60 protein-coding genes (2 of these 60 cut by a window edge) are annotated in these 57,671 nt (G+C 35.1%); 11 read left to right on the top strand and 49 right to left on the bottom strand.

The window, feature by feature from the left end; genetic code table 11:
• Positions 1 to 1,522 carry the 3' portion of an ABC-F family ATP-binding cassette domain-containing protein gene (locus O1A01_RS13970; protein ID WP_066420681.1) on the top strand. Its footprint begins 98 nt before the window's first position, so only the last 1,522 of its 1,620 coding nucleotides appear in the window; the start codon falls outside the window, past its left edge; it ends in the stop codon at positions 1,520 to 1,522.
• A 268-nt stretch (positions 1,523 to 1,790) separates the two neighbouring features.
• On the opposite strand, the gene O1A01_RS13965 is transcribed toward O1A01_RS13970, so the two are convergent.
• Positions 1,791 to 1,994, bottom strand: a complete 204-nt coding sequence (locus tag O1A01_RS13965) for a DUF6501 family protein (RefSeq protein WP_066420680.1) — start codon at positions 1,992 to 1,994, stop codon at positions 1,791 to 1,793.
• Between the two features lie 147 nt (positions 1,995 to 2,141).
• Here O1A01_RS13965 and O1A01_RS13960 point away from each other — a divergent pair, with 147 nt between their 5' ends.
• Both O1A01_RS13960 and O1A01_RS13955 read left to right on the top strand, forming a co-directional pair.
• Entirely contained in the window at positions 2,142 to 2,843 is a 702-nt protein-coding gene (locus O1A01_RS13960; protein WP_066420679.1) for a class I SAM-dependent methyltransferase, read from the top strand.
• Between the two features lie 224 nt (positions 2,844 to 3,067).
• Positions 3,068 to 3,655 carry a cell wall hydrolase gene (locus O1A01_RS13955; RefSeq protein WP_066420677.1) on the top strand — a complete coding sequence of 196 codons (588 nt, stop codon included), beginning with the start codon at positions 3,068 to 3,070 and terminating at the stop codon, positions 3,653 to 3,655.
• 76 nt (positions 3,656 to 3,731) lie between these two features.
• Here O1A01_RS13955 and O1A01_RS13950 read toward each other — a convergent pair whose 3' ends face one another.
• Together O1A01_RS13950 and O1A01_RS13945 are read right to left on the bottom strand one after the other, a co-directional pair.
• A complete protein-coding gene (locus O1A01_RS13950; RefSeq protein WP_066420676.1) occupies positions 3,732 to 3,935 on the bottom strand; it encodes a DUF2187 family protein in 204 nt (67 codons plus the stop codon).
• Positions 3,936 to 3,981: 46 nt separating this feature from the next.
• Complete coding sequence (locus O1A01_RS13945; protein WP_066420674.1) at positions 3,982 to 4,836, bottom strand: alpha/beta hydrolase; 855 nt, start codon at positions 4,834 to 4,836, stop codon at positions 3,982 to 3,984.
• A 155-nt stretch (positions 4,837 to 4,991) separates the two neighbouring features.
• Here O1A01_RS13945 and O1A01_RS13940 point away from each other — a divergent pair, with 155 nt between their 5' ends.
• Complete coding sequence (locus O1A01_RS13940; RefSeq protein WP_425319493.1) at positions 4,992 to 5,621, top strand: YhcN/YlaJ family sporulation lipoprotein; 630 nt, start codon at positions 4,992 to 4,994, stop codon at positions 5,619 to 5,621.
• A gap of 38 nt (positions 5,622 to 5,659) precedes the next feature.
• Here O1A01_RS13940 and O1A01_RS13935 read toward each other — a convergent pair whose 3' ends face one another.
• The 6 genes from O1A01_RS13935 to O1A01_RS13910 form a co-directional block, all read right to left on the bottom strand.
• Positions 5,660 to 5,836: a hypothetical protein gene (locus O1A01_RS13935; protein ID WP_157076709.1), complete on the bottom strand. Its 177-nt coding sequence runs from the start codon at positions 5,834 to 5,836 to the stop codon at positions 5,660 to 5,662.
• 96 nt (positions 5,837 to 5,932) lie between these two features.
• On the bottom strand, positions 5,933 to 7,114 hold the full coding sequence (locus O1A01_RS13930) for a toxic anion resistance protein (protein WP_066420671.1): 1,182 nt from the start codon (positions 7,112 to 7,114) through the stop codon (positions 5,933 to 5,935).
• Between the two features lie 14 nt (positions 7,115 to 7,128).
• On the bottom strand, positions 7,129 to 7,761 hold the full coding sequence (locus O1A01_RS13925) for a 5-bromo-4-chloroindolyl phosphate hydrolysis family protein (protein ID WP_066420670.1): 633 nt from the start codon (positions 7,759 to 7,761) through the stop codon (positions 7,129 to 7,131).
• A 136-nt stretch (positions 7,762 to 7,897) separates the two neighbouring features.
• Positions 7,898 to 9,298 (bottom strand): NAD-dependent succinate-semialdehyde dehydrogenase, encoded by a 1,401-nt coding sequence (locus O1A01_RS13920; RefSeq protein ID WP_270066414.1) that lies wholly within the window; start codon positions 9,296 to 9,298, stop codon positions 7,898 to 7,900.
• A 100-nt stretch (positions 9,299 to 9,398) separates the two neighbouring features.
• Positions 9,399 to 10,604, bottom strand: a complete 1,206-nt coding sequence (locus O1A01_RS13915; protein ID WP_270064351.1) for an MFS transporter — start codon at positions 10,602 to 10,604, stop codon at positions 9,399 to 9,401.
• 273 nt (positions 10,605 to 10,877) lie between these two features.
• A complete protein-coding gene (locus O1A01_RS13910) occupies positions 10,878 to 11,378 on the bottom strand; it encodes a YusW family protein (RefSeq protein ID WP_270064350.1) in 501 nt (166 codons plus the stop codon).
• A 230-nt stretch (positions 11,379 to 11,608) separates the two neighbouring features.
• On the opposite strand from O1A01_RS13910, the gene serC reads away from it, so the two are divergent.
• Entirely contained in the window at positions 11,609 to 12,691 is a 1,083-nt protein-coding gene (gene serC, locus O1A01_RS13905; RefSeq protein ID WP_066420666.1) for a 3-phosphoserine/phosphohydroxythreonine transaminase, read from the top strand.
• Positions 12,684 to 13,865 (top strand): 3-phosphoglycerate dehydrogenase family protein, encoded by a 1,182-nt coding sequence (locus O1A01_RS13900; RefSeq protein ID WP_270064349.1) that lies wholly within the window; start codon positions 12,684 to 12,686, stop codon positions 13,863 to 13,865. Before serC ends, O1A01_RS13900 begins: the two co-directional genes overlap by 8 nt.
• A gap of 378 nt (positions 13,866 to 14,243) precedes the next feature.
• On the opposite strand, the gene O1A01_RS13895 is transcribed toward O1A01_RS13900, so the two are convergent.
• The 3 genes from O1A01_RS13895 to O1A01_RS13885 all read right to left on the bottom strand — a co-directional run bounded on the left by O1A01_RS13895 (position 14,244) and on the right by O1A01_RS13885 (position 17,988).
• A complete protein-coding gene (locus tag O1A01_RS13895; RefSeq protein ID WP_270064348.1) occupies positions 14,244 to 16,169 on the bottom strand; it encodes a vWA domain-containing protein in 1,926 nt (641 codons plus the stop codon).
• Positions 16,170 to 16,179: 10 nt separating this feature from the next.
• The gene (locus O1A01_RS13890; RefSeq protein WP_066419389.1) at positions 16,180 to 17,058 is read right to left on the bottom strand and encodes an ATP-binding protein; all 879 of its coding nucleotides are present in this window, start codon (positions 17,056 to 17,058) and stop codon (positions 16,180 to 16,182) included.
• 126 nt (positions 17,059 to 17,184) lie between these two features.
• Complete coding sequence (locus tag O1A01_RS13885; protein ID WP_066419387.1) at positions 17,185 to 17,988, bottom strand: TerC family protein; 804 nt, start codon at positions 17,986 to 17,988, stop codon at positions 17,185 to 17,187.
• Between the two features lie 407 nt (positions 17,989 to 18,395).
• Between O1A01_RS13885 and O1A01_RS13880 the strand changes: the two genes are divergently transcribed.
• A complete protein-coding gene (locus O1A01_RS13880; protein WP_066419386.1) occupies positions 18,396 to 19,754 on the top strand; it encodes an MATE family efflux transporter in 1,359 nt (452 codons plus the stop codon).
• A gap of 100 nt (positions 19,755 to 19,854) precedes the next feature.
• On the opposite strand, the gene O1A01_RS13875 is transcribed toward O1A01_RS13880, so the two are convergent.
• From O1A01_RS13875 to O1A01_RS13790, 18 genes are all read right to left on the bottom strand, one after another.
• A complete protein-coding gene (locus O1A01_RS13875) occupies positions 19,855 to 21,153 on the bottom strand; it encodes a phytoene desaturase family protein (protein ID WP_235858230.1) in 1,299 nt (432 codons plus the stop codon).
• 334 nt (positions 21,154 to 21,487) lie between these two features.
• Entirely contained in the window at positions 21,488 to 22,387 is a 900-nt protein-coding gene (locus tag O1A01_RS13870) for an aminoglycoside phosphotransferase family protein (RefSeq protein ID WP_270064347.1), read from the bottom strand.
• 118 nt (positions 22,388 to 22,505) lie between these two features.
• Positions 22,506 to 23,306, bottom strand: a complete 801-nt coding sequence (locus tag O1A01_RS13865; RefSeq protein WP_066419383.1) for a CAP domain-containing protein — start codon at positions 23,304 to 23,306, stop codon at positions 22,506 to 22,508.
• Between the two features lie 409 nt (positions 23,307 to 23,715).
• Positions 23,716 to 24,867: a homogentisate 1,2-dioxygenase gene (locus tag O1A01_RS13860; protein WP_066419381.1), complete on the bottom strand. Its 1,152-nt coding sequence runs from the start codon at positions 24,865 to 24,867 to the stop codon at positions 23,716 to 23,718.
• A gap of 13 nt (positions 24,868 to 24,880) precedes the next feature.
• Complete coding sequence (locus tag O1A01_RS13855; protein WP_066419379.1) at positions 24,881 to 25,801, bottom strand: fumarylacetoacetate hydrolase family protein; 921 nt, start codon at positions 25,799 to 25,801, stop codon at positions 24,881 to 24,883.
• Between the two features lie 8 nt (positions 25,802 to 25,809).
• Complete coding sequence (locus tag O1A01_RS13850; RefSeq protein ID WP_270064346.1) at positions 25,810 to 26,418, bottom strand: flavin reductase family protein; 609 nt, start codon at positions 26,416 to 26,418, stop codon at positions 25,810 to 25,812.
• 3 nt (positions 26,419 to 26,421) lie between these two features.
• Positions 26,422 to 27,522 (bottom strand): histidinol-phosphate transaminase, encoded by a 1,101-nt coding sequence (gene hisC, locus O1A01_RS13845; RefSeq protein ID WP_066419376.1) that lies wholly within the window; start codon positions 27,520 to 27,522, stop codon positions 26,422 to 26,424.
• 78 nt (positions 27,523 to 27,600) lie between these two features.
• Positions 27,601 to 28,719, bottom strand: coding sequence for a 4-hydroxyphenylpyruvate dioxygenase (gene hppD / locus O1A01_RS13840; RefSeq protein WP_066419374.1), 1,119 nt, complete (start codon positions 28,717 to 28,719; stop codon positions 27,601 to 27,603).
• Positions 28,720 to 28,823: 104 nt separating this feature from the next.
• A complete protein-coding gene (lpdA, locus tag O1A01_RS13835) occupies positions 28,824 to 30,275 on the bottom strand; it encodes a dihydrolipoyl dehydrogenase (RefSeq protein WP_066419372.1) in 1,452 nt (483 codons plus the stop codon).
• Complete coding sequence (locus O1A01_RS13830; RefSeq protein ID WP_425319492.1) at positions 30,276 to 31,502, bottom strand: dihydrolipoamide acetyltransferase family protein; 1,227 nt, start codon at positions 31,500 to 31,502, stop codon at positions 30,276 to 30,278.
• A gap of 13 nt (positions 31,503 to 31,515) precedes the next feature.
• A complete protein-coding gene (locus tag O1A01_RS13825; protein WP_066419369.1) occupies positions 31,516 to 32,511 on the bottom strand; it encodes an alpha-ketoacid dehydrogenase subunit beta in 996 nt (331 codons plus the stop codon).
• Positions 32,511 to 33,575 carry a pyruvate dehydrogenase (acetyl-transferring) E1 component subunit alpha gene (pdhA, locus tag O1A01_RS13820; protein ID WP_066419368.1) on the bottom strand — a complete coding sequence of 355 codons (1,065 nt, stop codon included), beginning with the start codon at positions 33,573 to 33,575 and terminating at the stop codon, positions 32,511 to 32,513. Before pdhA ends, O1A01_RS13825 begins: the two co-directional genes overlap by 1 nt.
• A gap of 13 nt (positions 33,576 to 33,588) precedes the next feature.
• Entirely contained in the window at positions 33,589 to 34,731 is a 1,143-nt protein-coding gene (locus O1A01_RS13815) for a Leu/Phe/Val dehydrogenase (RefSeq protein ID WP_066419395.1), read from the bottom strand.
• Between the two features lie 44 nt (positions 34,732 to 34,775).
• Positions 34,776 to 35,165, bottom strand: a complete 390-nt coding sequence (locus O1A01_RS13810; protein ID WP_066419366.1) for a thioesterase family protein — start codon at positions 35,163 to 35,165, stop codon at positions 34,776 to 34,778.
• A gap of 175 nt (positions 35,166 to 35,340) precedes the next feature.
• Positions 35,341 to 36,135 carry an ABC transporter ATP-binding protein gene (locus tag O1A01_RS13805; RefSeq protein ID WP_066419365.1) on the bottom strand — a complete coding sequence of 265 codons (795 nt, stop codon included), beginning with the start codon at positions 36,133 to 36,135 and terminating at the stop codon, positions 35,341 to 35,343.
• A complete protein-coding gene (locus O1A01_RS13800) occupies positions 36,113 to 37,126 on the bottom strand; it encodes an ABC transporter permease (RefSeq protein ID WP_066419364.1) in 1,014 nt (337 codons plus the stop codon). Before O1A01_RS13800 ends, O1A01_RS13805 begins: the two co-directional genes overlap by 23 nt.
• Before the next feature lie 23 nt (positions 37,127 to 37,149).
• Positions 37,150 to 38,151, bottom strand: a complete 1,002-nt coding sequence (locus O1A01_RS13795) for an ABC transporter substrate-binding protein (protein WP_066419362.1) — start codon at positions 38,149 to 38,151, stop codon at positions 37,150 to 37,152.
• A 409-nt stretch (positions 38,152 to 38,560) separates the two neighbouring features.
• Positions 38,561 to 39,511: an NAD(P)H-dependent flavin oxidoreductase gene (locus O1A01_RS13790; RefSeq protein WP_066419393.1), complete on the bottom strand. Its 951-nt coding sequence runs from the start codon at positions 39,509 to 39,511 to the stop codon at positions 38,561 to 38,563.
• Between the two features lie 77 nt (positions 39,512 to 39,588).
• Here O1A01_RS13790 and O1A01_RS13785 point away from each other — a divergent pair, with 77 nt between their 5' ends.
• Complete coding sequence (locus O1A01_RS13785; RefSeq protein WP_066419359.1) at positions 39,589 to 40,101, top strand: gamma carbonic anhydrase family protein; 513 nt, start codon at positions 39,589 to 39,591, stop codon at positions 40,099 to 40,101.
• 126 nt (positions 40,102 to 40,227) lie between these two features.
• Here the strand turns inward: O1A01_RS13785 and paaX are convergent, their stop codons facing one another.
• The 14 genes from paaX to O1A01_RS13715 form a co-directional block, all read right to left on the bottom strand.
• Positions 40,228 to 41,103: a phenylacetic acid degradation operon negative regulatory protein PaaX gene (gene paaX, locus O1A01_RS13780; RefSeq protein WP_066421619.1), complete on the bottom strand. Its 876-nt coding sequence runs from the start codon at positions 41,101 to 41,103 to the stop codon at positions 40,228 to 40,230.
• A gap of 122 nt (positions 41,104 to 41,225) precedes the next feature.
• Complete coding sequence (locus O1A01_RS13775) at positions 41,226 to 42,428, bottom strand: thiolase family protein (RefSeq protein ID WP_066421616.1); 1,203 nt, start codon at positions 42,426 to 42,428, stop codon at positions 41,226 to 41,228.
• Between the two features lie 16 nt (positions 42,429 to 42,444).
• Positions 42,445 to 43,302, bottom strand: coding sequence for a 3-hydroxyacyl-CoA dehydrogenase (locus tag O1A01_RS13770; protein WP_066421615.1), 858 nt, complete (start codon positions 43,300 to 43,302; stop codon positions 42,445 to 42,447).
• A gap of 57 nt (positions 43,303 to 43,359) precedes the next feature.
• Entirely contained in the window at positions 43,360 to 44,877 is a 1,518-nt protein-coding gene (locus O1A01_RS13765) for an aldehyde dehydrogenase family protein (protein WP_066421609.1), read from the bottom strand.
• Between the two features lie 30 nt (positions 44,878 to 44,907).
• Positions 44,908 to 45,681, bottom strand: coding sequence for an enoyl-CoA hydratase-related protein (locus O1A01_RS13760; protein ID WP_066421606.1), 774 nt, complete (start codon positions 45,679 to 45,681; stop codon positions 44,908 to 44,910).
• A gap of 12 nt (positions 45,682 to 45,693) precedes the next feature.
• Complete coding sequence (locus O1A01_RS13755; RefSeq protein ID WP_066421603.1) at positions 45,694 to 46,473, bottom strand: enoyl-CoA hydratase/isomerase family protein; 780 nt, start codon at positions 46,471 to 46,473, stop codon at positions 45,694 to 45,696.
• The gene (locus O1A01_RS13750) at positions 46,466 to 46,774 is read right to left on the bottom strand and encodes an EthD family reductase (protein WP_270064345.1); all 309 of its coding nucleotides are present in this window, start codon (positions 46,772 to 46,774) and stop codon (positions 46,466 to 46,468) included. The genes O1A01_RS13755 and O1A01_RS13750 overlap by 8 nt, the downstream gene beginning before the upstream one ends.
• A gap of 627 nt (positions 46,775 to 47,401) precedes the next feature.
• Complete coding sequence (paaD, locus tag O1A01_RS13745) at positions 47,402 to 47,908, bottom strand: 1,2-phenylacetyl-CoA epoxidase subunit PaaD (RefSeq protein ID WP_270064344.1); 507 nt, start codon at positions 47,906 to 47,908, stop codon at positions 47,402 to 47,404.
• Between the two features lie 72 nt (positions 47,909 to 47,980).
• Positions 47,981 to 48,802 (bottom strand): 1,2-phenylacetyl-CoA epoxidase subunit PaaC, encoded by an 822-nt coding sequence (paaC, locus tag O1A01_RS13740; protein ID WP_084380710.1) that lies wholly within the window; start codon positions 48,800 to 48,802, stop codon positions 47,981 to 47,983.
• The gene (gene paaB / locus O1A01_RS13735; protein WP_066420743.1) at positions 48,799 to 49,140 is read right to left on the bottom strand and encodes a 1,2-phenylacetyl-CoA epoxidase subunit PaaB; all 342 of its coding nucleotides are present in this window, start codon (positions 49,138 to 49,140) and stop codon (positions 48,799 to 48,801) included. Before paaB ends, paaC begins: the two co-directional genes overlap by 4 nt.
• Positions 49,141 to 49,157: 17 nt before the next feature.
• Complete coding sequence (gene paaA, locus O1A01_RS13730; protein WP_066420746.1) at positions 49,158 to 50,069, bottom strand: 1,2-phenylacetyl-CoA epoxidase subunit PaaA; 912 nt, start codon at positions 50,067 to 50,069, stop codon at positions 49,158 to 49,160.
• A 300-nt stretch (positions 50,070 to 50,369) separates the two neighbouring features.
• Positions 50,370 to 51,035: a bacillithiol biosynthesis deacetylase BshB2 gene (gene bshB2 / locus O1A01_RS13725; protein WP_066420741.1), complete on the bottom strand. Its 666-nt coding sequence runs from the start codon at positions 51,033 to 51,035 to the stop codon at positions 50,370 to 50,372.
• A gap of 16 nt (positions 51,036 to 51,051) precedes the next feature.
• Positions 51,052 to 51,393, bottom strand: a complete 342-nt coding sequence (locus O1A01_RS13720) for a YojF family protein (protein ID WP_066420736.1) — start codon at positions 51,391 to 51,393, stop codon at positions 51,052 to 51,054.
• Between the two features lie 211 nt (positions 51,394 to 51,604).
• Complete coding sequence (locus tag O1A01_RS13715) at positions 51,605 to 52,210, bottom strand: alpha/beta hydrolase (RefSeq protein WP_066420735.1); 606 nt, start codon at positions 52,208 to 52,210, stop codon at positions 51,605 to 51,607.
• Between the two features lie 162 nt (positions 52,211 to 52,372).
• On the opposite strand from O1A01_RS13715, the gene O1A01_RS13710 reads away from it, so the two are divergent.
• Positions 52,373 to 52,879, top strand: a complete 507-nt coding sequence (locus O1A01_RS13710) for an Hsp20/alpha crystallin family protein (protein WP_066420734.1) — start codon at positions 52,373 to 52,375, stop codon at positions 52,877 to 52,879.
• On the opposite strand, the gene O1A01_RS13705 is transcribed toward O1A01_RS13710, so the two are convergent.
• Positions 52,874 to 53,968 (bottom strand): hypothetical protein, encoded by a 1,095-nt coding sequence (locus O1A01_RS13705; protein WP_066420733.1) that lies wholly within the window; start codon positions 53,966 to 53,968, stop codon positions 52,874 to 52,876. The genes O1A01_RS13710 and O1A01_RS13705 overlap by 6 nt on opposite strands.
• Before the next feature lie 113 nt (positions 53,969 to 54,081).
• Between O1A01_RS13705 and O1A01_RS13700 the strand changes: the two genes are divergently transcribed.
• Entirely contained in the window at positions 54,082 to 54,813 is a 732-nt protein-coding gene (locus O1A01_RS13700; RefSeq protein WP_066420732.1) for a ZIP family metal transporter, read from the top strand.
• Between the two features lie 35 nt (positions 54,814 to 54,848).
• On the opposite strand, the gene O1A01_RS13695 is transcribed toward O1A01_RS13700, so the two are convergent.
• The 3 genes from O1A01_RS13695 to O1A01_RS13685 form a co-directional block, all read right to left on the bottom strand.
• On the bottom strand, positions 54,849 to 55,685 hold the full coding sequence (locus O1A01_RS13695) for a M15 family metallopeptidase (protein ID WP_066420730.1): 837 nt from the start codon (positions 55,683 to 55,685) through the stop codon (positions 54,849 to 54,851).
• 165 nt (positions 55,686 to 55,850) lie between these two features.
• Positions 55,851 to 56,552 (bottom strand): purine-nucleoside phosphorylase, encoded by a 702-nt coding sequence (deoD, locus tag O1A01_RS13690; protein WP_066420728.1) that lies wholly within the window; start codon positions 56,550 to 56,552, stop codon positions 55,851 to 55,853.
• A 270-nt stretch (positions 56,553 to 56,822) separates the two neighbouring features.
• Positions 56,823 to 57,185: a hypothetical protein gene (locus O1A01_RS13685; RefSeq protein WP_066420725.1), complete on the bottom strand. Its 363-nt coding sequence runs from the start codon at positions 57,183 to 57,185 to the stop codon at positions 56,823 to 56,825.
• Positions 57,186 to 57,223: 38 nt separating this feature from the next.
• Between O1A01_RS13685 and O1A01_RS13680 the strand changes: the two genes are divergently transcribed.
• Entirely contained in the window at positions 57,224 to 57,367 is a 144-nt protein-coding gene (locus O1A01_RS13680) for a hypothetical protein (RefSeq protein WP_169714881.1), read from the top strand.
• Between the two features lie 49 nt (positions 57,368 to 57,416).
• Here the strand turns inward: O1A01_RS13680 and O1A01_RS13675 are convergent, their stop codons facing one another.
• Positions 57,417 to 57,671 carry the 3' portion of a YodL domain-containing protein gene (locus O1A01_RS13675; protein ID WP_066420723.1) on the bottom strand. Its footprint extends 60 nt past the window's final position, so the window shows 255 of its 315 coding nt (coding positions 61-315); its start codon lies beyond the right edge, outside the window; its stop codon occupies positions 57,417 to 57,419.

Raw genomic sequence — 57,671 nt, 5'->3', positions numbered from 1 at the left:
TGGTGCGAACGGTGCTGGAAAATCTACTTTCCTTAAAGTACTTTCTGGTGAAGTTGAAGCACAAACAGGGAATGTTAGTATGAACCCTGGTGAAAGACTTACTGTTTTAAAGCAAAACCACTTCGAATATGAAGAGCATGAAGTTCTTAAAACAGTAATTATGGGCCATGCAAGACTATACGAAGTAATGCAAGAAAAAGATGCAATTTATATGAAAGAAGATTTTTCTGATGAGGATGGAATGAGAGCAGCTGAATTAGAAGGTGAATTCGCCGAACTTAATGGGTGGGAAGCAGAATCAGAAGCTGCTATTTTGCTTAAAGGTTTAGGTATTGAGGAAAATTTGCATGATAAAAAAATGGCAGAGTTAACAGGATCTGAGAAAGTGAAAGTGTTACTAGCACAAGCTTTATTCGGTAAACCTGACGTTCTTTTATTAGACGAACCTACAAACCATTTAGACTTAAAAGCAATCCAATGGTTAGAAGAGTTTTTAATAAACTTTGAAAATACAGTTATTGTCGTATCTCATGACCGTCATTTCTTAAACAAAGTGTGTACTCATATTGCTGATTTAGACTTTAGTAAAATTCAAATATATGTTGGGAACTACGACTTCTGGTATGAATCAAGTCAGTTAGCAACAAAAATGGCTCAAAATGAAAACAAGAAAAAAGAAGAAAAAATTAAAGAATTACAAGCATTTATCGCTAGGTTTAGTGCGAACGCTTCAAAATCAAAACAAGCAACATCTCGTAAGAAGTTATTAGATAAAATAACACTAGACGACATTAGGCCTTCATCACGTAAATATCCTTATATTCATTTTACGCCTGAACGTGAAATTGGAAATGACCTTCTCCGTGTTGAAGGATTAACGAAAACAATTGACGGTGTAAAAGTATTAGACAACGTAAGCTTTATTATGAACAAGGATGACAAAATTGCTCTAGTGGGTAGTAATGAAATTGCTAATAGCACCCTATTAAAAATATTATCTGGCGAAATGGAACCGGATAGTGGTTCATTTAGATGGGGCGTTACCACTTCTCAATCTTATTTTCCGAAAGACAATGCTAAGTTTTTCGAAAATAGTGATTTAAACTTAGTTGATTGGCTACGTCAATTTTCTCCTCAAGATGAAACAGAAACATTTTTACGTGGGTTCTTAGGAAGAATGTTATTTTCAGGTGAAGAGGTTAAGAAAAAAGCAAGTGTTTTATCTGGTGGAGAAAAAGTTCGCTGTATGCTTTCTAAAATGATGTTAAGCGGATCGAATGTATTATTATTAGATGACCCTACAAACCATTTAGATCTTGAATCTATTACAGCATTGAATAATGGTTTGATTAATTTTAAAGGTTCTATCGTTTTCACATCACATGACCATCAATTTATTCAAACAATTGCAAACAGAGTCATCGAAATTACACCTAAAGGACTTGTTGATAAACAAGTTACTTACGATGAATATTTAGAAGATGAAGCTGTACAAAAACAAGTAAAAGAAATGTACGCATAAAAAAACAAAAGCGTAGGCGCTTCGTACAGGCCCGTACAAACTGGACTGTTCCTGTAGGAGATAAAGGAAACACGGTGAACGCGTAAGCGTGAACCGATGTTGACTTAGCGTACGGAGGGAACGGGAAGTTTGACAGGGCCTAAGCGCCGGAGCTAGACGTAACAACACATGTCAGGAGTTATCCACAAACTTTTAGTGTTATAATTTCCTTTGCAATAAAAAAAGAAACCTGAACAGGCACGATTACACTCCTGTTCGGGTTTCTTTTTTATATTTCTTGAAAATATGTTTTGTAAAAACCACTAATTTCACCTTTATTATCAACTACAAAATAAAATTCTTCTGTTTCATTTTTTACATCGTATACTTGTCCTTCCGTTAAGGCGTTATGCACTAAATATTTAGCAGCGTTTGTATGTATACATTTTACTTGTTTTATTGTGTCTGCTTGCTTCCATGTTAAGTGAATCATATTCATTTCTCCATTCTATTAAAGTTTAATGCTATTTTATCATACCTTTTTCCAATGTTAAATTAGTACTTATTTTAAATTGTTTCAACTAGTCCTCCCCTCACCCATTTTAGGCTCCTTTCATACAGTAAATGGAGGAGTTGAGTAATGTTGAACGAATATACGAACCTAATAGCTGAATTTGGTATTGGTGGCGCTCATCCTGGAGGATTAAGCTTTTCTAAAGAAATTTTAACTAATGAAAACATAGATAGCAATGACATTATTTTAGAGGTTGGTTGTGGTACCGGGCAAACAACCGCATACCTTGCCTTAAACGGTCATACGGTAGTGCCGATTGACTCACATCCGAAAATGGTGGAAAAAGCGAACAACAGGTTCCAACAGTTATATCTTCCTTGTAAAGCACAAATAGCCGACATCCATGACTTGCCATTTGAGAAGGACAGTTTCGATATTGTCATAGCAGAGTCAGTTTTATCGTTCACCAACCTAGATCAATCGTTAGCTAATATACATGACGTTTTAAAAGAAGGTGGAAAATTAATAGCATTAGAAATGACAAAAAAGGATTCTATTAAAGATGAATTTTTAGGAAGTATAAAGAAGCACTTTGGTACTCCACAAATACTTTCCAAATCAATGTGGGAAAATAAGCTAAAAAAGCACGGATACGACCCAATCCGCTTTCAAACTATGTCATTACACGATTTGCCTACACCTGAACAAGATATAGCACCGTCCGATATGATTGATGATAAATATTATGAATTAATGTTCAAGCACGAAAAGATTGTTAGAAAAAGTCGTAATATGTTATCGCTTGGTGTAATTGTAGCTCAAAAATAATTACTTTTAAAAGTAGCATTATGCTACTTTTTCTTTTTTTGGAATATTATTGGAACAATTTTGAATAACGCTTCCTCTTTTTTCTATAAAAATACATAAATTATGAATGACTTGTACAAATGGCCTCTAATGGAAACATTTATACAGTGAAATGCTTGTATAATCTTGTTAGGGTATATACATGAGTGTTTGATAGCTACAAACATTTCTTAGGAGGTAATACAATGTTAAAAAAATTATTAATGTCATCATTTATTGCGACGGTTCTCTTTTCTGCTACTGCAGTTGGAGCAAGCGCATCGACATATACAGTTAAATCTGGAGATTCTTTATGGGAAATCGGAAAAAAATACGGAGTATCTGTTAAAGATATTCAATCATTAAATAATAAACGAAATCATTTAATTTTCCCTGGTGAAACTTTGAAACTACCAAAAGCAGTAACAGCATCTGAAAAGGAATTAATGGCACGTCTTGTTCATGCAGAGGCTAAAGGAGAATCTTATGCAGGAAAAGTTGCGGTTGCGACTGTAATTTTAAACCGTGTAGATAGTGATTCATTCCCTAATACTATTAATGGTGTTGTTCATGAGAGAACTCCTCATGGAGGTTATCAGTTCACACCTGTACAAAATGGCCAAATTAACTTAGCGGCGGATAAAGAAGCAATGAAAGCAGTTGAAGAAGCAATCGCATTTAGAGGACAAGGTAAAGGTTCTTTATACTTCTATAATCCTGCTAAAACAAATGATCAGTGGATTCGTACTCGTGCAGTAACAACGACTATCGGTAACCACGTTTTCGCTAAGTAATATACAAATTAATAAGTGTTAAAACAGTGGGGAAAACTATTCGTTTTTCCCACTGTTTTGTTTATAAGTAACTTTGTCATCCTTTAGTAACTTTATAATTCTTATGGTTTATAACGGTTCTAATTGGTTCACCTGTGTTAGGATTCTTTCCGATATCAACTATAACGGAGCTATCTCTTACTGCAATAACCTGTCCCTTTATTCCCTTTCGGTGTCCTCCTTTTACTGAAATCGTATCACCAATATTTGCTACATTCGTTAGTTTATTTTCTGTTTCCATGTTTTCAACTCCCTTACACCTTGTATCGTTTCCATAAGAAATTCAATTATCCTTCTATTACTTTTTGCATATAATCATGTACGATTCGTCTTAAAGGATCTTTTTCATTGAGTAGATGGTGATGTCCCTCATCGAATAATACAGCATTGCTATTAGGAAATGTTTGTAGAAGATAATGACAATTATAATTCCAATCAACGGTCGTATCTTTATTTCCTTGAATAATATGAAAAATATTATCTTTCTTATTTATTGATTGCAAATTATTATACCAATTTTTTAATGCCAATAACCAATTATTTCGTATAACATTTACTTGTAAAGGGTCCTTCTTCAAAAACGTTAAATAGCTTTCATTAGAAGTGTTTTTTCGATACATCCTTTTTACATTCATACGAATAATATTCAAAAAAGGAGACGTGACAGTCCACAAATAAGATCGAATGAGTGGACATACTAAAATTACTTTTTCAAAAGGCGAATGGTAACGAATACAAAAATCTATTAGCATTGCAGCCCCAGTGCTATGCCCAATTGCAAAAAGCTTCTCTTTATCTATACTCCTATTCAATAATACTTCCTTGAAAGTTGAAGCGTAGTCTGTAAATGCTTTAACCTCTCCCCTGTTTCCACTAGAAAGACCATGCCCAATTAAATCAATTGTTTGCACTTCATATCCCTTTTGAATAAAAAAATTGATTGTATAATGCAAAGAATTAGAATGGTCAAGAAATCCATGAATAAGCCAAATTGTTCCCTTAGTAATAGGTGGAGTAAAGCTTTGTATAAATATTTTGTTGTTTTTACAAGTTAACCATTCATGGGAATGTATAGGTAAATGTTCTTCTAAATGATAAAAACGCAAATAGTCTTCTTTATTTTTATGGATTCCAAACTCCATTTTCTTTCACTTCCTCATATGTAATCATTATTTTGTCGTAACTAACTTTTATCACTATTTCTATTTATTAACAACTTTGCAAAGTATTTAACATGCTTATTAAGCATAAACTTTTCACTTCCTTCGAATGATAAAAGTATCCTTGAAGAAAAGAGGTGTTTCGATTGAATTGGAAAAGTATTATTATTGCAGGGATGACAGTTTCATTATTAACTGGTTGTGGAGCAGACCAAAGAGCAGAAAGAGGCGCTCCTAATGAGGCTCTAGATGTAAACTGGGAAAACCGAGGAGCACGTACAGGGTATATGGATGCTCGAAATGTTCGCTACAATGAAGGTATGTTTGGAACGAATGACCTTGGAACAGAACGAAACAGAAACAACATGAATATAAACAATACAGAAATCGGTCGTGATGGAACTTTCCGTAGTCAAAATGCAGCGAATGAATCACGAATGGCTGTAGCTGATAGAGCTGTTGATGCTGTAACAGATTTAGATGAAGTTAAAAGAGCGAATATTATTGTTACAAATAGAATCGCTTATGTTGCTGCAGTTTTAGATGATGGGCACAGTGGGCAATTAACCGAAGAAGTGGAAAATAAAATTGCAAGAGAAGTTCGAAAAACAGACCGTGATATACAAAACGTATATGTTTCCACAAATCCAGAATTTGTGGATCGTATGCAAGGATATACCAATAATATTAATGAAGGTCGTCCAATAGCCGGATTTTTCGAGGAATTTACAGAAACAATTTCGCGCATTTTCCCTAATGCACGATAATAAATGATAAGAAAGAGACCGCATTTTGGTCTCTTTCCTCATTTTAATTCTTCCTCATTAAATATAATTGCGTCTGCAAGTTGTTCAGCCGTTTGGACACTATATTTTTTAACCTCAACTAGTATTTCGTTGGTCACATTCTCGATTTCCTCGCGAGAATAGCCTAATCGTTCCATTGCAATTGTTGTATAGGCTATAATTTCATTCACTTCCATCGTATCCCTCCTTATTGATGATATTTTCTGTTAAAACAATCTTCATATACACTATCGCGGTTTTAAAGTATTTAAAAAAGCCCACACAATTGTGAGCTACTTTAGTTTGCGAGTCGCATTTAATAATTTTTGTTTTAATTCATTTTCCATTGAAACAAGCTCTTGTTCGACTTGAACACGTTTTTCTCTACCTTCTTGTTGTATTTTTAACGTTTCTTCTAACGTTTCGATTAAATTGGCTTGTGTCTTTTTCAATGTTTCTACATCCACAATCCCTCGTTCATTTTCCCTAGCAGCTGCAATTGTGTTCTGCTTTAGCATTTCCGAGTTTCTTAATAATAAATCGTTCGTCGTTTCCGTAACGCTTTTTTGTGTATCTACTGCCTTTTGTTGGTTATATAAAGATACTGCAATAATTAGTTGGTTTTTCCATAATGGAATAGCTGTTAGGATAGAAGAATGAATTCTTTCGACTAATGTTTGATTTGTATGTTGAATTAAACGAATTTGCGGTGCCATCTGTAACGTAATTTGACGACTAATTTTTAAATCATGCACACGCTTTTCTAATCTGTCGACAAATTGAAGCATATCAGAAACTGCTTGAGCTTCCATTTGATTGTTCGTTAATCGAGCTTTTTGTTCCATCTCAGGGATCGTTTTCGTTTGTAATTCCTCTAGTTTGTGTTCCCCAGCAGCGATATAAACATTTAATGCTTGAAAATATTCTTTGTTTTTATCGTAAAGTGACTCTAGAACAATATTATCTCGTTGCAAAACTTTTTTAAAGCTTTCCAGCTGATCAGAAATTTTATCGATTTCAAATCCAATTTTACGGTATTTAGCAAATAATTGATTAACTGAATTTCCGATGCCGCCGAACAATCTACTTAACATGCCTTTCTTTTTTGGCTCCAATTCACCGGGTTTTACCTCTTTAATTTTTGTCATTAAATCAGTAATAACCTCACCAACTGGACCTGCGTCCTTCGTTTGGATATGGGAGAGTATAGAGTTGGAAAAATTAGATAGTTCTGATTGTGCTGCAACTCCGTATTGGGATATAGCCTGCTGGTCTTCGGGATTAATTTGCTTTGCAATTTCAATTGCTTTCTTTTTATGCTCTTCTGAAAGGCTATTCATTGCCGATTCCTTTTGTTCTAGTTGTTGCTCTACTTCTATTATTTCCCCGCTATTAGTTGTGGAAAATGGGTTGTTTAATAAGTCATTTAAAGTGTCATCTTTAAGTTTTTGTTCCACGATTTTCTCTTTGTCCATTTAAAGCACTCCTTCTACTTTTTCAAGGTTGAATCGATATTTTTTTCGCTGTTCTTAATTAGTTTTAATTCTACATCGAGATTAGTTATATCATTATTTAAAATCGAAATAAGTTCTCGTTCCATCGCTTTTTCTAAGCTTTTCAACCCATCTTCTGCTTCCCTTATAGAAGACTTTATTGTATGATCTCTTACAGGCTGAGAAACTAACTTAACATATTTATCGGTAATAATAGCAGCAGAGTCTAAGTGTTGATGGATAAAGTGACTTGCATCTCGAAATCGTTGTGGTTCAGTCTCTATCATTTTTATTACTTTATTGGACATTTTATAAACGTTATTAATTGTTTGAAAGACGAAAATAGACCGAACTCTAAATCGGGCATTGTTAATTTCTTTCACTTTTTTCTTTGCCTCTTTCATTTGCTGTGCTACATACTTCTTTTCTTTATTTACTATTTTGTTCAAATTGCTATTTGGGATGAATTTTTTCTTTAATAACGAGTAGGAAGTAAAGAAAGTTATTAAACTAATTAGTGCAGATATAGTAAATTGAAATCCGCTAGAAAATAAAGCAATTAAAAATACAATTACCGATATATTAAACGAACCGATTAGAATTAAAGCTCGTCTTATGAATATTTTCACAATAAACTCACTCCTAGTGACTGTTATTTAGTTATATATATTATTACGATTATAACGAATAGAAGTTTCAAACTTATTATATCATTATTAATAAGAAAAGGTTATGTTCAAAAACAAACTGAACATAACCTTTTTATCAGATACTAATTGAAACATATTTAACTTCTACATATTCGTCTAAACCATAATGGCTCCCTTCTCTTCCGATGCCACTTTCTTTCAGACCTCCAAAAGGGGCTTGAGCGGTAGAAGGAGCAGCGTCATTTACTCCGATTATGCCATATTCTAAACTTTCTGTTACTCGATACATCCGACTTAAGCTTTCAGTATAGAAATAAGCCGCTAAACCATAGGGAGAGTTGTTAGCCCTATTAACTACTTCGTCTTCATTGCGGAAAGTAGCAATAGGAGCAACTGGACCAAACGTTTCTTCTGTCATCACCATCATTTCGTCCTTAACGTTAGAAATAACTGTTGGTTCCAAAAAGTTATCAGCAACAACTCTTCCACCACAATGGATCAATCCACCATTTTCGATAGCATCTTTTATTTGGCTCTGTACTTTGTTTCTAGCACTTAGGTCAATTAAAGGTCCGATATCAGATTGAGAATTTAGCCCATTTCCAATTTTTAATTTTTTCACTTCCTCAACAAACCGCTCTATAAATGTCGAGTGAATGGATTCATGAACAAAAATTCGATTTGCACAAATGCAAGTCTGTCCAGCGTTACGAAACTTGGATTGAATAGCACCTTTCACTGCTTTTTCAATATTGGCATCTTCAAATACTATAAATGGAGCATGCCCCCCTAATTCTAAAGAAACCTTTTTAACTGTTGTTGAGGCTTGTGCCATTAATTGCTTACCAATTTCAGTAGAACCAGTAAACGTTAATTTCTTTACACGTGGATTTTGTAACAATTTGTCACCTATTAAGTTAGATTTCCCTGTTATTACATTGAGAACCCCTTTCGGAATACCTGCTTCATGGCCGTATTTCGCCAGCAATAAAGCTGTTAATGGGGTTTGACTAGCTGGTTTAATAATGATAGTGCAGCCTGCCACTAATGCTGGTGCAACCTTTCTTGTAATCATTGCGGCTGGAAAATTCCAAGGTGTTATCGCTGCAACTACCCCTATAGGTTGTTTCTGTATGAGTATACGTTTTTCTCGAAATTGTGAAGGGATGGTTTCTCCATACATTCTTTTTCCTTCTTCTTTATACCATTCTAAGAAGCTATTTGCGTAATGTACTTCTCCAAGTGCCTCTTTTAACGGCTTACCTTGTTCCATTGTTAAGACACGCGCAATTTCTTCGGCGTTTTTATCTATGAGTTCATACCATTTATGTAAATAAGCAGCCCTTTCGTAAACGGATAAACGTTTCCACTCGTGAAAAGCTAATTCAGCACTGTTGATTACGAGGTCCATTTGTTTATGAGTAATAATAGGTACAGATCCAATTGTTTCACCTGTTGCTGGATTGGTCACTTCCATCCATTCGTTCGTTTTTACCCATTCACCGTTAATGTACATCGGTTGTTGCTCCATTATCCTCACTCCTTTTGTACAATTTACGTTTGTAGTTACCTATCTATTCGTTGAATTTAATTATATACAATAAGTTCAGTAGTAATTATAAACTGCCTTCTGCTTTCTTTTGAAAGTAAGTAGACTTTTTAGTTAGTTTAATATAATAAATGATAATAATAGTTAGTGAAAGTAATCCGAATACTAACGCCATTAATTTAAGACCAATTGTATCTAGGAATAGTCCTGTACCTAATAGAACTACTTGAAAAGCGACTCGATCTAACATATTACGAAATGAGAAAAATCTGCCATGGTATTCTTTCGGAATTTTAGTCTGAAATATCGTGACTGCTATAGGGAAAAAACAACCTACCGCTAACCCAAAAATGGCAAACGACATAAGCGACATCCACTTTACGTCGGCAAAAAATAAGGAAAGGTGTGCAAAAGCAATCAATGTTACAAAACTAAACATTAACGTTATTAAGTTTTTATCTTTTGAAATTCTTTTAACTGCAAATGCCCCTATCATAAAAAAGATACCTTCTACTGCATAAATGAAGCTTTTAATAGTTGAATCATCTTGTAGCTCACTAATATTGATAACCATTAAATTAAAGCCACCTAGAAATAAATAAGGGATCATCGTCAAAATTAATACAGTTAATGCAATCGGTGTTTCTTTTAAAACAGGAATTACTTCTTTGAAACTACTAGATTTTTTAATCTTTTTCGATGCAAGCCCTTCAGTTTCATCTATTTTTAATAGAAAAGTAGTAATTAATAAAAAGCCGTATGCGATGAACGAAGCTAAATATAATGACGATAAACTCATTACAACGAGCATAGCACCAGCAATGGCAGTACCTGCTATTCGAGACACAGTAGATACATTCATATGGATGCCATTCATTGTTAATAGATCATTATCCTTTACAATTAAAGGTATAGCTGATTGTAGAGCAGGGAAATAAAAAGCAGCTGATATTTGGATAGAAATCATAAACAATACCATAAAGGTAATAGAGCTATATTGTATCGCTAAAAACATAAAGCAAACACTTAACATACGTCCAATACCAGAATAAATCAGTACTACTTTCTTGCTATTTGAATCTATTATTCTTCCAGCAAGTGGTCCAACTAAAACACCAGCTAAAAGTCCTACAAACATGATGAGTGCTTTAACAAAATCCGAAGGAATAAAGGCTTGCATAAATTCTAAATTTCCTATTATGCCAGTCCATAACCCTAGGCCAGCAATAAATTCACCAATAAGTATTATCCACACATTTTTATTTTGCCACATTCCAATTTCTCCATTCCGTTAATAAGTGCAATGCTATTCATAATATAGCATTCTTCCATACATTTCGCTATACGAAATAATACAAAAAAAAGAGGGGGAAATGCTCTCCCTCATTAATCATAAATAAATTCAAATGTGTAAACTTTGCGCGGATATCTATAACTTTTCGACTAGCTCCGATGGCTTGGTACTGCTCATATTTTCCTTATCCTCAGTACGATAGGTTAACATTGATTCACACGTTCCAAAGCGAGCCACCTGTGCTTTTGTTCGTTATTGTGTAAATTTCACTTCTTTCGTCGTACCGTCTGTAAATGTTACTTCTAATTCAAATTCTTTATATTCAGTTGGTATACCGAAAACTGTCAAAATTTCTTCTGTGATCTCTATATTCTCCGTTTCTTGTGTGAAATTTAACTGTTCTAACTTAGGTTTTAGTTCATTGTATGCATCATCACCATACAACCTACGATCATTTAAATCGTCTTCAATTTTCGCTTCTCCGTTCCCTTCCATTTCATACTCTGCTTCATAAGATACATTGCGGTCATATTCAACATCTAAGTCAAATTTCATAAATGAATGTTGTATATCCTCATCTCTAACAGTCATATCATCATCGTCATCCAAAGGATTAATTTCCCCTTCTGTAATTCCAGGTGTTGTATTATTTGTGTCGCCAGTTTCTGGGGGTGGCGGAGATACGTCATTTTGTCCACAACCAGTAATGACAAAAAGCAGTGCAAAAATCATGAGTATATTTGTTTTAAACATTTTATCACCTTCCTGTTTTTTCTAAAGTTATGTTATCCATTATCGTTTTTATTTACTCTTAAATAAGTTTTTTTCTTGAATGGTATATGTAAAATAAAGCGTTTTTTTAATAAAGTACCGCTTTAAATTAACTGAGTTAAATTAAAAATAATATTCACTTGACTTGTAAACGTTTACTGCGTTAATTTTAAAAAATATTCAGATGTTTATTTATAGAAAGAAGGTTTATAATGACGCGCTCTTTTAATTTTTCTGCCGGTCCTTCTACTTTGCCGTTACCTGTATTAGAAAAAGTTCAAAAAGAATTTCTATCATTTCAAGGAACAGGAATGTCCATTATAGAAATAAGCCATCGTTCCAATTACTTTGAAGAAATTATGGAACAAACTGAACAGTTATTACGTGAATTAATGAATATTCCTAATAACTATAAAGTTTTATTCGTTCAAGGTGGAGCCTCTCTCCAATTTTCAATGGTTCCGATGAATTTATTAACAAGTTACAATACTTCCTATTATGTAAACACAGGGTCTTGGGCAAAAAAGGCAATTGCTGAAGCGGAAAAGTATGGTGAAGTTCATGTGCAAAATTGTCCTATACATCATATTCCAAAATTATCGTTAGATTCTATTAGCCTTGTTGATTATGTTCACATTACTACGAATAATACGATTGAAGGAACTAAATTTGCTTCAATCCCGAATACTGGGAATGTACCATTAGTTGCGGATATGTCGTCCAACATTTTATCAGAAGAGTATGATGTTGAAAAATTTGGAGTAATTTACGCTGGAGCTCAGAAAAATATTGGTCCTGCTGGACTATGTATCGTTATTGTTCGTGAAGATTTGGTTGGGCAAAATACGTTGCATACTTTACCTACGATGTTGAATTATGAAACGTATGTTAAGTCGAATTCTATGTATAATACACCTCCCACCTTCAATATTTACATAATGAAGTTAGTACTTGAATGGTTAAAACAATTAGGTGGCGTGCAACAAATAGAAAAAATAAACAAAGAGAAAGCAGCATTATTATACAACTTTTTAGATGAATCAACTCTGTTCTATTCCAATGTTCATATCGAGAATAGATCACTTATGAACATCCCTTTTAACACGACTTCTAGTCAATTGAATGAGCAGTTTATTAGTGAGGCAACCTCTGCTGGTTTCTATTTTTTAAAAGGGCATAGGTCAATAGGTGGAATGCGTGCTAGTTTATATAATGCAATGCCCATAGATGGTGTAAAAGCGCTTGTTAGTTTTATGAAGCAATTTGAAATGAAGGCGAGGATGTCAAATGTTTAAAATTAAAACCTATAATTCTATCGCTCCGAAAGGGTTACAAGTTTTTGAGAATAACTCGTACATGTTAAATGAAAGTGATAATCCTGATGGTATTTTACTAAGGAGTTTTAACCTACACGACGAATCTATTGCGCAAAGTGTAAAAGCTATCGCTCGTGCTGGTGTAGGAGTGAATAATATTCCAGTAAAAGAATTATCAGAGCAAGGAGTAGTTGTTTTTAACACTCCAGGTGCTAATGCAAATGCTGTTAAGGAGCTAGTCCTATTAAGCTTATTCGTTTCTTCTAGAAACTTTCTGCCTGCTATAGAGTGGACGAACACATTGAAAATTGATAATAGTACTTCTATTCCATCTCAAGTGGAAAGTGGAAAAAAACAATTTGTCGGCAATGAAATAAGAGGAAAGCGTTTTGGTGTTATTGGCGTTGGAGCGATTGGTGTATTAGTAGCGAATGATGCACTAGCTCTTGGTATGGATGTTGTTGCGTATGATCCATTTATATCCGTTAATACTGCGTGGCAATTATCTAGTAATGTGCAGCGAGCACATAATATGGATGAGATTTTTAGCACGTGTGATTATATAACCCTCCATGTGCCATTAACAGACAAAACTCGTAATATAATTGATGAAGCGGCGATCGGCAAAATGAAAACGGGAGTACGTTTATTGAATTTTTCAAGAGCTGAATTAGTAAATGTTGAGCATTTACAAGATGCATTAGAGAAAGAAAAAATATCCAATTATATAACGGATTTTCCTACGGAGAAACTATTGAAAATGAAAAACGTCATTACGATTCCACACTTAGGTGCTTCTACAGTAGAAGCAGAAGAAAATTGTGCATTTATGGCAGCTTCTACTCTCAAGCAATACTTAGAAACTGGGAATATTCAACATTCGGTTAATTTTCCAAACGTGTATTTGCCATTTACTCGTTTATCAAGAGTAACAGTTGCACATAAGAACATTCCGAATATGGTTGGGCAAATTACTGCTGTTCTCGCGCAATACGAGATGAACATTGCGAATATGTTAAATAGTAGTAAGGATTTATGGGCATATACTATTATTGATTTAGATAGTAAAGCAGAACATAAAGATTCTATCATTCAAAAATTACTCACAATAGATGGTATAAAAAAAGTTAGAATTATTGAGAACGAAAGATAATCCTTCATTTTTAAAGAGGTTGGGACGTAACTATTTTCACCAAAGTAAATAACGAACAAAAAATAGTACGGTAATAACCCGCTCCGGAAATATACTTCGCTTTCCGCGGGCGTGTCTAGTTACGGCGGCTTGGCCCTCGAGACATAAGCCAGTCACTTCCGTTGGGCAAAGAGCACCCAACTGCAGCGCCTGTCTTATGCTTGTCGGGCCAAATCGAGCCGCCTTCACTTTTCGTACTGGTGAGCCTCCTCGTGCTAAAGCACTGCTATCTTCTCACCTATGCCTTTTCTCCCGCTGGAGTCTACGTATATTTCCTCCGCTAATCCTGCGATAGTCCGTTATATATCTGATCAATTTAGTTTTGTCCCAGCCTTAATATCAGATACTTTTTAGTAATAGTTTTTTTAATAAAGGAAATAATACATCTGGTAATTCATCAATGTTAGGTACTAGGATGCTATACTTTCCGTACATATTTTGAATTGTTTTCCTTTGGCTCTCTTCTATTACTCCATTCGAAAGGAATACATTTATTACTTCAATTCCTTGCTTCCTTGCATTCATTACTGCTTCATGCGTATCTACAATGCCATTTTGTTCATAATTCATCGCAGCGGGCTCCCCATCGGAAAATACAAGGAGGAACTTTTGTTTTTCGTTTCGATGTAGCAAACGATTGGCCATATGCCTTATTGCATAACCATCGCGATTATCTTCTTCTGGTTGTAGTTGAAGAATTTCTGGTCCGGTTTTTTGTAAGCTTGAAGAATGGAAATCTATAACTGTTTTAAAATAATTTGGTTGACTTATCTCTGTGGCATTATTTGTATCTTCCCAAAATCCAACTACTTCATGGGGAACTTTAACCGATTTTAATGCTTCGTGGAATAAAGTAATTCCATATTTCGTTTCATCCATTTTATCAAACATAGATGCTGAGCAATCAACTAAAAGAGTGAAAACTGCATCTATTTCCATAGATTCAGCATTCTTTTTATAAAACATTCGAGGGGATTCGTCTGTGAACCACGGAAGTAAATTTTTACTTAGTCTCCCGAAGTGCAAATTACTTCTAGGTGATGTGAGTTTATGCTCGAGTGTTTTCTCAATCATTTGCTTTAACTTTTTTTGGTATGATGACACCATCGCTTGAAATTCATTGTAAGACTGTTTGTCTTCTCTAAGCACAGGTTGGGCTTGAAGAAAAACAGGATAGGCGAATTTATTCTCTTTCCCAAAATCACCATCCTTGCCGCCCTCTTTCATTTGGTCATCACTTACAACCTCAAGCGAATCTGTTGGTGAAAAGTCGTTTTTGGATGATTGTTGACTCGATCCTTGAACAATGCCTAGTGCCTGATCACCATCCTCACCTTCGCGCACTCCTTCTCCCATCAAATCAGTTTTTGCCCCTGACTCTAAATCGAACTGAAGAAAGCTTTGAGTATTCGTTTCGCTTTCACGATGCCAGGTTGGAAGTTTGTCTTCGTGTATATCTTCTTCCCCTGTTTTATCTTTATCACTTTCATCATCGTTCTGTAATTTACTTTTCCTTTTAATATCATCAAAGTTGAGACCTTCTTCTACAATTTCCTTGTCGGTAAAGTCAGGTGTGAAAAAGTATAAATTCAACATATCGTTGTCCAATATATCTTCTATTACTTCTTGTACATTTACACAAATTTGAATAATTTCATTTGTCGAAGTTGCCTCATAACATTTACTACATTCAGAACGAATATATGGTAGAGCTAAGTTTATTTCATCACTTATAATCGGAATCTCTTCTAATGGATTATTCGTAGTTAATACGATGTAAATTAGATTGTATAGTGCATCAATCCGAATGTTTCTTTCATTATTTACCGTCAATTGACTGCGAAAGTATTTCCGATATTCTTCCCTGCGGATTTCAAAAGATTTCACAGTCCCAGTGCGTTCTTTTTTTATTAGTTCTTCTACCCGTAAGTCTTCTAACAACGAGAATAGTTGTCGTAAGAAATTTCCGTGCTTTGCTTTTTTTATTTTCTTAAGGAACTTTAGTACTTCTGTATAATTTGTATGTGGAACATTTCCTAAACTCCTTATATATACGTCTGATTTTAGGCCATGTATTTTTTCAAATGTTGGATGGGTATCCCAAAAAAGACTAATATATAGTACTTTATCAAATGGATCAAAATAAGATTTGAACGCATATTCCACTTCAAGTTGTTCGATTTTAGATAATGATACGGATAAATCTAAAAGTTCCATAAACAGAAGAGAATCAATTTTTTTATCATTAAAGACAATGTGTCTCATATTACTCGCCTCATTCAAATAACGTTCTTGCTACATTCATTACAGCTGATTTTTCCCGTTCGTCATCTAGTTTTTCTGCAATTCCGCGTTGAACTGCACGAAGAGTTGGTAAATATACAGCTAAATCACAAGTATCTATTAATGCTCGTACAGATGCAGCTTCTTCTGAAAGGTGTCCGTTTTTTACTAATGTTTGTAAATCGTTTGAAAGCACAACGAATTTTTGTATTAGTTTTTCATCCGTAAGTTTCGATTGTGACAATAGTACTTGTTTTAATATGTCACCTTGAATATAAGGAACATCTATAACAATAAAGCGGTTTTTTAATGCTTCATTTAATGGAACCGTTCCCACATAGCCTTCATTAATGGCAGAAATAACGGCGAATCCTTCTTTTGCCCGAATTACTTCTCCAGTAAACGGGTTTGTTATAGTTTTTCGATAATCTAAAACACCATTTAAGATTGGTAATGTTTCTGGTTTCGCCATGTTGATTTCATCAATATAGAGTAAGTGACCTTCTTGCATCGCTTTAATAACTGGGCCAGGTACAAATGTTATTTCCGCAACACCATTATGTTGACGAATTGTTTTATAACCTAATAATGCCTCTGCGTCTAAGTCTACAGAACAATTGATACTATGCATTGGTTGGTGGAAAACAGAAGATAATGTTTCTGCTAATTTTGTTTTACCGGAACCAGTGGGTCCTTTAAGAAGGACGTTTTTACCCATTGCTAGAGCAATGATACTATCAAATAAAAGGTCATTATTATTAGAGGTGTAGCCACCACGTCCTATTAAAGACTGCTCATCTGCCTTCAGGTCTTTCACTTTATTTTCATCAATTAATTTTTGAATATTATTTGGTAATTGTATATTATACATCTAAATTCTCCTTTTACATCTCTTTGCATTATATAGGAAAAAGCTGTTGATAAAATCAACAGCCTTTTTATTATAACAGTCATTTTATTATACATGAAGTAATACAAATCACAATTAATTCTTTATTTACATATTCTCTGCTTTTTTAACTCTATCAGCATGTTCTTCAACAGGATTTTTCTTCTTACCACCTATTATATAGCCACCAACTGCTAGGCCGATGAGTACTGCCCAGAAAATACCTTTCCATACTGGGTGCTCCGGCACGATATGTGGAATAATATGGACGTTTGGATGTGCAAGTGTAAATACAGCCAGTTTAACCCCTACCCAACCAACTATTAAAAATGCAGCCGTTTCTAATGTTGGGCGTTCTTTCAATAATTTTACAAAATACGTAGCTGCGAAACGCATAATAACTACTCCAGTAAAACCGCCTAGGAAAATGATGATAAACTGTCCACCATCTAATCCCCCAATAGTTGGTAAGTTCGTTTTCGGTAACGTCATTGCTAAGGCAATCGCTGCAAGAATAGAATCAACAGCAAATGCGATATCCGCCAATTCCACTTTTAATACAGTCATCCAAAAACTGGATTCTTTTTTCTTCTCTCTAGTAGCCGCCGCCTCCTCGGCTTTGGCGCTTACTGCTTTTCTCCATAAATGATTGAAACAAATAAACAGTAAATATAGAGCCCCAATTGCTTGAACTTGCCAAATATCAACTAAAAACGAAATGATAAACAATGATCCAATTCGGAACACAAAAGCACCTGCTAGACCGTAGAAAAGTGCTTTTTTACGTAAATCATCCGGTAAATGTTTTACCATAATAGCTAAAACTAGTGCATTGTCAGCTGCTAATATACCTTCTAATATAATTAATACTAACAATACCCAACCGTACTCTAACAATAATTGAACTTCCAATTTACTTCCTCCTTAATATAAAAAGCCTCTACCCTACTTTTTCAGGTAAAGGCTTTTTGTGCGTAAGAACACAAAAAAGACCTTTACCTAAATAGAACTTAGGCAAAGGTCTTGCTAACAACAATGGTTGCCGATAACGCCGGAAACTGATCTACAGTTACGAGATGACGACATTATCGTTTTCATAGCTACTCCCCTTTGAATGGGCTTTCGATATGTAATTGATACTAATATATTAATAATATAATAGATTCATGTCAACATTTTTAATTAGATTTAGTGACACTTTGTTAAAATTATTGTAAAAAAATATAATTATATACAGCTAATATAATTTTCACTTTGCGTTATTTTTTCTCGATGATATAATCTTTAAGATTACGTGTACACATAAAGGGGATTATGAAATGAAACAGGCTCATACATATAGAGATAAATTGAAAATATTTATTCAAATTGTTATACCAATTGTAATTACTCAAGTTTCTTTATCCTCTATGAATTTGTTCGATATTATGATGACTGGAAATGTGAGTGCCACAGATTTAGCAGGTGTAGCAGTAGGTTCTGGATTGTGGATTCCTGTTTATACGGGGCTTAGCGGTATTCTCTTATCGATTACTCCGATTGTGGCTCAATTAGTTGGAGGAAAAAAAGGTGGGGAAGTATCTAATTCTGTAACGCAAGGGCTATACGTTTCAATAGTCATGAGTTTAATTGTCATCTGCCTTGGTGCTATCGTGCTTAACCCAATTTTAAATGGAATGACATTAGAAAATGAAGTGCGTTATGTTGCTAAATATTACTTAATAGCATTATCATTCGGTATATTCCCGTTATTTGCATACTCTGTAGTAAGAAGTTTTATTGACGCACTTGGTCATACGAGAATTTCTATGATTATTACATTATTATCCTTGCCGATTAACGTATTATTAAATTATGTACTGATCTTTGGAAAACTAGGCTTACCAAGTTTAGGTGGGATTGGTGCTGGTATTGCGTCTGCACTTACCTATTGGCTCATTTTAATTATTTCTCTATTTATTGTATTAAAATATCAACCCTTTGCTGTTTACGGTATTTTAAAATCTTGGGTTCCTATTCAGTTTAATAAATGGAAGGAAATTTTATTAATTGGAGTGCCAATTGGTCTGTCTATATTTTTTGAGACAAGCATTTTCTCTGCGGTGACACTACTAATGAGTGCTTTCGATACGATAACGATCGCAGCACATCAAGTTGCATTAAATTTCGCCTCCTTTCTTTATATGATCCCTTTAAGTATTTCGATGGCGTTAACGATTTTAGTGGGATTTGAAGTTGGAGCAAAACGGTGGAAAGATGCTAGGCAATATACGTTTTTAGGAATAAGTATAGCTGTTATTTTTTCAAGTATACTTGCAATTTTCCTATTCTTCTTGCGCGAGGAAATTGCTTCTTTATATACGAAAGACACAGATGTTTTATTATTAACAACTGTATTTCTAATTTACGCTCTATTTTTTCAGTTGTCGGATGCAATTGCGGCACCGATACAAGGAGCATTACGTGGTTATAAAGATGTTAATGCCGCATTTTATTTAGCTCTTATATCTTATTGGGTTATTGGCCTTCCAATTGGTTTTATTTTAGCTAACTTTACCGAGTTAGGAGCTTTTGGTTATTGGGTTGGTCTTATTGTCGGACTTGCCGCTGGTGCAATCGGTCTTTCCTTCCGATTAATTCATTTGCAAAAAAAGGTAGTGAAAATGGAAAGTGAATAAAAAGGTCTCAAAAGTCAGTGGAGACACTGATTTTTGGGACCTTTTTCTGTCGTTTATTGATATGTTCAACTTTCAATCCAATGGTAGGATAGCATATCCATTATTTTTTTAAAATTAAATTGGCTACGTTTAATGCACTTGAGAAAGATAACTCTGATAATTGCCCCTGTCCTTCACACCAGTCTCCAGCAAAAAATGTGTTTCGGAAATCCGGGAAGTAAATTGGCATTGCCACTTGGTTCATATTCCATTTAATTTCTTGTACGACAGCATTTTTAGAAACACGTTGTACTACTAAATTTTCTCTCCAGCCATTAAAATGCTTATCATACAGTGCTTCAATTTTCTCTTTATACTCTTCAAGTATTTCTGGCTTTCCAATCTCCTCTTCTTTTAAATATGCAACTGCTTGAAGGAGCTGTCCGCCCTCAGGTGTACATGTTTCGTCGTAGTAAGAAATGTCAGTTATAAACATTTTATTTTCTTGATCATAAATATAAGTGAATGGGCTATCGACTCTTTCAGAAAGGCCAATGTCGTATACGTATACTTTCGTTGATTGATATTTTGCGTATTGTTTTACCCAATCTTCAATTTCTGTTTCCGTAAATACTTTAGCAAGTTCCTTCGGAGGAATACAAAATACAAAGTCATTTGCGCTGTAAATAGTGTCTCCGCAATGTAATTCCGTTACTTTATTATTAGCAGTTACGACTTGTTGAAGCTTCGTTTTTTCAAAAATTTCTCCATTATTATCTTTAATAACACGAACAAACTCATCGATTAGTGCTTGCCAGCCTCCGCCAATGTATGCGACTGGCTTGTTTGTTGTGAAGATTCTTTTATAGTATTGAAAAAACACTTCTGATGGAATTTGTTCTGGTTCACTTGTAAAGAAGTTAGATGATGCTAACGTTAACATCATTTTCTTTACGTCGCCTTCAATCTTATTCTTTTCTAACCATTTGCCAATGGAAACGTGTGGTTCACCAGAATCAATACTTAACATTGTTTTGAATACTTCCCATGCAAATAACACTTTACCAGGTGATGATAAAATCTTTGTTTTAAATAGTCCTCGTACGTTGGATGGTACATGACTTAACTCTTTTCCTGTATCATATCTAGCTTTGTAAGGATTGAAGTCATTCCAATCAATATTTAATTTTAGCTCTTTTTCAAATGTTTTTAAAATGGAAGTATCTCGACCGTAAATAGCATGTGCCCCAAAGTTAAATTTAAACCCTTTTAACGGTAATGTTACAGCTCTCCCCCCGAGCTTCCCTCTTTCTAAAACGGCAACTTTCTTCCCGTTATTAGATAAATACGCAGCAGTTGAAAGACCCGCAAGTCCACCGCCAACGATTACGACATCAAAATTCAGAATTTGTTTCTCCACCTTAAGTACCCCCAATATGTAATCGTTTACACAAATGAAAATATTTTATTTGAATATTTTCATTTTAATTATATTAAAATAAAAGATTATATATCTATATTATTATTAATAGTGAGATAAATCAATGATTTAAAAGACGTTTATAAAATTTTTAACAATATTTACTACTTGTAAATAATATGCTAATATTTTAAATTACTTTCTGAAAATTTCCTGTTTTTAAAAAATATGAAGAATCATCTAGTTAATTCAATTATAATTACAAAAATTAAAAGGCTATAAATGCCGTTTGACACTTATAACCTCATTTGTTTTGTCGTTTTCACGTTCGTTTTCATCCTTTTTTATACCAGCTTGGAATTGCTCCTTGGAAATAATCATGATCGTTCAGTATATTCTTAATTCGAGTTTCATTTTCTTCGATTAAATTTGGTGTAACTTTTTCTGTCCACACAACCGAAGGAAAGATAATCATAGCCGTATACAAATTGTACAACCTCCAAAAAGATGACGGTATATTATGTTGAAAATACCCATCTATTAGCCCGTTGCAAAATGGGATGCTTACTTCCCTACTAAACATTCCTGTCTTATATAAATCATGAATCGGATCTCCCCAATCAAATCGTTCAAAATCAATGACTGCTGATAGTTTCTCGCCAGAGCAAATCATGTTGTTAACATGAAAATCATCATGTTGGAGAGTGATACTCCTTTCCTTCATTAGATCATAATTTTCACTAATAAATTCTTGTATTAGAGTATCCCCTTCTATTTTTGTATTGCTATTTTGATACATTTGCCAATACCGTTCATTTTTTTCTTTTTTATACATATACCAATCAAGGGAAACTTCAGATTTAACTTTATGTATTTTTTTCAATTCCATTCCTGCTTCTATCCCAATTGCATACTGCTTTTCTGTAGTCAATAAAGGTAAAATGTCAGAAGCATCTTTGCCACTTACGTATGTGAAAATAGAGTAACAACTTGTTGAATCGTACGTAAATTTAATTGGTTTATTAGTTTTAACTTTATTTTGAAATGCTCGTTGATGAACTTGAAACTCTGTATACTTCCTTTCCGTATTATTTCGTTCAGATACTTTAACTAAATATGCTTGTTCGTTAGTCTTTACATAATATTTTTTGTCTGAAGAAAAACCTTTCTTTATTTCTTTTATTTCTTTAATTGGCTGGTCTAACCACTTCTGTAATTGCAATAGAAATGACATCTCTTACCTCCCTTTCCTTTTACTAAGTAACAATAAATTCTCTTAAACTATACAATATTCCTCTTTTGAAAAAAAGAAAAATACTCTATCAGCATGTGATAGAGTAAGAGAAGTACTTTTATTTACCAATAAACATTTGAGTCCAATAGTTTCCTTGTTCAACATGTCCAACGCCAATATGAGTAAATGACGAGTTCATAATGTTTGCTCGGTGACCAGGAGAATTCATCCATGCGTTTACTACTTCTTCAGGGCTTCGTTGGCCCATGGCGATATTTTCACCTGCGCTCTTATATGAAATTCCAAACTGGTTCATCATTTCAAATGGAGATCCGTAAGTAGGACTTGTATGTGAAAAATAGTTTTGAGTTTGCATATCCTTTGATTTCTCACGCGCTACTTTACTTAAGTTTTTATCTAATTGAAGAGGTGCAAGTCCTTGTTTTGCTCGTTCTTCATTTGTTAACTGTACAACCTTTTGTTCAAATGCACTTACACCAATTGATTGGTCTGTATTCGTTTCTTGTCTTTTTTCCTCTTCAACTGATTTGGAAGGTGGTGTTGTTTGAACAGGCTCTTTTGGTTGCTGTTCTTTTTCCGGTTCTTTCGATTCTGTTTTAGCTGGTTCTTTTTCTATTGGTTCATTTTGTTCTTTTGTAGGGACTTCCTCTTTTGAAGTTGGTGCTTTTTCTTCTACCGAATTACTTTTCTGCAACTTAGACTCTAGTTCCGCCATAAACTTTTCAAAAAACGTCTGTATATCATCTTGATTTTTAAATACAGTAACTTGTTTGATGAAATGGTTTTTAACATAGGTGTTTGAGCCGGAATCCGCTGAAGCGATTGTTCCGAATGAAAAAGCTACTATAAAAGTTAATGCTGTTATGAAAGAAAGTAATGTTCTCTTACTTTTCAACATATTTGATTCCTCCCTGTTTACATAAGTGTTTGATAGCTACGAAACTATCATAGCATCTGTTTCTTGTAATATTTTAGGAAGGATATGTAAGTGTTTAATATAGAAAGGTTAGAAGAAGGATAAACGGTGTTACGAAAGCAAAAGTCTACTTTTCGTTTTTGGGTTTCCCTCCCATTCAATGAAATATATACTAATGAAATGGTATTGACAAATTTTTATACTCGACGTTTTATTACATTTTTTATCGTTATGTGACAATTATTGCGCTTATATAATGGAAGATTAAAGTTTGATGATTATAAAAAGTGGGCAATTCAATAAGTCTTAAAACAGTAAGAACATATAACTTAACAAATAACAAAAAAGGCCCCTAAAGTCAGTCGCTACTGATTTTTGGGACCTTTTTCTCTTATTTTTCTATCCACGTGAACATATAGTTTTTATCCTCAATTGCTTGTGCTTTTTTTACTACTTTTAATGGTCGGAATGTGTCGATCATAACAGCTAGTTCTAACGTTTCTTTTTTACCGATACTAGCTTCGGTTGTTCCAGGATGTGGCCCATGTGGTATGCCTGAAGGGTGTAAAGTAATCGATCCCTTCTTTATTCCTTTTCTACTCATAAAGTTCCCTTCTACATAATATAAAAGTTCATCACTATTTACATTACTATGATAATATGGTGCCGGGATTGCTTCTGGGTGATAATCATAAAGTCTTGGAACAAAAGAACAAATAACAAAATTATGACCTTCAAAAGTTTGATGTACTGGAGGCGGTTGGTGAACGCGACCAGTTATCGGCTCGAAATCTTCAATATTGAACACCCAAGGATATAAATAGCCATCCCAACCGACTACATCGAGCGGGTGATGTCCTAAAATATGTGAATGAATAAACCCGCGTGTTTTAGTTAAAACTTCAAATTCTCCTTTTTCGTTAAACGTTTCTAACTCTTCTGGTCCGCGTATGTCACGTTCACAAAATGGACTATGCTCTAACAATTGTCCATATTCATTCCGATAACGTTTAGGAGTTGTAATTTGACTAAATGATTCAACAAATAATATTTTCGTCGTTTCTGTTGGGGTAAGTCGGTAAATTGTACCGATTGGTAAAGTAACATAGTCGCCCGGCCGATAAGTTATAGATCCGAACATCGATTCTATTTTCCCTGTACCATAATGTATATAGAGAACTTCATCGCCATCACCGTTACGATAAAAGCTTTTCATCGGTTCTGTAACTAATACGGTCCCAATTAATAAATCGTCATTACCTAATAAATATTCTCTAGCTTGTAATGCATCACCTTTAGTTTCTATTTCAGTCGTTAATAAATGTCGATGGTTAAGTGCATCTTGTTCTTCATATTCGGGTAAATAACGATAAAGTTTTGTTGATTTTACTACTTCTGTCGGTAAAAAATGATGATATAAAATCGATTGTGTCCCGGAAAAACCTTTGGTCCCCATTACTTGCTCACGAAATAACGTGCCGTCTTCCTTTTTAAACATCGTATGTCGTTTATGTGGTATTTTACCAAGTTGGCGGTAATACATTCGTCATCACCTCTTATTCTATTATTTTATTTTTTAAAGAGCCCAGACCCGTTATGGATAGTTCTACTTCGTCCCCTGCTTGTAACCAACGGTGTGTGTCAGCTCCCAACTCTAAAATACAACCAGTACCCACTGTTCCAGAACCTATTATTTCACCAGGATATAGCATTACATCATGAGATGCTCTTTCAATCATTTGTCCAAATGTATAATGAATGTCTTTGAAGTTTCCACTAGATAATAGGAAACCATTCACTTTTGCTTCCATTTTCAAATCATACCTGTCCTCTATTCGATATTGATTTATTTCATCTTTAGTGACAATATAAGGTCCAATAGAAGTCGCAAAATCTTTTCCTTTTGCGGGGCCAAGACCAACCTTCATTTCTTTTGCTTGAATATCCCTCGCACTCCAGTCGTTTAAAATACAATACCCAAAAATATAGTCCTCGGCTTCTTCTGCACGTATATTTATTCCACTTTTTCCGATTATACAAGCTATTTCTAGTTCATAATCAAGTCGTTCTGAAGGTTTTGGTATTTTAATAGGTTCGTCTGGCCCTTTAATGGCTAAATGATTAGAAAAATAAAAAACGGGAAATTCATACCACTCTGAAACTACCTTTAATCCTCTTCGTTCCCTTGCTGTTTTTACATGCTCTTCAAAGGCATAAAAATCTCGAAAGCTAACAGGGGTCGGTAGTGGCGCCGTTAATTGCAGCCCTTCTAGCGAGTAGACCCCTTCTTTTAAGTTGCTAGAAAGGCATTCATTAAGTAAATCTTTGTATTTTTCATGATTTTTAATATAGATTATTAAATCGTTCGGTAGTTTTCCGTTTGATGCTACTTGTATGTCTACTACATTTCTCCCATCGTTTGTTAAAACACCTGCAGCGGTGCTTCCATCTTTCTTTATAAAACTAATAAATTTCATACTATCACCTATTTTCGAAGTAGTTCAAACATACTAGCAGTACTTCTTGTATACATATGACCAGCCATTCGCCCTACAGGGTTTAATTTTTGTGTATTAATCTTTCCGTCATAATAAAGGTCGTCGTCGATATGTACCATTACTACTTTACCGATAACTAAGCTGCCTGATCCTGGGCCCTCACCAAAATGTAGCGCTTCATGCAACTTACATTCCAATTGGACTTTGCTCTCCTTAATCCTTGGAGGTTTTACGATAACACTTTTTTCTTTTGTGAAATTAGCTTCGGTAAATTCATCTATTTCTGGAGTGAAACTCGTAGCAGTCACGTTCATTTTTTCAACGATTTCTTCGCTTACAACATGAATAACGAACTCTTTCGTTTCTTCAATATTTATTAAGGTATCTTTTTTTGACCCATCTGTCCCTTTTCGCATTGGTGAAAAGCATACTAACAATGGATCTGCACTAATTGCTGTAAAGAAACTAAATGGAGCAATATTTGCTATTCCCTCTTTACTAACCGTAGATACCATCGCAATAGGTCTTGGAAGGATGGAGCCGACAATTAATTTATAAGCATTTTGCCATTCTAATTTACTCGGTTCTAACTGCAATTGTTACACCTCTCCTTCTGCAGCTAAATTTTTAAAAGTATTAATAAAGTGGATGTTATCTTCCATCGAACTAATGGTTACTCTAATCGTATATGGGAGTCCTAGTAACGTACCAGCACGAACGATAAATCCATGTTTTAATAAAGAGTTAGCAGCATAATCCCCTCTTCGTTTCGTATGAATCATAATAAAATTTGCTTGTGAAGGATAAAAGTCATAATTTAAAACTGTTAACTCTTTTTCTAAATACTCTTTTCCTGTCTTATTTTTAGTAACGCAATCATTAATAAATTGTTGGTCTTCAAGTGCTAATGACGCTGCTATTTGTCCTAGCTGATTAACATTAAATACATCTTTAACTTTCGTTAATTCATCTACATATATAGGTGACATCATCCCATAACCAATTCGTAAAGCAGCTAAACCATACGCTTTTGAAAAAGTCCTTAAAATAACTAGGTTCGGATATTTATGTAATAATGGTACAGACTGTAACAATTGTTCATTGTCTGCGTACTCATAATATGCTTCGTCCAACACTACTAAACAGTCATTTGGAACTTGATCAATAAATTCAAGGAGTTGTTGCTTATTGATAATAGTTCCAGTTGGATTATTCGGGTTACATATAAAAACTAGCTTTGTTCTAGATGTAATGGCACGTAGCATGGAACTTAAATCATGAACGCCGTTTTGAAGTGGAACGATAATTGGTTTACCGCCTTCTATTAATACGTTCGTTTTATACCTAGGAAAAGTTACATCAGCCATTACAGCTTCATCGTCGTTACATATAAAAGCTCTACATAATAATCGAATTATTTCATCGGATCCGTTGCCGATAAAAATAGAATGAAAGTGTAGTTGGTGGAACTGTGCCAATTTACTAGTGAGCTGTCGAGCGTGACCGTCAGGGTATGTAAAAAGTTCGTTAAGATGAGTAGATAAGTTTGCTTTTATTTTAGGAGAACAACCAAAAATATTTTCGTTTTCAGCTAATTTATATGCTTTTTCGAAGCCGAGCTCAGCTTGAACCTCTTCGATAGACTTGTTTAGAGGATAAGCTTTCATATTATTTAATACTTCTCGAGCCTTCACTGTCATTTCATATAACCCTCCGATTAAATTGAAAGATTTCTAAAATAGTGTAAGAAAAGGGAGGCCGGCACCTCCCTCTAGTAATTATAAATTACCTCTTAAAGCCTGTTCCCTTTCAATTGATTCGAAAAGAGCTTTAAAATTCCCTTCTCCGAATCCTCTTGCACCTTTACGTTGGATAATTTCAATAAATAAAGTTGGGCGGTCAACAATTGGTTTAGTGAAAATTTGAAGTAAATATCCTTCGTCGTCTCGATCAACTAAAATACTTAACTCTTTCAACTTATCAATCTCTTCATCTATTTTCCCAACACGTTCCGATAGCATTTCATAATACGTATCTGGAGTTGATAAAAATTCTACACCCTTTTTCTTTAACGTACTTACCGTTTGAACGATATCTTCCGTTAATATTGCGATATGCTGGACGCCTGCTCCATTATAAAATTCTAAGTATTCTTCAATCTGAGACTTTCTCTTTCCTTCTGCCGGTTCATTAATAGGAAATTTAATTCGTCCACCATTATGCATTACTTTCGACATCAATGCCGAATATTCTGTTGTAATATCTTTATCAGTAAAGTGTTTCATTTCTTTAAAGCCCATTACTTTTTCATAATATTCTACCCATTCCTCCATACTCTCTACATTTCCTACTACGTGGTCGATACCGATAATTCCAGCATCGTCTATAGGGGTAGAGTTAGAATACGGTTTAAAACCTGGCATAAATGCACCACTGTAATTTTTTCTTTCTACTAATGTGTGTATCGTATCCCCGTATGTACCAATTACAGCTTTCTTCATTACTCCATTTTCGTCTGTTAAATCAGTAGGTGGCTGAATTGCAATGGCACCACGTTCAACAGCAACATTGTAAGCCTTTTCAACATCGTCCACTAAAAGAGCAATATCCTTCACGCCATCCCCATGCTTTTTAACGAATTCAGAGATTTTCGTGTCTTCTTTAAGAGAACCGGTAATTACTAATCTTACTTTACGTTGTTGCAGTACGTATGAAACAGTTTCCCTGTTTCCTGTTTCTAACCCACTATACGCAACAGGTTGGAATCCAAATGTGCTCGTAAAAAAGTGTGCTGCTTGCTTTGCATTTCCAGCATAAATTTCTAAATAATCAACATCGTTAACGGGGAAAAAATCCTCTACTTCTAGTTTCGTATTTGCTGCTTGTAATTCTTCCATTACAAATCCCTCCAATTAATTAATTTTAAAATTATTACTATTCTGAACTTAATATATATAAAATTAATAGTTGCATCAAGAGTCCCATTTAAAGCTAAAATGCTTTACTGTGATAAAGGTAATTTGTGCAATTCTTTTGCTTTATTTTTTACTGGTGGTAGATGGATAGCTTTTTTAGTTAATCCTTCTACCGCTTCAAGAAAGGCTTCATTAATGCTAGGGTGGGGATAATGTGGGAATAATAGATCCTCTTCTCTGCCAACCATTTCGAGAGTGTTTACTCCAGTTGATATGAGTTCTATTGCCCCATTACCTATCATTTGAACCCCTAATAAAAGGTCTGTTTCCTCTTCACTAATCACTTTAACAAAACCGTCTTTTTCTCCAGTAATGGTAGCGTAACCATTACTAGCTAACGGAAACGTACTAGTTTTAATCTTATATCCTTCTAATAGTGCCTTTTCTTCTGATAAACCAGCGAAAGCTACTGGCGGCACTGTATGAAGAACAGTCGGCAAAAAGTTCAAATCAATCTCTGAATTGTTATTGGCGATTGTCTCAGCAGCTACCTTCCCTTGCTTTATTGCTTTTATAGCTAATGGAGGACCGTCTGTCACATCACCAATCGCAAAAATATGTTCTTGTATCGTTCTTCCAGTTTTGTCTACCTTTATATAGCCCGACTCTGTTACACTAATATTTGCTCTATCTAATCCTAACAGGTTCAACTCTGGCTTTACTGTTGTTTCCGAATAAAAATGGGAACAGTGAAGCATCTGTTCTTTTCCGTTGCTTGAAAATGAAATAGATGTGTTGTTATCTGCCTTTTTAATAGAGTTTATGGAGACGGACTTATAAATTTTTATTTTGTTTTTCTTTAATATTCTGTTTAACTCTCGATTTATTGAACCATCGAAATCAAAATGCTCCTTACCTTCCTCTAGTAATATCGTAACCTCACACCCAAATGTACGGAAGGATGTTGCAACTTCCAAACTAATATAATCACTTCCATAAATAACTAGGTGTGATGGTAATTCGTTTAAATTAAAAATAGACGTTGAGGTGAGAGCATCATAATCATCAAAATTAATAATTGGATATCGCTTCGCTCCTGTCGCAATGATTGCATTATTAAACGAATACGTATTATAGTTATGCCCGTTTTCTACACCTATTTTATTTGGTGATAGAAATGTTGCCTCCCCGTAAAGGATTTCTATTTTATTCGCTTTACATAAACTTTCTATCCCTTTACGAAGTTGTGTGATCGTATGTTGTTTGTACGTTTGTAATGTGTTCAGATTAAAGTTGACATTACTACATTCAATTCCTAAATCACTCGTTTTATTAAGTGAGTATAATTTTTGTGCAGCATGCGTATGGATTTTGGAGGGGATACATCCTTTATTTAAACATATTCCACCTAACTGCCCCTTCTCTATAAGTGTCACTTGCAAGCCTAATTGGGCAGCACGGATAGCAGCGTTATAACCTCCTGGCCCCCCTCCAATTATAACAACCTCTCTTTCTTCCGTTAGTTCACCTACTACCATTTAAACCAGCTCCAACATAAATAAATTTGGGTTTTCGATTAATTGTACTAACCGGTTCGTAAAAGCTACAGCTGTCGCCCCATCAGCTACTCGATGATCAAAAGACATCGAGACATTCATCATAGAACGAACAACGATTTGGTCATTTTTATCGACGACAGGTCTCTTTTTTGTTTTATGAAAAGCTAAAAGTCCTACCTCGGGTGGGTTAATGATAGGGGTCGCGCCGATACTGCCACCTAAAGGACCAACATTACTAATTGTAAACGTACTTCCGGTCATCTCTTTCACAGATAGTTTGTTTTCTTGTGCTCTAACTGTTAAATACTTTAGTTCCTCATGGATTTGTAATAAAGATTTTTTCTCAACATTGCGTATAACCGGAACAATTAAACCTTGCTTTGTGTCTGTCGCTACTCCGATATGATGTTCGTTATATATATGAATACTTTCTTCTTTTTCATTAAGTGTTGCATTAAAGATAGGAAAATCTTTTAATGATAACGAAACAGCTTTTAGAAAAAACGCTGTTGCAGAAATATTTTTATTAACCATTTTCCAATCAGCTTTTACTTGGAGAATGTTTGAAACATCAATTTCTTCATAATGTGTACAATGTGGTATGGAATAGAGAGAGTGTGCCATTTTCGTTCCAATTTGCTTTCTTCTTCCAGAATAGCTAACACTATAACTAGTTGGAAATTCTGCTAAACTATCATTTCTTCTGTTTTCTCGTTCGCTTCTGTTCACTAATAATGTTGTTTGTTCTGATTTGTTTTGAATAAAATGAAGAACATCCTCTTCCGTAATTCTTCCTGCAGGTCCTGTTCCTTGAATATCCTCAATGTTTATTCCGTTATCTCTTGCTATTTTCCTTGTGAAAGGGGCAGCCATTACACGTTTAGACTTTGTATTAATGGACGATGAGGTTTGGAAAGCATTTTCTGTCTTTTTGCCCATTTTAACGCTCGGCTTTTGTAAAAGCTTACTATTCAATGGTTCTATTTTTAGTAACGTTGTACCTACAGGAACTGTATCGCCTATTTTTACAGTAAACTCCTTTACAATCCCTTCCATCGGTGCTGGAATTTCAGCGGTCATTTTATCTGTTTGAACTTCAACTAATGGATCATCGGCCTTGACAATATCCCCTTGTTTCACTAAGAAAGTTAATATATCAGCTTGGGTCATTCCTTCGCCGATATCATGTAATTTTACTTCTATCATGTTCGGCTCACCCCTAATAATTCATCACTTTTTGAACTGCATGAACAATTCGATTTGTTGTTGGTAAGTAATCGTCCTCAAATCCAAAATAAGGGACTGGAACATCAAATCCAGTGACACGTTGAACAGGTGCTTTTTGAAAAAGGAAAGATGTATCATTAATGATGGCTAGTACATCATTCCCTACACTAGTTGTGGCGTGTGCCTCATGTACGATGACAGTTCTACCAGTTTTTTGTACAGATTGTGCAATGATGTCTCGATCAATTGGATATAGTGTGCGTAAATCAATTACCTCACAACTTACTTCTTCGTTCGCTAATGCTTTTGCTGCCGCTAGTGCAATTGGAACCATTGCCCCCCAAGCAATAATAGTTACATCCTCACCTTCTCGACAAACTTTACCTTCGCCAATATTCACCACATATTTTTCGTCAGGAACTTCTTGTTTTGTAGAACGATAACAACGCATAGGTTCTAAAAATAATACTGGATCAGGGTCTTCAATAGATGCAATTAATAAACCTTTTGCATCGTAAGGGTTTGAGGGACAAATTACTTTAATCCCCGGCATATGTGTAAATAATGCTTCTGTACTATCGGAATGTATTTCTGGTGCTCTTACACCTGCTCCATACGGCGCACGGATTACAATTGGTGCATGGAAGTGTCCCATTGTTCTCGCACGAAGTCTAGAGGCGTGTGTCATAATCTGTTCATAAGCTGGATATATAAATCCTAAAAACTGAATTTCTATAACAGGTTTATATCCATTAATCGCCATACCGATTGCAGCTCCAACAAAGCCTGCCTCAGAAAGTGGAGTATCCATTACCCTCTCTTCTCCATGTTTCACTTGTAGTCCATCAGTAGCTCTAAATACACCACCATTTACACCTATGTCTTCTCCCATTAATACAACATTCGCATCTTGCTCTAGCATTGTATCAAGTCCGTTCGTTATTGCTTGAATCATCGTTAATGTTTTTGTTTTAACAGAAGTTTGCATTAGCTTTCACCTCTCAAAACAGAAAGTAATTCATTTTTTTGATCTTCAATACCCCAAGTAGGCTTTTCGAATACATAGCGAAACATATCTTCAGGATTAGCTTTAGGGAACGCTTCCATTTCCGCAATTGCCTGATCTACTTCTTCCGCCGCTGCTTTTTCAAACTCTATTTTCGTTGAATCTGAATACCAACCCTTGTTTTGAAGGTACCTTTCAATTCTTGTAATTGGATCCCTTTCCCTTTTTAATTCACTCTCAGCTTGGTTTCTATATTTCGTTGGGTCATCTGCGGTCGTATGAGCTCCATAGCGCCAAGTAACTGCTTCTATTAAAGTAGGTCCCTCATTGTTTCTTGCACGTTCAAGTGCTTGCTTCGTATAAAAATAAACAGCGAAAATATCATTGCCATCAATTCGAACAGAATGTATATCATAAGCGAGTGCTTTTTGAGCAATTGTTTTTGTTTTCATCTGCTTTTCGATTGGTACTGAAATGGCATAAGAATTGTTTTGGTTAAAAAATACAACAGGAGCGTTCCATACGGAAGCTATGTTCAAACCTTCGTGAAAATCGCCTTCAGAAGTAGCTCCATCTCCGAAATAAACAATAGAGGCATTAGTTGTACCTCTTCTTTTTTCTGCATAGGCAGCACCAACTGCGTGTGGTAACTGAGTGGCGATAGGTATCCCTGGCGGAAAGATTTTTTTATTTGGAGGCGGAACACAACCTTCATTTCTACCATTCCAAAACAGTAAGATGTTACGTAAGGAATGACCGAACGTCATCGTAGCACCGTGATCTCGGTACGAGGGAAACATCCAATCATTAGGTTGTAGAGCAAGTGCGCTCCCAACTTGACTAGCTTCTTGTCCTTCATACGGTGCATATGTTCCAATTCTGCCTTGCCTTTGTAAGCTAATTGCTTTTCTATCGAAAATTCGTATCTTAATAAGGTGTTTGTAAAAGTTAATTGCTAGTTGTTCAGAAATTTGATCCTCATAGGAACTATTTATTATATTTCCTTGTTCATCCATAACTTGTTGTATCGGATACTTTTTTTCCATTTTTCCACCTCACTTAAACTCTTACTGACCATTTAGGTCGTTTTTCATGTGAGAAAAAGTTATTACGTCGACTTCTAGCTTCGATACGTTGCTCACAGAAACGGTTAGCAGCTTCGATTGTCGTTATATTGTTATTACTTGATTCTTCGTAAACATTTAATAAAGTTTGATAAATTGCTCTAGTTTTTGTGAGTACTCTTGCTTTATTCGGTTCATATAGTTCATCTGCTACTTGAATAAGTCCTCCAGCGTTTACAATATAGTCCGGAGCATATAAAATACCTTTTTCTTGTAATATTCTACCGTGCTTAATAGCTAATAGTTGGTTGTTCGCAGATCCAGCTACCGCCTTCACTTTTAATTGATCAATAGTTTGGTCATTAATGATTCCACCTAAAGCACACGGTACAAATACGTCAGCAGGAACAGAGTATATTTCCTCTCCCTTTACCACTTTAATACCAACTCCTGATGCTTTTGCCTTTTGTGTTACCTTGTCAATCGCATGTTGATTAATATCCGTTACGTAAAGGTCCGCACCAGCTTCAATTAATTGTTCTGCTACTTTATATCCTACTTTTCCTAAGCCTTGAATTGCGTATGATTTTCCGTATAGATCATCTGTACCCCATACAGTTTTATTGGTTGCACGTAATCCGTAAATTACACCTTGAGCAGTAGGAATAGAAGAATCTCCACTTCCACCGTAGACTTCATCTACGCCAACAATACAGTTTGTTTCCTTTAATGCATGAACAAAATCATCGGGTGTTGTGCCCATATCTGTCCCGGTATAAAAACGGCCATTCAACGAATCAACAAATTGACCGAATGCACGGAAAAGTTCTGGTGTTTTATCTTGCAAAGGATCGCCGATAATTACAGCCTTTCCTCCACCAAAATCAACGTCCGCTGCAGCACATTTATAAGTCATTCCCTTTGAAAGGCGTAAAACATCTTCAAGTGCAGCTTCCACCGTTTCATATGGTTGCATTCGACATCCGCCAAGTGCTGGGCCTAGCGTTGTATTATGTATAGCGATAATTGCTTTTAATCCAGTTTCTTTATCATTACAATAAACTATTTGTTGATGCTCACTAATTTTCTCGAACATATCCATGTTCTTCCCCCCGTTTGCCAAGGTAAGCGTTTTCATTTCTCCCATCAAAATACCTCCTGCCAAAGTGATAACCTATTAATCTATTGGCTTGAAATGATTGTCTTAATTTTTTCTTTTAATAAAACAACTTGTTTTACTTCCCCTTCGCCAACAAGTTGAGTCTTGTTAAACACTTCTATTCGAGTGGCAATGTATTTGCCATCATATTTTATAACTGTCGCCTTAAATGAGAGTACAATACCTTCTTTACATGGTTGTATATGCTTAACAGTTACTTCTGCCCCCATACCTTCTTCCTCATTTTCTAAAAATGGCAAAATAATTTGTCTTGATACTAACTCCATATGGTAGACCATAGAGACCGTTGAATAAACAGGATGAACAATATTGCCTTCAAATTGAGCAAACATTTTCGGTGTTACGGTTATTTCCATTGTATGCAAAAATCCTTCATATAAGCCCTTTTTCACACGCGTCCCCCTTTAAAGTATAACGTTTATTTAACGATATCATAACATTACGTCAAATGAATCGTCAATAAGTTGTCACAATTTAATAAATAATGAGAAAAATAGCATATAAAAAGGCTACTAACGATTAGTAGCCCTTTTATATATTAATATAATTTATTATTCTTATTGTTTTTTACGAAAGTAATGCTCGGTCACTGTTCATTTTCGTGCCACGTATGCGTTGGAATTCATGTAGTAATTGATCGATTGTTAGGTCTTTTTTCTTTGTTTCTTCTACTTGTAAAATAATTTGCCCTTTATCCATCATAATTAGTCGGTTACCAAGATCTAATGCCTGTTGCATATTATGAGTAACCATTAATGTTGTAAGGTTATATTTTTCTACTATTTCCTTCGTTAATTTTGTTATTAATTCAGCGCGGGACGGATCAAGCGCTGCCGTATGTTCGTCTAACAATAAAATAGACGGTTCTGTAAAAGTAGCCATTAATAATGATAGTGCTTGGCGTTCTCCTCCTGATAGTAGCCCTACTTTGGCAGATAAACGATCTTCTAGTCCGAGATGTAATGTTTCTAGTACTTCTCGAAAATAATCTTTTCTTTGCTTATTAACACCTATTTTGAACGTACGTCGTTTGTTCCGTGAATACGCCATCGCTAAATTTTCTTCAATTGTCATCGTAGGTGCTGTCCCTGCCATTGGGTCTTGGAAGACACGCCCAATATATTTAGCTCTTTTATGTTCAGATAAATACGTCACATTTTGATTATTTATCTCTACTGCCCCTGTGTCAGGAGTAAGTGCCCCAGAAATCATATTCATTAAAGTCGATTTTCCTGCACCGTTACTTCCAATAATAGTAACGAAATCGCCTTTATTTAATGTTAAGTTTATATGATCAAGTGCTACCTTTTCGTCCAATGTTCCTTCATTAAAAATTTTGTTAATCTGAGTTAGTTGTAACATTAGGGTCCTCCTTTCTATTTAAAGTAGAAAGTTGTAGCATTTTTTGTTTTTTTCTTTTTCTATCTTTAAAGTTATCGATTATTTTAGGAGTTACTAATGCAAAAATAACGATCGTAGCAGTAATGAGTTTCATATCACCTGTATCTAGAAAGTCTACTCGGAGAGCCATCGTAACAACAATTCGGTAAATGATTGCTCCTCCAATTACTGCTAAAGTAGTTCTAGCAATGGATTTAGTTCCGAATAAAGCTTCACCGATAATTACAGATGCTAATCCGATAATAATCATTCCAATTCCCATACCTACGTCGGCAAAGCCACCGTATTGTGCAATTAGAGCTCCTGACAAAGCCACCATTGCATTTGAAATTCCAAGGCCAAGAATAGTTAATCCGTTCGTATTGGCTGAAAAGCTACGAATCATCTTTTTATTATCTCCTGTAGCTCTAACGGCAAGCCCTATTTCCGTTTTGAGGAACCAATCTATCAAAAACTTAATGAGAAGAGTTACTAGTATCATGGAGAAAAGGATAGCCCAAGTTCTAGGGGCGAAACTTCCTAAGCCGATAGAATGAAAAATATTATTCAAGAAAGGATCGATACCGGTTTTTTCCCATAAGCCTCTAATTTGTGTAAAAATAGTCTCGTTGTTTAATAACGGCACATTGGAACGACCCATTATTCGTAAATTGATAGAATATAAGGCGATCATCATTAATATTCCGGAAAGTAGTGCATTAATTTTACCAAACGTATGTAATATCCCTGTTAAACATCCAGCTAGAAAACCTATAAACATCGCAACAATTGTAGATAGTATTGGGTTAACGCCATTAATAATCATCGTGGCAGCAACTGCTGCCCCTGTTACAAAACTGCCATCTACTGTTAGGTCAGGAAAATCAAGGACCCTAAAGGATAAATACACCCCTAGGGCCATGATTGCGTAGATGATTCCAGCTTCAAATGAACCGAATATCGCTACTGGCATTTAGAATCATCTCCTTTAAAAAATTAATTACCTTCAAAAATTTCTGCTATGTCTTTCCACGAATCTTTCAGTTCTACCCCTTGGGCTTCTGCAGCTGCTTTGTTAATTACTAGTTTAAAGCTCTCTGGATATGCCGCTGGTATATCAGACGGTTTCTTTTCACCTTTTAAAATTTGTACAGCCATTAAGCCTGTTTGGTAGCCAAGGTCATAATAACTAAAACCACTTGCAGCAACTGCTCCTTGTTCCATAGAATCTAGTTCCCCAGCAAAAAGAGGTAGTTTTTGTTCATTTGCTACTGTTACTACCGTTTGAAATGCTGAAACAACTGTATTGTCTGTAGGTACATATATTGCATCAACACGACCTATTAATGATTCAGCCGCTTGCTTTACTTCTGCTGAAGTAGAGACAGAAGCGGTAACAATTTCTGCTCCATTATTTTTAGCAACCTCTTCCACAGCTTCTACTTGTACAATAGAGTTTTGTTCACCGGCATTATATAAAACACCAATTTTTTTAACATTTAATTCATTAATCATAAATTCAATCGTGTTCGAAATCGATTCCGGATGATTATCTGAAGTACCAGTTATATTCGCTCCCGGTTTGTCAAACGCCTCAATAAGGCCGGCACCAACTGGATCTGTTACAGATGTAAATAGAACTGGAATAACCCCTTCTTCTTTCGTTGCTTGAAGTGCTGTTTGTGCACTAGGAGTAGAGTTAGCAAAAATTAAATCTACTTTATCAGCGACAAAGTTATTAGCTATCGATACACTATTACTTTGTTCACCTTGTGCAATTTGAACATCGTACTTAACATTTTCCCCGTCTTTATAGCCATTGTCTTCTAGTGCTTTTTTAAATCCATCAAATGCCGCATCCAGTGATGGGTGCTCTACTATTTGGGTAACTCCGATAACTACCTCGTCGTTATTGCCAGTTGTCGAGCTGTTACACCCCGCCAGTACTATAGCACTAGCTAAAATAAGAACTAATAATTTCATACTAATTTTTTTCAACTAAAATCCCCCTTTTTCCTATGTAATTTATCATATAAAGACTTTTAGCCTTTACACCAAATACGGAAACGCTTTCATTGTTTTTTTATCATAAAAAGTGATAAACAATACGTAATACAAGGTGTTTTAAACGATTTATGAAAGATTTTACGTAATATTACACTAGTAAAATAACGGTGTCAATATATTCTAAATATTATATATTCTTTTACTATTTATTCCATGTCCATATATAAGTATTTTCTCTTCAAGTAAACATCAGATATTCATTCCGAGCAAGTGTATAACGGTTTATAAACGCATTAATATTTTTTATTATATTAAATATATTAACTGGTACAATAGTTTAATGTCAATAATATTCTGAATTTTATTAATAAAGAAAAAACACGCAAATCGCGTGTTGTAATCAGTGTAAATTATTCTTAATATCGGTAATGACGTTTTTTCCTTCTTTTATCATATTTTGAAATAATTGTTTAACTGTTGGTAAGTCACTAATTAAACCAGCGATTTGCCCACTATTTATAAATCCGCTATTTAAGTTACCTTTTATTGCTCCTAATATATGTTTTTCTTCCGTAGTCAATTCATTAAATTGTTCTAACGTAATTCCTTCCTCTTCTTTAGATAATAAATATTGTGAGTATGGCGTTTTTAGTACTCTCCGTATTCTACCGACACTTCTTCCTACAATAATTGTTTCATCATCTTTAGAGTCTACAATTTTGGTTTTATAATGAAGATGAAATGGTGAATCACTCGTAGCAATTAGTCTTGTTCCTATTTGTACTCCACTGGCACCAAGGGCCATTGCTGCAACAAGGCCTCTGCCGTCACCAATCCCACCAGCCGCGATGACTGGAATTCTAACACTATCAACAATTTGAGGAATTAAAACAAAAGTTGTAGTTTCTAAGTTAGAGTTAATTCCAGCAGCTTCATAACCTTCCGCAACGACTATGTCCGCTCCAGCATTTTCAGCCTTTTTTGCTTGTTTGCAAGATGCCACTACAGTTAAAACCTTTATTCCATGTTCCTTTAGCTTCCCAATGTATGGCGAAGGGTTTCCAGCTGATAAAGAAACCGCCTTTAGTTTGTATTTAATAGCAAGCTGTAACATCTCTCTCGGATAAGGAGATACTGTTAATGCTACATTTAATGCAAATGATTTATTCGTGCGATTTTTAGTTTCTATAATAATACTCTCTACTTCTTCTGGAGTCATCGTACCTGCTCCAATCGTCCCTAATCCCCCTGCTTCAGAGACAGCAGAAGTTAATATCGCATTACTTATATTCCCCATACCACCTTGAATGATTGGATATTGAACGTCTAATATGCCTAATAACTTATTCACCATTTATTCACCCCTCGTTAAAATAATGTTATACTATCATTAAAAAGAAGACAATACTTTTTAGGAGGGGAAAGTAAATGTTATATGGCTATAACGGAAAACGACCAAATGTACATGAGACCGTTTTTGTCGCTCCTGGAGCACATTTAATAGGAGATGTAACAGTGGGAAAAGAATCTACAGTTTGGTTTAATGCTGTTCTTCGAGGTGATGAAGGTCCTATTACTATTGGGGAGCGATGTAGTATACAAGATAATGTCACTTGTCATCTTTACGAAGGTTCACCTTTAATTATTAAGGATGAAGTTACAGTCGGTCACAATGCTATTTTACATGGATGTACTATTGAAAATAGATGTATTATAGGGATGGGATCCACTGTATTGGATGGGGCTGTTATTGGTGAGGAAAGCATAATTGGAGCAAATACTCTTATTCCCTCTGGAAAAATCATACCTCCTAGGTCACTAGTAGTCGGTTCTCCAGGAAAAGTTATAAGAGAAATTACAGAAAAAGACTTACAATTAATTCAGCTTTCGATTGATACATATGTGCAAAAAGGAAAAGAATTTAAGCAGGAGCTTGCTTAGTTTTTCTTCAAAGGAAAGGAGGATACAAGGTAATTTACTTTGGTGGAAAAGTAATGAAGTATAGTTAAACATACGAGTTAAGGTTGATTTTTATATAAAAATCAACCTTTTATTAGTTTTATATTGTTAATCTATTATGTACGGATGGTCCATAACATCGTATTCTTTGTCTTTATAGCTTATTTCATTTCCCTCTTGGAAAACTTCTTCAAAAAAGCGGGAAGCTGGTTCTGCCAATTCTTTATAGTACTCACTAAATAAAGAAGCAGCGTGTGAGCCAAGCCATTTTTCTGGAAGAAGCTCATCTGGTAAGCCAGGGTCCACGAACAAAAACTTTCTATATTCATGAACAAGTTTTGTTCTTTCTACAAAACATTCCGCGTCTGACATTAAACCCTTTTGAATTTTATTACGATCAATAATGTATTTTTGACTATACTCCTGAATAAACAATTGATATCTTTCGTTTATTTCCCCGAGGTCCCAGCTTTTTTCTATTAACCTGCTATTTTCGTTTGGTCCATTATATTCTGCGACAAAAAAATCGACATACTCTTCGATAGAATATTTTTCAATTAAGTCATATACTTGTTTTTCTAACGGATTTGGCGATATCCAACAACTGTTGGAAATTGATCCAAATCCACTCCATACAAGCTCTTTTCTTAACTCATCACGAACGTTACGTATTTCTTCTGGAATCGTATACATTAGTATCCGCCACTTACCGTCCCACTGTTCTGTTTTTAATTTGAAAATACGCTTTGCTGCCTCATCTATTCTTTTTACACCGCGTTCTGTTAAAAAATAAAAACTTTTATTTCCTTTTTTTTCAGCTTGAACCCAACCTTGTTTATTCATTCGAGAAATAGCAGCACGAACAGCTTGGTCATTATGGCCGAACTCATTTAATAAACGAATTAAACTACCAACCCATATTCTGTTACCGTAATGACGAATATAGTCACCGTAAAGCGTAAAAATCATTGATCTCGTATTCATTGCTCTTACATCCTTTACTACCAATTAAATTGAGAATTTTCTTAAGTAAAAAATAATATAACATAATTTTTACGCTTTAACAAAGAAAAGTTTTATATTTCTGATAAATGAGAGCGTTTATATTAATCTGCACTTTGTACGATTGTGGTAATTCCTTGACCTACACCAACACACATCGTAGCAAGGCCATACTCCACCTTTCTTTTTTTCATTTCGTGTATTAATGTTGTTAATATTCGTGCGCCACTTGCTCCTAACGGATGGCCGAATGCTATTGCCCCTCCATTTACATTTACAATCGTCTCATTTACTTCTAGCTGTTTCATACATTCAATAGATTGAGAGGCAAACGCTTCATTTAATTCTATTAAACCAATATCTTCTATGCTCAAGTTAGCACGTTTTAATGCTTTTCTTGTAGCAAAAACTGGTCCAATCCCCATAATAGAAGGTTCTAATCCAGCGGTTGCAGATGTAACATATTTTACTAATGGCTTAATTCCGAGTTCTTTCGCTTTTTCTGCACTCATTAGTAGCAAAGCTGAAGCTCCATCATTCACACCAGAAGCATTGCCAGCAGTAACAGTACCATTTGGGAAGATTGGTCGTAACTTAGACAGCTTTTCTTCAGACGTATCTGGTCGAGGATGTTCGTCCTCCATTATCGTTACTTCATTTCCTTTTCTATCCAAATACGTTACGGGAACTATTTCTTCATTGAACTTTCCTTCTTCTATTGCTTTTTTAGCCTTTTGTTGACTACTATAAGCGAAATGGTCTTGATCTTCTCTTGAAATGTTATATTTTTGTGCTACATTTTCCGCTGTTTGTGGCATTGAATCGGTACCGTATAATTCTTCTAATCGTTTATTTGTGAAACGCCAGCCAATCGTCGTGTCGAACATCTCCATATTACCTCTCGGATAATCAGCCTCAGGCTTTGCCATAACGAAAGGGGCTCTAGTCATACTTTCAGTGCCGCCGGCGATAAATATATCGCCCTCCCCTACCATAATGGCACGGGCAGCATAGTTAACGGCGTCAAGGCCAGAACCACATAGACGATTTATAGTAGTACCTGCAACTTCTACAGGTAATCCAGCTAGAAGTGCAGACATCCTTGCGACGTTTCGATTATCTTCTCCAGCTTGATTTGCATTACCGAATACTACCTCTTCTATTTCAGTTTCACGTACCATTTTGTTTCTATTCAAAAGAGCTTTTATGACTACTGCCCCTAAATCATCAGGACGTACGTTTTTTAATAACCCTTTATATCTACCAATTGGTGTTCTTACTGCATCAACTATTACTACTTCGTTCATAACTAAGCGCCCCTTTCTAGTCTCGATTTGTATAGTCGTAAACACCTTTGCCGGACTTTCTTCCAAGTCTGCCTGCTTTAACATATTTCTCTAATAATGGAGCAGGTCTGTATTTTTCACCTAATTTTTCATGTAAATATTTTAAATTATTTAATCGAACGTCAAGACCTACAAGATCACCAAGCTCAAATGGACCCATTGGATAATTTAGTCCAAGTTTAATAGCTTTATCTATTTCTTCTGGTGTCCCTACCCCTTCTTGCAACATATAAAATGCTTCATTGCCAACAAGTGCACTAATTCGACTTGTTACAAATCCAGGGAACTCATTTACAACTACTGTCTCTTTCCCCATTTTTTCTGCAACATTTCTTATTTCTTCAGCAGTACTTTCAGATGTTTCTAAACCACGAACAATTTCTACGAGTTTCATTTTATGTACTGGGTTAAAGAAATGCATAGCTATTACTTTATCGGGGCGGCTCGTAAAGCTACCGATCTCTGTAGGGCTCATAGTAGAAGTGTTAGTTGCAAATATACATGACGGTGGAGCCTTTTTGTCAAAAGTTTCAAATACATTCTTTTTAATTTCTATCTTTTCAGGTACGGCCTCAATTATAAGATCTGCTTCTTTTATAACAAGCTCCATTTCAATTGAATAGTTTAACCTATTTGAACTATCCTTTCGTATTTCTTGCGATATTTTTCCCCTTTCAACCGATTTTGTAAAAATAGCTTCTATTTCGTGTTTTGCGTTACGCAATTGTTCTTCTTTTATATCAACTAAAGTGGTATGAAACCCACCAACGGCAGCTACATATGCAATTCCACGGCCCATAACACCAGAGCCCACAACGACTATATTATTTATCATTACTTTCCCTCCTTAAATAAGACGAGCACTCATAAAAAGCGAGTGCTCGTGCCCGTATTATAGCCCAAATGGGTTTAATGGACGACTTCCAAAATAAGATAGAATACTCTTCGTTTCGGTATATAAGTCTAGTGTTTCAATACATAATTCACGACCAAACCCAGATTGTTTATAGCCTCCAAACGGAGTTCCAGGGAATGCAGAGAATGGGCAGTTTACCATTACAATTCCAGCTTGAATTTGCTTTGATACACGGGTTGCACGCGCGTAATCCTTCGTCCATACTGCTGAACCGAGACCATATTCACTATCGTTTGCAAGTTTAATTGCTTCCTTTTCATCGGAAAATGGCATTACTACTACTACCGGTCCAAAGATTTCCTCTTTTACAGCTTTCATATTATGATTCACATTTGTAATAATGGTAGGTTCGTACCAAAATCCATTTTCATAGCCTTCCACAACTGCCGGCTTTCCGCCTACTAGAATAGTAGCTCCATCTTCTTTAGCGGATTGTACATAGCTATCTATTACGTCTAATTGCCCTTTATTAATAATTGCCCCTACATGTGTTTCTTTTGAAAAAGGATCCCCTAAATTTAGTCTTTTTGCTTTTTCTTCAAATTTTTCCATGAATGTGTCATAAATGCTCTCATGAACATACAGTCTTGAACGAGCCTCACAGGACTGTCCTGAGTTATAGAAAATACCAAAAAGTGAGCCGTCTACTGCAGCGTCAATATCTGCATCTTCAAATACGATATTTGGAGATTTTCCACCCAGTTCGAGTGTTACACGTTTTAACGTTTGAGAGGCTTTTGCCATAATATCTTTTCCAATTGGAGTGGAACCTGTGAATGCAACTTTATCCACTTTTTCATGTTCTACTAAATAGTTACCTACTTCTGAACCAGAACCTGGTATTACGTTAACAACACCTTCTGGTACGCCTGCTTCTATACAAATTTCTCCTAAAAGAATAGCTGTAAGTGGAGTTAAAGTAGCTGGTTTAACAATTACCGAACACCCAGCAGCAATAGCAGGTGCAACCTTCCAAGCCGCCATCATTAATGGGTAATTCCAAGGAATAATTTGTGCACATACTCCTACTGGCTCTTTTTCAGATACATTTTGGAATTGACCTGGAACATTATTTACAGATCCACGATGACCAACAATTGCTCCTGCATAAAATTCAAAGTCTTCAATAGCTTGCATAACTTGCCCTTGTGCGGCTGTTAAAGATTTTCCCGTATCTAATATCTCTAATTCTACTATTTCATTAAAACGAGATCTCATAATCGCTGCAATTTTATTTAATGTTCTTGATCGTTTATTAATAGGAAATAACTTCCATTTCCCTTTATCAAATGCCGCTCGCGCAGCTAGTACTGCTTTTTCAGCATCTTCTTTTGATGCTTTTGCTATTGTTGCAATAGGCTCACCTGTAGCCGGATTGTATGTAGTGAACGTTTCACCGGTTGAACTGTCTACACGTTGACCACCGATAATTAATTGATACGAATCACGTTTGACAGCTAATGGTGCGAATTTTTCATCTTTTACTGTTGACATTCCATTCATCTCCTTTGTTTATTAAAATAATTAGTTTCCATTGAAGGTTGGTTTACGTTTTTCTAAAAACGAGGTTATCCCTTCTCGATGATCATTTGTTTGCCCGACTATTCTTTGACCAAACGCTTCTCTTTCTAAAAATTCATTAAATGTTAAATCGTAACTGCTTTTTAATGTTCTTTTAATAATTCCAATAGCTTTTGTTGGCATTTTAGCAATATGTTTTGTATAGGCTGCTACCTCCTCTTCCCAACTATCCATTTGGATGGTTTTGTTAGCTAACCCTAATTTCAAAGATTGTTCTGCATTTATTCTTTCACCGAAAACGGAAATTTCAAGTGCTTTTGCATATCCTACGATTTTACTTAAGTAAAAGAGATTACCTGAATCAGGAATGAGACCGACTTGAATAAATGCTTGCGCATAACTTGCTTTTTCTGACATAAGTCTAAAATCACATGCTAGCGCTAGACTAAACCCAGCTCCAGCCGCAACTCCATTTACAGCGGCTATAATAGGTTTTTCGCAACAATGAATTTGCTTAATCATCGGCCCATACCTTGTACGTAGAACTTCTCCATGATCCATTTCTTCTGTTACTTCTGAAAGGTCTTGCCCAGAACAAAATGCTCGCCCTTCTCCTGTAATAACAATTACACGAACAGTTATGTCTCTTTCTGCTTGTTTAATAGCGATTGTTATTTCGTGGTTCATTTTTAATGTAAACGCATTCAAATTTTCTGGCCTATTTAAAATAATGGTCGCAACCTGGTCATGCACACTATATTTTATTGTTTCGTACATTTTCTCCTCCTCCTATCTCCCTTTAAAGTTAGGCTTTCGTCGTTCTTGGAAAGCTTTCATCCCTTCCTTTTGGTCGTCAGAAGCGAAAAGAAGATAGAAATTTTTACGCTCAAATTGCATTCCTTCATATAAAGAATAATCTACTGCTTTCAAGACGGACTCTTTAATTAATCGCAACGATAATGGAGCTTGCTTTGAAATCTTTATCGCAAACTTTTTCGTTTCATCGATTAAAAGCTCTCTAGCTACGATTCTATTAATTACACCATAATTTAGAGCTTCTTCCACACTCATACGGTCTCCGGAAAGTAGCCATTCCATTGCTTTCGTTTTACCCATTAATTTCGTCAATCGTTGGGTTCCACCTGCACCAGGCATTACTCCTAATTGAATTTCTGGAAAACCGAATTCAGCATCGTGAGCAGCAAATAAAATATCACAACATAGGGCTAATTCAAAGCCCCCTCCTAATGCAAAGCCTTGAACTGCACCGATTATTGGCTTCTTCACTAAGGAAATTCGGTCCCATTCTGAAAATTGATTTAATAGTTCTAATTGTAAGGGAGTTGCTTCAGCCATTTCGTCGATATCAGCTCCTGCTGCAAATGCACGCCCTACTCCACCTAGAACGATAACTTTAACGCTTTCATTTTGATCCATCTCTTCCATTGTGTGTACTATCTCGGAAACCATTGGTCTATTAATTGCATTTAATACGTTCGGTCTATTTAAAAGAATAGTACCGATACCATCTTCTATGGAAACTTGAAGATATTTTAAATCATTATGCATTGGCCTCTTCACCGATCATTAAGGTTACTAGATTAGCAGCAAAACTCATTAAGTCTTTTCCAGAAGCTTTTGCCTCTTCTGTTTTCATCGCTGCTTTAAATGCGTCGTGGCAGTCATAATACATTTCACACATTAAATAATATTTTCCTTCTCCACCCATAGGGCTACCAACGACTTTTGTTACTTTCATTTCTCTTAAGCCTGGAATTTTTGCTGTAAGTGGTGCGTGAATGTTAAAGTAATGATCGTCGAAAGCCTCCTTGTTTTCTGGATGTTTGTAAAGTGCGATTAATTTAACCATTTTTCATTCTCCTTTTTTATGTAATATAGTTTATTTAAAATATTGTCTAATCCTGAAAATAGGCGTGTTGAGGGAAAATAGTATTTTAATATAGACAACATTGATTATTGTTATACGTTTTAACCTAGTCCGTTTCACTTCGCTGCAGGTGTTCGCTTTCCGCGGGGAGGTGTCTAGCTCCGGCGGCTAGGTCCGGCTCAAACTTCACTTTTCCTCCGTACGATAAGTCATCATCGACTCACTGCCGTTCGCCGTGATTCCTTTATCTCCTGCGGAAAAGCTCCAGTTTGATTGGACCTGAGCGAGCCGCCTTCGCTTTTCTTGGAGCTGAGCCTCCTCGGGCTTTGCCCTGTGGGGTCTCAGCCTTCCCCTCTTCTCCCGCAGGACAAGGAAGGCTTCGGCAGCATTACATCGCACGAAGGAAAATGCGTTAGCATTTTTCGAGGAGTCTCACACCTTCCGCTCCGTTACACTCTCGGTTCTAAATCTTGAAGGGTAAAACATTGTAGAAGTTTCTAAACTGAACGCCTATTTACATTCAACTAGGTGCAAATTTCACTTGCTGGGTGTTTATCTTGAAAATTGGATAGGACTTGGTTAAGCCGTTCCCCTCGTCTCGTTCTATTTTCACATTAGTGTTGAGATTGGTTTCATTGCTTCGAAGGGGTTTTTGCATGATCCACAGTATAGAATACTTCTACAAGCTGTAGGGCCAAAGATGTTATCTAATGTTGTATAGGAAGAATCACAATATGGGCAATTTACTCTCCATTCCCCGGTTTCTTCAAAATGAATTGGTGGGGGAGCAATTCCAAACTCTTTTAATTTTTGTCTTCCGATTTCAGTGATGCGATCGGATGTCCATGGCGGATTGTATATAAACTTAACATCTACCGCATTAATAAAATCGAGTGTTAGTAGCTGTTGTTTAATATTGTTTTTAATAATATCTAATGCTGGACAGCCCATAAATGTAGGAAGTAATTCAATTAACATATGATTTTTTGCATATTGGACATTTTCCACCATTCCTAATTCTAGTATGCTGACAGAATCAATTTCTGGATCTTTTACTTTCTGAAGTTGGTCATATAACCGATTAACATTAATGTCGTACTTACTTTTTTCTACCATTATATTCAGTCCTTTATTTTTCATTAAAGGAGACCTTTACTAGTTTATGAGAGAAATATTTAACTATTCCAACTACCATGATGCAGCTGGATCTGTTCTATAAACTTCACTTAATGTTTTTAGCGCTTCAGTTAAATCTTCTGTATGCTCTTTTAACCGTCCATTTCCACTTTTCATTTCTATTTTTAAAGGGAACGGTATTTCTATTTCACTAAATACATTTTTCATTTCATTCATCCATCTTTGTCTTAATAAATCTTCCCCTTCTATTATTTGATGTTCTTGCATTTCATTCGCTAGAGCACCAAGTGATAGAACGCCATCAAACTCAGCGATGACAGTATTAATTGCTTGAATCATTCTTTTTTTTGCGTCGTCATTAGATAAGCAAAGTTGCTTAAACCAAGTTTTCCAATGTAAGAGATGATAATATAATTCCATGTTTATTTTTAATGCTATATGTTTTAGAGGTTCATAAGAGGAATTTTTTAAAGATTCTATTTTAACTTTTTTTGCTACTGTGTAAAAATAATGACGAACGACCGTAAATGCCCAATCGTATTTCGGTTCTATCAAGTACGTCCCAGGGCCATTAACCATTTCTAGTAAAACGGCATTTAATCGTTCATTGGCGGGTCTTGCATGAGCTAAACAGTCGACCGGTCCTTCATTAAGGTCCTCTAACAGTTGATAAAACATAGAAGCGTGCCCCATTGTGTCTTGGTTTATCGAAGAAAAAGCAACATCCTCTTCTATGTGCGGAGCTAAACCTAACCATTCTGAGCCTCTATATGCCAAAATAAAATCATCATCTGCAAGCTGATATAATAATTCAATTAACGGCTGTTTATACTTTTCATTCTGTACCGCTTCTGCTGCTGTGGAGAATATCATTGCTTTAGCTCTCCTCCCCAAGACATAATTTCTTTCTCATCTAGCATCTCCTGCTCATATTGGCGCCATTTTTTCTTTAAATATCCATATCCTTTAGTTGTTCGGTATTCTTTATTGTCAAGACGAGATAATGACTGTTTTTCTTCTTGTGTCATTTTTCTAATATCTGCTCGTTTTACAACCCAAATATCAGCAACCGTTTCACGGCGCATAAAGTTTTCTTGAGCCATCACTAAAGCAATTTCATGATTTGGTGCTAGTAAACTAAACTGGTATTGCATAGGTGCAGTGTCCGTTTTTTTACTGAACACTTCAAATTCTTGATAAAAATTACTCATTATTTTTCCTCCGTTCTTCAAGTAGCTTTAGAAGAAGAGCTGAGCGCATCACGTACCCATGCATTATTTTCATAGGACAGTTTTCTTAATCGAAGACGTTCTTGTGACTTTGGACCGTTATTTCGTATAATTTTTAAAAATTCATTCCAATTTGGTTGTTGATAGATCCATTTCCGTTCTTCCTTCGAATAATGCATCGTGGGGTCAGGTAACTTTAATCCTAGTGATAGAATACGAGGTACATATTTTGTAAAGAAATCTTGTCGTAACTCTTCGTTTGTTTTTGTTCTAATTTTATATTTTATCGTTGTATCTTGTTTACTAGTTCCAGTTGTGGAAGCATCACCTGGTCCAAAAAACATTAATAAAGCTTCCCACCATCGGTCAATAGATTGTTGAATCATCGCTTTTTGTTCTTCTGTTCCTTCTGCTAATGCCATAATAATTGCTTCACCGTGTTGAGCATGAAATACTTCTTCTGCACATATTCTTTTTAGAGCTCGAGCATAAGGACCATACGAGGCGTTTAACATGTTTGTTTGAGAAATAATGGCAGCTCCATCAACTAACCAACCTATTAAACCAGCATCTCCCCATGTTGGTGCCGGCATATGAAAAACGTTATGGAATTTTAATTGACCGCTAAATAAATCTTGCATAATTTCTTCTCTTGATTTCCCATATGGTTTCATTAAATCTTCAGCAACACGAAGAAGTAATTGACCGTGGCCCATTTCATCTTGAACTTTTGCCATAATGCCAAGTTTTCTTTTTAAAGTTGGTGCTTTCGGTACCCATTCTTTTTCTGGAAGCGCTCCCATTATTTCGCTTATTCCGTGCATCGATATAAGCTTAATTAAGGCTTTTCGATAATCTTCTGGCATCCAATCATCTGCCTCTATTTTTTCACCAGCGTTTATTCGTTCCATAAAATGTTCGTATTTCTCTTCTTCTGATAAGGATTGAAAAGAAATAGAAGTATTCAATAGCCTCGCCTCCTATCTTTCATCTAACAAATATATTTATAACGTTTATTTAACGAAATTATATAATAATGTTATATGTTTTTCAACTCTGAAATTTCGGAAAATTAAAATTTGTACTTTGCTACACGTAAATTCGGGAATTAATACCCCTTTCTTCTCTGTAAGAAAAACACTACAAAAAATATCTTTCCTGGCATAAAACATAAAAAGAAGAAGCACCAATAGGCTTCTTCTCAAATTTAATTAAACATTATAAGTCCAAAACGTTTCTCGATATAACCAGTCTTCTACTTCAGGTGAATTTGCCTCGAGTGCTTGCTCCATCGTTTCAATCCAACTTTCTGTTTGAGATCGATGTGCTTTGATAGCATTTAACTTATCAAGTGCAACTTCTTTAATATCAATTGTGATGTCTGGTTCTCCTAATAGTTCTACACTATTTTTTAAAATTGCTTTCCCATATATAGTTGGTTGCTCTTCTTTCGGTAAACGTTTCACTGCTATAACAGCTGCATTACTCATTGCATCATGGTCTGGATGTACACCATGTTTTGGATAAAACGTAATTAATAAAGTAGGTTTGACTTCTTTTATGACCGCTTCTATTCTATCTGCTAATAGTTCTTCATTTTCAAATTCAACTGTTTTGTCGTGAAGACCAAACATTCTTAAATCTTCAATTCCCATTACTTTACAAGCATCTGTTAATTCTTTTTTACGAACATCCATTAACGTCTCTCTTGTAGCGAATAACGGATTTCCTAAGTTACGACCCATTTGCCCTAGTGTTCCACATATGTATGTAACGGGAGCACCACTTTTCGTAAATAATTTTATCGTACCAGATGAACTGAACGCTTCATCATCTGGATGAGGAAAAACGACTAACACACGCTCATGTTGGTTCATATGTATCCTTCACTCCTTAAAAAGGTTCTTTGCTTAACTGAAAAGCAACCGCAAGTTTGCCTTCATCATTAAGCCCTGCTAGTAACAATCTTCCTTTATTATCTAATTCATAATGGGTTAATCCTTCTGCATAAACCCACCCGTGTTCCATTTTTAATCCGATTCTATATGGATTATTGCCTGTAATTTTCCCGTGTTCATAATGAATAACACTATTGCGAATGAATGCTCCAACTGTCATTCCTGTATTATGATGAGATGCGTATGCACCATTGGTTGTTTCAAGATGTATGTATACAGGTTGCTTAGCAAAGCTATTTAACGCTTCTTGTACACTTACTTGTTCGATCAACTGCATAATGTCCCTCCAAAAGTGAAGTAATAGGTTAACTATATTTATTGTAACGTAAATAGTAAAAAAAAGAGAACCTTTTGTTAGAAAAAACACATATATAAGACCTGTCAAAACGTTCTTCTGTTGGTAAAAATGAAAATATGCTATTTTAACGAGTAAAAAGAGAAACGGTATTATTTTTACCGTTTCTCCTGTTACGATTTTATACATTATATCACTTAATATTATTTTCGTACCACTTTTGTGCTTCTTCTACTTCGCGACGTGTTAATTGATGGCCGTAATTTTCCCAAAATAGTTGAACAGAAGCACTTGAGCTTTCGAGTAAAGATTTAAGTTCCTCTGTTTCGCTAGCTGGGCAGATGGGGTCATTTACTCCTGCTCCAATAAAGATAGGCATTCTCGACATATTAGGGAGGTCTATACCTCTTCTAGGTACCATAGGGTGAAATAAAATAGCTCCTTTTAAAGCTTCTTTATAGTGGAATAATAAACTACCTGCAATATTTGCTCCATTTGAATAACCTAGTGCAATTACATTTTTACGATCAAAACCATATTCTTTACTTGCTTCTTCTAAAAATAAGTATAATTCTTCCGTTCTAGCGATTAAATCTTGTTCGTCAAAAATACCTTCGCTTAATCTTCGAAAAAAGCGCGGCATGCCATTCTCTAGTACGTTTCCTCTTACACTTAATATGGAAGCGTTCGGATCAATTAACCCTGCTAATGGAATTAAATCTTGTTCATTGCCACCCGTTCCGTGTAATAACAATAATACATTTTCTGAACCTTGTTGAAAGATATGTTTTAACTTCATAAAATACTCCTTTTAAAGAATTTATCTCAATTTCGAGGTAATTTAAGTATAGTAAAGTGAACCAAAAGCGTCAAATATTCTTGCTTTTGTCCGCTCAAAAGTTTAACCAATAATAATTATTAGAATAAGATATAATGACTTTTTATTGGTGGTGAGATTTCAATGTTTCCTTGGAATAAAATGTTTCCTTTTCCTAAAGAGTATATGAAAGGTGAGTCTCCTTTTAAACAGGCTGATGTAGAGAAATGGATGAATAAGGCAATGAAGTTACCTGACCCTCCACCTTTTATGAACTCCTCCGATTTTTTTATGCAATCATTTGAACTATTAGATAAAATTCAAGCAAATAAAAAGAAAAAGAGAAAGCCTAGTTTTCAACCTCAAATTTATGAGGGGCACAATGAAGTGTTTGTGAAATTTCCGATTTCTGCAGATCATGTGTTAGACGTAAAAACGTATTACAATTCAAATACTTGCTTTGTAGAAAATGTACCTAATCCTGGAAATAAACAAACAATTCCTTTACCGTGTTTTGTAAAAACAACTGGATCAAAAGCAATCTTTAAAGATAACATGCTTGAAATTAGAATACCTAAAGAAACTAAAACGTCGTACACGAAGGTTCCTTTAGAGTTTTTAAGTAAACCTAATATTTCTCGTAAGTCATAATTGCGACAGTATATCTTCAAAGTTAAGCTTCCATCTATCTAGGTGTGTTTCTCTATAAAATGGAAAACGCAATGTTTTTACGACCGTTTCATTTTTATGAATATGGACTTTTATGGGAATTTCTAACTGTAATTCATCCGAATGTAGTTTTTCTGGTAATGGAGATAAACGTTTCAAATGTTGAATTGCTTCAATATCTTTCGTACTGTTTTGTAATAATTTTCGATCTTCAGAATCAAGTAAAGATGATAAGACAAATCCATCATGTTGATTGACAGATATGATAAATGCTTCCACTATTTCATTTGGAGACATGTTTTGTATATTTTCTAGCCATACGCCTGCAGCTTTTTTTATCATAATAGAATGAGCGAAATCTTCTTTCTTTGATGCATGCGTTGTACTTTCAAAAAAATGAATACAAAAGTGACCGGGAAAATTGTTTTGTATAGCGCCTCTCCCGTGTGGCATTCCGTGCATAGATGCAGCAAGACGTTCTGAATCTTTTTCAACGATTATCGCTCTTCTATCCCAACTCCATTTACCATTATAAATTTCTTTCATTATTGCTGTATCTTCTTTTGTTAACGGTTGAACGTCCGCATGACTAGCGCCTGCACGTCTTTGTACGTTGAAGCGTAGTCCAGTATCTATATCTAAAATAGAAAACTTTTCATATTTAGGTATAATCCCATTCACTGTAGACCAAGGTTTTTTCTCTCCGTAATGATGCTTCTTTAATGTTTTATAATTGTCCTGTAATAATCTTAATATCGGGAGCGATATATTAACGATTGCTTTTTTATGAACACTATCGATAATCGCTCCTTCGTTTAAATGAATAGAGTATGTAATATTGTTATGTTGAATAAAAAAATCAGTTGGTCCAGGAGTAGTGTTATAGTCAACCCATTCGCTATGATTAAGGTACTTTTGTAGTTGCTTAGATAGTTTTTCTTTTGTTTGGTAATCTGTATTACTGTTTGTTTGAACTATTGTATAAGAACTATCTTCAGAATGAGCAAATATTTGTTCCTCTTGCTGTATAAATAAAAAACATATCAATATCAAAACGATTATTTTTTTCATGTGAACATACCTCCAAAATCCTTATCTATTTCCATATGTTACGTCAATAGATTGTAAGTATGTGTTCCATATTTTTGCACAAAATAGACATAGATGTAAAAGGAGGAATACAAATGGTGCAAGCACTATTTTGGGGAGGTCTTGTTGGACTAGCTTTAATTATAGGCGCGATTTTTGCATTGTTATTCTCGGTTCCTCGTAAATTAACTGGTTATATTATGGCTTTCGGAACAGGAATTTTAATTGGTGCTGCAGCTTTTGAGCTACTAGGAAAAGTCAATGAAGATAAAGGTTATGTTTATGTTATTCTTGGTTTCATCATTGGAGCTACCCTTTTTACGATCTCTGAGTATTACATAAGTAAAAAAGGTGGTCATCATCGAAAGCGTTCGAAAGAAAATAATCATAATAATTCGGGTAAGGCTATTTTTATTGGAACAATTATTGATGCTATTCCAGAATCAATGATCATAGGTGTAGGTATTTTAAAGGAGCATACGGTGAGCTGGGTAATTGTTTTAGCGATATTTATTAGTAATTTACCAGAGGCTCTTTCAAGTACTGTAGGTTTAAAAAGAGATGGATATTCAAAGAAAAAGATTATGACGATGTGGTCCATTGTCATGGTCCTCTCAAGTTTAAGTTCCTTTTCGGGGTATGTCATATTCAATGAGTTAAGTGAACAATACGTTTCGTTCATAAGTGGGATTGCTGCAGGAGGAATTATTACAATGGTTTCTTCGACGATGATGCCTGAAGCATACGAAGAAGGTGGGCCAATTGTAGGGTTTGTATCTGCACTTGGTTTACTCTGCTCCTATGTATTATCTTTTATTGTTCATTAAAATGAAGATGAAAAACTCGCCTATTAAAAGGCGAGTTATTGATAAGATTCATGTCCAAAAAATTCTTCTAATGTTAACTCTTCTTTCCATAAATGGGTAGCAACCTCTTCGCCAACATATCGTAGGTGCCACGGCTCATACTGATATCCAGTAATTGTTTCTTTACCGAGAGGGTATCTAATAATGAAGCCGAATTTGTGTGCATTTTCTTGAAGCCATATTCCTTCAACTGTTTCACCGAAGTCTTCTGTTAATTGTAATTCAACACTTCTGCTTGTTACATCCATTGCTAAACCCGTTTGATGTTCACTGTGACCAGGGACTGCTGATACAGCATTCGTCCTTTCTTCACCCCAACGTTTTAAATAACTATTGTAAATAGCATTTTGTGTGTCATATGCTCGATAACCTGATACAGCAAATAGTTCTACATCTTCATTACTTGCACTCTCAAATAATGTTTCTAAAGCTCTTGCAGCCTCTTCTCTTATATATCTTTTATCATGTTCACCATCAAAGATGAAAGGAACATTAGGACTAACTAAATCATCCGGTACATAATCTTCTGGTAATGCTATATCCTTGTTTACTAAAACTAATAGATTAGTAGGGTTTTGAATAATTCCATCCTTCACTATTGAGACGAATTCTTCTTTCATTATTGGACTGTCTGCTTCAACGATATCTTCTATAATTTCGGATTGATTGTTATTATTTTCTTCTGGTTGTTCTTCCACAATTTCAGATATTTCAGGTGTATTATTATTTTCAACGATTTGCTTATCTTCCCAAAATTTCCAATCGAAATCAGTAGGTAAAGAACAACCTGAAAGTAGTAATACAGAAACAACTGAAGCTATTTTCCACTTCATGCTTATCACCTTTTGTCGTTTTCTTATTAGTTTCGCGAAGCCCTTTACGTAAAACGAGATCGCAATAAAAATAGTGTATCATAAAAACGAGGTGTCCGTAAAAAAATTATATTTTTCTACAATATAATAAAAGGTACAGCTGTTAGAACTGTACCTACTTTTTCATTATTTAATTACTGCTTCTAGTGCAACTTCCATCATATCTGAAAACGTTGTTTGTCTTTCTTCCGCAGTTGTTTCTTCACCAGTTAGAATATGGTCACTAACTGTTAGTACAGATAGTGCTTGTCGACCATATTTTGCTGCTAAAGTGTATAATGCTGCTGTTTCCATTTCAATAGCAAGCACTCCGTATTTTGCCCATTTTTCTAATTCTGCATTATCATTGTAAAACATATCTGCTGTAAAGACATTACCAACTTTTAAGTTTAACCCTTTTTCTGTACCAGCATCATACGCTTTTTTCAATAGGTCAAAATTTGCAGTGGGTGCATAATCAACTCCATTGAAAGTCAAACGATTCATTTGAGAGTCTGTTGAAGCAGTCATTGCTAAAATTACGTCACGAACTTTAACATCTTGTTGAATAGCTCCACAAGTACCAACCCGGACTAATTTTTGTACATTATATTCGTTCATTAGCTCATTAACATATATGGAGATAGATGGAACCCCCATACCTGTACCTTGAACGGAAATTTTATGTCCTTTATATGTACCAGTAAAACCTAACATCCCCCTTACTTCGTTGTAGCAAACAGCATTATCCAAAAAGGTTTCGGCAATATATTTTGCACGAAGTGGGTCACCTGGTAAAAGTATCGTTTCAGCTATTTCTCCTTGTTTTGCACCGATATGTACACTCATAAAAATACCTCCAATTTCAATCTTAAGGCATAAGCCATCAATACTATACCATATTATATGGTTTTTTCCCAAATAGTAACCGACTACCAGGTAGAAAAAGAATTGATTTTTTTATCATGTAAATACTATAAAAGAGTCCCTTAGCATGAATATAGGAGGTAGCATAATGAAAAAGAAGTTAAAACAGGCTGTAGAATATGCTAATAACACGAATACGACAAAAAAGAAAACTGCACAGCCACATACATCTAAAAAAGATCGTTTACAAAGTTAAATGTCGTCTTTGTTTAAGTATTTCTGCTTGATATAAACGATATTTGTATCTTTATCAACAACATATTTCTGTTTAGATTTAATAAATTTAACAAACAGGACTCCTATAAATAAATAAACAAAACAAACAATGAAAAGTATTGTAAAAAAATACGTATAAAACCGACTAAAAATTGTTACAGATAATTCATTAAAGAAGACGATATAGGCAATTGTTGTAACGAGCGTGACGACAATAATATTTAATAAATGAAAGAGCATATGTACTTTTTTTCTCGTAAAGTGAATTTGTAATTGGTCTTGAACCATTAACGTAACAATACAACTAATTACCATAATGATGAAAACGATTATTTCCATACAATCACCTCAAATATTTATGATAAAGGAGAATGAAGATGGGAAAAAAACATCGCAATCGAATTAACGGGCAGAAGAAAAATAACCACATTCCACCAGAAGCAATTGAAGCAGAGCATAATGCTCATAGTAAAGAACATTCACCAAAAGGTAGAAAAAACGGACCGGGTCATAACGAATAATACGGATTGCTAACATTATAAGAAGCCCTTCATTATGGAGGGCTTCTTCTTACATAATCATAACTCGATTTAGTTCCTTCCAACCATTTGTACTTAATCGATAATAAGTTTTCCCTTTAAACCCCTCATCAATCAATACTATATCACCTGTACTAATAAATCTACCACGATAATTGTGGGGGATGCGCTCTCTCACATTAAATGTTGAAAAAACTGTTTGTATCACTTCTGTATGGGTTCTACCTTCAATATTTACTCGATATATTGGGACATACCCTTTATTTTCTCCAATATTAGGGGTCTG

Source organism: Sutcliffiella sp. NC1 (genome assembly GCF_027594365.1).
GTDB classification, from domain to species: domain Bacteria; phylum Bacillota; class Bacilli; order Bacillales; family Bacillaceae_I; genus Sutcliffiella; species Sutcliffiella cohnii.
This window is presented reverse-complemented; position numbering and strand designations above follow the sequence as displayed.

What these genes read in the sequence shown, in the direction of transcription:
- O1A01_RS13965 (WP_066420680.1), bottom strand. Translation starts at nt 1,994, where the DNA reads ATGATTCACTTAACATGGAAGCAAGCAGACACAATAAAACAAGTAAAA.
- O1A01_RS13960 (WP_066420679.1), top strand. Translation starts at nt 2,142, where the DNA reads ATGTTGAACGAATATACGAACCTAATAGCTGAATTTGGTATTGGTGGC.
- O1A01_RS13955 (WP_066420677.1), top strand. Translation starts at nt 3,068, where the DNA reads ATGTTAAAAAAATTATTAATGTCATCATTTATTGCGACGGTTCTCTTT.
- O1A01_RS13950 (WP_066420676.1), bottom strand. Translation starts at nt 3,935, where the DNA reads ATGGAAACAGAAAATAAACTAACGAATGTAGCAAATATTGGTGATACG.
- O1A01_RS13945 (WP_066420674.1), bottom strand. Translation starts at nt 4,836, where the DNA reads ATGGAGTTTGGAATCCATAAAAATAAAGAAGACTATTTGCGTTTTTAT.
- O1A01_RS13935 (WP_157076709.1), bottom strand. Translation starts at nt 5,836, where the DNA reads ATGGAAGTGAATGAAATTATAGCCTATACAACAATTGCAATGGAACGA.
- O1A01_RS13930 (WP_066420671.1), bottom strand. Translation starts at nt 7,114, where the DNA reads ATGGACAAAGAGAAAATCGTGGAACAAAAACTTAAAGATGACACTTTA.
- O1A01_RS13920 (WP_270066414.1), bottom strand. Translation starts at nt 9,298, where the DNA reads ATGTACATTAACGGTGAATGGGTAAAAACGAACGAATGGATGGAAGTG.
- O1A01_RS13915 (WP_270064351.1), bottom strand. Translation starts at nt 10,604, where the DNA reads ATGTGGCAAAATAAAAATGTGTGGATAATACTTATTGGTGAATTTATT.
- O1A01_RS13910 (WP_270064350.1), bottom strand. Translation starts at nt 11,378, where the DNA reads ATGTTTAAAACAAATATACTCATGATTTTTGCACTGCTTTTTGTCATT.
- serC (WP_066420666.1), top strand. Translation starts at nt 11,609, where the DNA reads ATGACGCGCTCTTTTAATTTTTCTGCCGGTCCTTCTACTTTGCCGTTA.
- O1A01_RS13900 (WP_270064349.1), top strand. Translation starts at nt 12,684, where the DNA reads ATGTTTAAAATTAAAACCTATAATTCTATCGCTCCGAAAGGGTTACAA.
- O1A01_RS13895 (WP_270064348.1), bottom strand. Translation starts at nt 16,169, where the DNA reads ATGAGACACATTGTCTTTAATGATAAAAAAATTGATTCTCTTCTGTTT.
- O1A01_RS13890 (WP_066419389.1), bottom strand. Translation starts at nt 17,058, where the DNA reads ATGTATAATATACAATTACCAAATAATATTCAAAAATTAATTGATGAA.
- O1A01_RS13880 (WP_066419386.1), top strand. Translation starts at nt 18,396, where the DNA reads ATGAAACAGGCTCATACATATAGAGATAAATTGAAAATATTTATTCAA.
- O1A01_RS13870 (WP_270064347.1), bottom strand. Translation starts at nt 22,387, where the DNA reads ATGTCATTTCTATTGCAATTACAGAAGTGGTTAGACCAGCCAATTAAA.
- O1A01_RS13865 (WP_066419383.1), bottom strand. Translation starts at nt 23,306, where the DNA reads ATGTTGAAAAGTAAGAGAACATTACTTTCTTTCATAACAGCATTAACT.
- O1A01_RS13860 (WP_066419381.1), bottom strand. Translation starts at nt 24,867, where the DNA reads ATGTATTACCGCCAACTTGGTAAAATACCACATAAACGACATACGATG.
- O1A01_RS13855 (WP_066419379.1), bottom strand. Translation starts at nt 25,801, where the DNA reads ATGAAATTTATTAGTTTTATAAAGAAAGATGGAAGCACCGCTGCAGGT.
- hisC (WP_066419376.1), bottom strand. Translation starts at nt 27,522, where the DNA reads ATGACAGTGAAGGCTCGAGAAGTATTAAATAATATGAAAGCTTATCCT.
- hppD (WP_066419374.1), bottom strand. Translation starts at nt 28,719, where the DNA reads ATGGAAGAATTACAAGCAGCAAATACGAAACTAGAAGTAGAGGATTTT.
- lpdA (WP_066419372.1), bottom strand. Translation starts at nt 30,275, where the DNA reads ATGGTAGTAGGTGAACTAACGGAAGAAAGAGAGGTTGTTATAATTGGA.
- O1A01_RS13830 (WP_425319492.1), bottom strand. Translation starts at nt 31,502, where the DNA reads ATGATAGAAGTAAAATTACATGATATCGGCGAAGGAATGACCCAAGCT.
- O1A01_RS13825 (WP_066419369.1), bottom strand. Translation starts at nt 32,511, where the DNA reads ATGCAAACTTCTGTTAAAACAAAAACATTAACGATGATTCAAGCAATA.
- pdhA (WP_066419368.1), bottom strand. Translation starts at nt 33,575, where the DNA reads ATGGAAAAAAAGTATCCGATACAACAAGTTATGGATGAACAAGGAAAT.
- O1A01_RS13815 (WP_066419395.1), bottom strand. Translation starts at nt 34,731, where the DNA reads ATGAAAACGCTTACCTTGGCAAACGGGGGGAAGAACATGGATATGTTC.
- O1A01_RS13805 (WP_066419365.1), bottom strand. Translation starts at nt 36,135, where the DNA reads ATGTTACAACTAACTCAGATTAACAAAATTTTTAATGAAGGAACATTG.
- O1A01_RS13800 (WP_066419364.1), bottom strand. Translation starts at nt 37,126, where the DNA reads ATGCCAGTAGCGATATTCGGTTCATTTGAAGCTGGAATCATCTACGCA.
- O1A01_RS13785 (WP_066419359.1), top strand. Translation starts at nt 39,589, where the DNA reads ATGTTATATGGCTATAACGGAAAACGACCAAATGTACATGAGACCGTT.
- paaX (WP_066421619.1), bottom strand. Translation starts at nt 41,103, where the DNA reads ATGAATACGAGATCAATGATTTTTACGCTTTACGGTGACTATATTCGT.
- O1A01_RS13775 (WP_066421616.1), bottom strand. Translation starts at nt 42,428, where the DNA reads ATGAACGAAGTAGTAATAGTTGATGCAGTAAGAACACCAATTGGTAGA.
- O1A01_RS13770 (WP_066421615.1), bottom strand. Translation starts at nt 43,302, where the DNA reads ATGATAAATAATATAGTCGTTGTGGGCTCTGGTGTTATGGGCCGTGGA.
- O1A01_RS13765 (WP_066421609.1), bottom strand. Translation starts at nt 44,877, where the DNA reads ATGTCAACAGTAAAAGATGAAAAATTCGCACCATTAGCTGTCAAACGT.
- O1A01_RS13760 (WP_066421606.1), bottom strand. Translation starts at nt 45,681, where the DNA reads ATGTACGAAACAATAAAATATAGTGTGCATGACCAGGTTGCGACCATT.
- O1A01_RS13755 (WP_066421603.1), bottom strand. Translation starts at nt 46,473, where the DNA reads ATGCATAATGATTTAAAATATCTTCAAGTTTCCATAGAAGATGGTATC.
- O1A01_RS13750 (WP_270064345.1), bottom strand. Translation starts at nt 46,774, where the DNA reads ATGGTTAAATTAATCGCACTTTACAAACATCCAGAAAACAAGGAGGCT.
- paaD (WP_270064344.1), bottom strand. Translation starts at nt 47,908, where the DNA reads ATGGTAGAAAAAAGTAAGTACGACATTAATGTTAATCGGTTATATGAC.
- paaC (WP_084380710.1), bottom strand. Translation starts at nt 48,802, where the DNA reads ATGATATTCTCCACAGCAGCAGAAGCGGTACAGAATGAAAAGTATAAA.
- paaB (WP_066420743.1), bottom strand. Translation starts at nt 49,140, where the DNA reads ATGAGTAATTTTTATCAAGAATTTGAAGTGTTCAGTAAAAAAACGGAC.
- paaA (WP_066420746.1), bottom strand. Translation starts at nt 50,069, where the DNA reads ATGGAACGAATAAACGCTGGTGAAAAAATAGAGGCAGATGATTGGATG.
- bshB2 (WP_066420741.1), bottom strand. Translation starts at nt 51,035, where the DNA reads ATGAACCAACATGAGCGTGTGTTAGTCGTTTTTCCTCATCCAGATGAT.
- O1A01_RS13720 (WP_066420736.1), bottom strand. Translation starts at nt 51,393, where the DNA reads ATGCAGTTGATCGAACAAGTAAGTGTACAAGAAGCGTTAAATAGCTTT.
- O1A01_RS13715 (WP_066420735.1), bottom strand. Translation starts at nt 52,210, where the DNA reads ATGAAGTTAAAACATATCTTTCAACAAGGTTCAGAAAATGTATTATTG.
- O1A01_RS13710 (WP_066420734.1), top strand. Translation starts at nt 52,373, where the DNA reads ATGTTTCCTTGGAATAAAATGTTTCCTTTTCCTAAAGAGTATATGAAA.
- O1A01_RS13705 (WP_066420733.1), bottom strand. Translation starts at nt 53,968, where the DNA reads ATGAAAAAAATAATCGTTTTGATATTGATATGTTTTTTATTTATACAG.
- O1A01_RS13700 (WP_066420732.1), top strand. Translation starts at nt 54,082, where the DNA reads ATGGTGCAAGCACTATTTTGGGGAGGTCTTGTTGGACTAGCTTTAATT.
- O1A01_RS13695 (WP_066420730.1), bottom strand. Translation starts at nt 55,685, where the DNA reads ATGAAGTGGAAAATAGCTTCAGTTGTTTCTGTATTACTACTTTCAGGT.
- deoD (WP_066420728.1), bottom strand. Translation starts at nt 56,552, where the DNA reads ATGAGTGTACATATCGGTGCAAAACAAGGAGAAATAGCTGAAACGATA.
- O1A01_RS13685 (WP_066420725.1), bottom strand. Translation starts at nt 57,185, where the DNA reads ATGGAAATAATCGTTTTCATCATTATGGTAATTAGTTGTATTGTTACG.
- O1A01_RS13680 (WP_169714881.1), top strand. Translation starts at nt 57,224, where the DNA reads ATGGGAAAAAAACATCGCAATCGAATTAACGGGCAGAAGAAAAATAAC.